This window comes from Alistipes sp. AM16-43 (genome assembly GCF_003435745.1).
GTDB classification, from domain to species: Bacteria; Bacteroidota; Bacteroidia; order Bacteroidales; family Rikenellaceae; genus Alistipes; species Alistipes onderdonkii.
In genome coordinates this window covers 1-49,240 of the sequence record NZ_QTUQ01000012.1, presented here as the reverse complement: position 1 = coordinate 49,240, position 49,240 = coordinate 1, and the positions used below count along the sequence as shown (strand labels likewise).

The 49,240-nt window shown below is 54.8% G+C and carries 37 protein-coding genes and 1 pseudogene; 15 read left to right on the top strand and 23 right to left on the bottom strand.

The window, feature by feature from the left end; genetic code table 11:
• The first annotated feature begins 172 nt into the window (after positions 1–172).
• The 3 genes from DW189_RS13675 (at position 173) to DW189_RS13660 (ending at position 2,157) form a co-directional block, all read left to right on the top strand.
• Positions 173–457 (top strand): helix-turn-helix domain-containing protein, encoded by a 285-nt coding sequence (locus DW189_RS13675; protein WP_018696786.1) that lies wholly within the window; start codon positions 173–175, stop codon positions 455–457.
• 1 nt (position 458) lies between these two features.
• Positions 459–755, top strand: a complete 297-nt coding sequence (locus DW189_RS13670; RefSeq protein ID WP_009598269.1) for a helix-turn-helix domain-containing protein — start codon at positions 459–461, stop codon at positions 753–755.
• Between the two features lie 71 nt (positions 756–826).
• A protein-coding gene (locus DW189_RS13660) for an IS3 family transposase (protein ID WP_373130250.1) occupies positions 827–2,157 on the top strand; the annotation gives its coding sequence in 2 pieces (ribosomal slippage) (positions 827–1,271 and positions 1,271–2,157; 1,332 coding nt in all).
• A 36-nt stretch (positions 2,158–2,193) separates the two neighbouring features.
• On the opposite strand, the gene DW189_RS13655 is transcribed toward DW189_RS13660, so the two are convergent.
• Both DW189_RS13655 and DW189_RS13650 read right to left on the bottom strand, forming a co-directional pair.
• On the bottom strand, positions 2,194–2,583 hold the full coding sequence (locus DW189_RS13655) for a hypothetical protein (RefSeq protein ID WP_117508554.1): 390 nt from the start codon (positions 2,581–2,583) through the stop codon (positions 2,194–2,196).
• Between the two features lie 69 nt (positions 2,584–2,652).
• Entirely contained in the window at positions 2,653–2,970 is a 318-nt protein-coding gene (locus DW189_RS13650; RefSeq protein WP_117508553.1) for a DUF2958 domain-containing protein, read from the bottom strand.
• Between the two features lie 211 nt (positions 2,971–3,181).
• Between DW189_RS13650 and DW189_RS13645 the strand changes: the two genes are divergently transcribed.
• Positions 3,182–4,507, top strand: a complete 1,326-nt coding sequence (locus DW189_RS13645; protein WP_147326499.1) for an AbiH family protein — start codon at positions 3,182–3,184, stop codon at positions 4,505–4,507.
• A 44-nt stretch (positions 4,508–4,551) separates the two neighbouring features.
• Here DW189_RS13645 and DW189_RS13640 read toward each other — a convergent pair whose 3' ends face one another.
• The 19 genes from DW189_RS13640 to DW189_RS13555 all read right to left on the bottom strand — a co-directional run bounded on the left by DW189_RS13640 (position 4,552) and on the right by DW189_RS13555 (position 31,078).
• On the bottom strand, positions 4,552–4,734 hold the full coding sequence (locus DW189_RS13640) for a hypothetical protein (RefSeq protein ID WP_117508551.1): 183 nt from the start codon (positions 4,732–4,734) through the stop codon (positions 4,552–4,554).
• A 6-nt stretch (positions 4,735–4,740) separates the two neighbouring features.
• Positions 4,741–6,396 carry an OmpA family protein gene (locus tag DW189_RS13635; protein ID WP_117508550.1) on the bottom strand — a complete coding sequence of 552 codons (1,656 nt, stop codon included), beginning with the start codon at positions 6,394–6,396 and terminating at the stop codon, positions 4,741–4,743.
• Between the two features lie 2 nt (positions 6,397–6,398).
• Positions 6,399–6,956: a DUF3575 domain-containing protein gene (locus DW189_RS13630; RefSeq protein ID WP_117508549.1), complete on the bottom strand. Its 558-nt coding sequence runs from the start codon at positions 6,954–6,956 to the stop codon at positions 6,399–6,401.
• 20 nt (positions 6,957–6,976) lie between these two features.
• Positions 6,977–8,809 (bottom strand): DUF4906 domain-containing protein, encoded by a 1,833-nt coding sequence (locus DW189_RS13625; protein ID WP_015547169.1) that lies wholly within the window; start codon positions 8,807–8,809, stop codon positions 6,977–6,979.
• A 4-nt stretch (positions 8,810–8,813) separates the two neighbouring features.
• Positions 8,814–10,307, bottom strand: a complete 1,494-nt coding sequence (locus tag DW189_RS13620; protein WP_259295444.1) for a DUF4906 domain-containing protein — start codon at positions 10,305–10,307, stop codon at positions 8,814–8,816.
• A 27-nt stretch (positions 10,308–10,334) separates the two neighbouring features.
• Entirely contained in the window at positions 10,335–12,932 is a 2,598-nt protein-coding gene (locus DW189_RS13615) for an InlB B-repeat-containing protein (RefSeq protein WP_117508548.1), read from the bottom strand.
• Positions 12,933–12,993: 61 nt separating this feature from the next.
• Positions 12,994–14,025: a DUF4906 domain-containing protein gene (locus DW189_RS13610; protein ID WP_117508547.1), complete on the bottom strand. Its 1,032-nt coding sequence runs from the start codon at positions 14,023–14,025 to the stop codon at positions 12,994–12,996.
• A gap of 27 nt (positions 14,026–14,052) precedes the next feature.
• Positions 14,053–14,565, bottom strand: a complete 513-nt coding sequence (locus tag DW189_RS13605) for a DUF1896 family protein (RefSeq protein WP_015547173.1) — start codon at positions 14,563–14,565, stop codon at positions 14,053–14,055.
• Positions 14,566–14,577: 12 nt separating this feature from the next.
• On the bottom strand, positions 14,578–15,855 hold the full coding sequence (locus DW189_RS13600) for a DUF3945 domain-containing protein (RefSeq protein WP_009598178.1): 1,278 nt from the start codon (positions 15,853–15,855) through the stop codon (positions 14,578–14,580).
• 114 nt (positions 15,856–15,969) lie between these two features.
• On the bottom strand, positions 15,970–17,982 hold the full coding sequence (gene mobC / locus DW189_RS13595; RefSeq protein WP_117508546.1) for a conjugal transfer protein MobC: 2,013 nt from the start codon (positions 17,980–17,982) through the stop codon (positions 15,970–15,972).
• A gap of 147 nt (positions 17,983–18,129) precedes the next feature.
• Positions 18,130–18,738, bottom strand: a complete 609-nt coding sequence (locus DW189_RS13590; RefSeq protein ID WP_015547175.1) for an RteC domain-containing protein — start codon at positions 18,736–18,738, stop codon at positions 18,130–18,132.
• A 107-nt stretch (positions 18,739–18,845) separates the two neighbouring features.
• Complete coding sequence (locus DW189_RS14305) at positions 18,846–19,451, bottom strand: hypothetical protein (protein WP_009597318.1); 606 nt, start codon at positions 19,449–19,451, stop codon at positions 18,846–18,848.
• 569 nt (positions 19,452–20,020) lie between these two features.
• On the bottom strand, positions 20,021–21,034 hold the full coding sequence (locus DW189_RS13585; protein ID WP_087401865.1) for a glycosyl hydrolase family 18 protein: 1,014 nt from the start codon (positions 21,032–21,034) through the stop codon (positions 20,021–20,023).
• A gap of 94 nt (positions 21,035–21,128) precedes the next feature.
• On the bottom strand, positions 21,129–22,733 hold the full coding sequence (locus DW189_RS13580) for a BT_3987 domain-containing protein (RefSeq protein ID WP_117508545.1): 1,605 nt from the start codon (positions 22,731–22,733) through the stop codon (positions 21,129–21,131).
• Positions 22,734–22,735: 2 nt separating this feature from the next.
• Entirely contained in the window at positions 22,736–24,091 is a 1,356-nt protein-coding gene (locus DW189_RS13575; RefSeq protein ID WP_087401861.1) for a DUF1735 and LamG domain-containing protein, read from the bottom strand.
• An 8-nt stretch (positions 24,092–24,099) separates the two neighbouring features.
• The gene (locus DW189_RS13570; protein ID WP_009597308.1) at positions 24,100–25,008 is read right to left on the bottom strand and encodes a glycoside hydrolase family 18; all 909 of its coding nucleotides are present in this window, start codon (positions 25,006–25,008) and stop codon (positions 24,100–24,102) included.
• A gap of 5 nt (positions 25,009–25,013) precedes the next feature.
• A complete protein-coding gene (locus DW189_RS13565; protein ID WP_087401857.1) occupies positions 25,014–26,588 on the bottom strand; it encodes a SusD/RagB family nutrient-binding outer membrane lipoprotein in 1,575 nt (524 codons plus the stop codon).
• A 12-nt stretch (positions 26,589–26,600) separates the two neighbouring features.
• Positions 26,601–29,930, bottom strand: a complete 3,330-nt coding sequence (locus DW189_RS13560; RefSeq protein WP_117508544.1) for a TonB-dependent receptor — start codon at positions 29,928–29,930, stop codon at positions 26,601–26,603.
• Between the two features lie 182 nt (positions 29,931–30,112).
• Positions 30,113–31,078: a FecR family protein gene (locus tag DW189_RS13555; protein ID WP_009597307.1), complete on the bottom strand. Its 966-nt coding sequence runs from the start codon at positions 31,076–31,078 to the stop codon at positions 30,113–30,115.
• Between the two features lie 180 nt (positions 31,079–31,258).
• On the opposite strand from DW189_RS13555, the gene DW189_RS13550 reads away from it, so the two are divergent.
• The 7 genes and pseudogenes from DW189_RS13550 to DW189_RS13520 all read left to right on the top strand — a co-directional run bounded on the left by DW189_RS13550 (position 31,259) and on the right by DW189_RS13520 (position 44,412).
• Positions 31,259–31,834, top strand: a complete 576-nt coding sequence (locus tag DW189_RS13550; protein ID WP_009597316.1) for an RNA polymerase sigma-70 factor — start codon at positions 31,259–31,261, stop codon at positions 31,832–31,834.
• A 221-nt stretch (positions 31,835–32,055) separates the two neighbouring features.
• Entirely contained in the window at positions 32,056–33,297 is a 1,242-nt protein-coding gene (locus tag DW189_RS13545) for an MFS transporter (RefSeq protein WP_015547178.1), read from the top strand.
• Between the two features lie 2 nt (positions 33,298–33,299).
• Complete coding sequence (locus DW189_RS13540) at positions 33,300–34,307, top strand: glycoside hydrolase family 130 protein (RefSeq protein ID WP_009597303.1); 1,008 nt, start codon at positions 33,300–33,302, stop codon at positions 34,305–34,307.
• On the top strand, positions 34,304–36,541 hold the full coding sequence (locus tag DW189_RS13535) for a GH92 family glycosyl hydrolase (RefSeq protein WP_117508543.1): 2,238 nt from the start codon (positions 34,304–34,306) through the stop codon (positions 36,539–36,541). The genes DW189_RS13540 and DW189_RS13535 overlap by 4 nt, the downstream gene beginning before the upstream one ends.
• Positions 36,542–40,120 (top strand): GH92 family glycosyl hydrolase, encoded by a 3,579-nt coding sequence (locus DW189_RS13530; RefSeq protein ID WP_117508542.1) that lies wholly within the window; start codon positions 36,542–36,544, stop codon positions 40,118–40,120.
• A 20-nt stretch (positions 40,121–40,140) separates the two neighbouring features.
• The gene (locus tag DW189_RS13525; RefSeq protein WP_117508541.1) at positions 40,141–42,396 is read left to right on the top strand and encodes a GH92 family glycosyl hydrolase; all 2,256 of its coding nucleotides are present in this window, start codon (positions 40,141–40,143) and stop codon (positions 42,394–42,396) included.
• Positions 42,397–42,403: 7 nt separating this feature from the next.
• Positions 42,404–44,412 (top strand): annotated as a pseudogene (locus DW189_RS13520) (glycoside hydrolase family 97 protein).
• 92 nt (positions 44,413–44,504) lie between these two features.
• On the opposite strand, the gene mobB reads toward DW189_RS13520, so the two are convergent.
• Both mobB and DW189_RS13510 read right to left on the bottom strand, forming a co-directional pair.
• The gene (gene mobB, locus DW189_RS13515; protein ID WP_117508540.1) at positions 44,505–45,734 is read right to left on the bottom strand and encodes a conjugal transfer protein MobB; all 1,230 of its coding nucleotides are present in this window, start codon (positions 45,732–45,734) and stop codon (positions 44,505–44,507) included.
• Positions 45,719–46,138, bottom strand: a complete 420-nt coding sequence (locus DW189_RS13510; RefSeq protein ID WP_117508539.1) for a mobilization protein — start codon at positions 46,136–46,138, stop codon at positions 45,719–45,721. The genes mobB and DW189_RS13510 overlap by 16 nt, the downstream gene beginning before the upstream one ends.
• A gap of 526 nt (positions 46,139–46,664) precedes the next feature.
• Between DW189_RS13510 and DW189_RS13505 the strand changes: the two genes are divergently transcribed.
• From DW189_RS13505 to DW189_RS13490, 4 genes are all read left to right on the top strand, one after another.
• On the top strand, positions 46,665–47,420 hold the full coding sequence (locus DW189_RS13505; protein WP_009596771.1) for a ParA family protein: 756 nt from the start codon (positions 46,665–46,667) through the stop codon (positions 47,418–47,420).
• Between the two features lie 2 nt (positions 47,421–47,422).
• Positions 47,423–47,893, top strand: a complete 471-nt coding sequence (locus tag DW189_RS13500; RefSeq protein ID WP_014774760.1) for a DUF3408 domain-containing protein — start codon at positions 47,423–47,425, stop codon at positions 47,891–47,893.
• Between the two features lie 23 nt (positions 47,894–47,916).
• On the top strand, positions 47,917–48,513 hold the full coding sequence (locus DW189_RS13495) for a DUF3408 domain-containing protein (RefSeq protein WP_019151215.1): 597 nt from the start codon (positions 47,917–47,919) through the stop codon (positions 48,511–48,513).
• A gap of 195 nt (positions 48,514–48,708) precedes the next feature.
• Entirely contained in the window at positions 48,709–49,062 is a 354-nt protein-coding gene (locus DW189_RS13490) for a hypothetical protein (protein ID WP_244076510.1), read from the top strand.
• Positions 49,063–49,240: the final 178 nt, after the last annotated feature.

Genomic DNA, 49,240 nt, shown 5'->3' with positions numbered 1-49,240 from the left:
TTTGCTGCATAAGATTTACTCTTTTCTGTAAACCTTTTTCAGGACGGGACAGTCGATCATTTTTTCCTTTGAGCGGACTGGAACGGTCTGGAGCGGACATAGGAATCGTTTTCTGAAGGCTTGGATTATCTTGCACATCCTTAACGCAGAAATCACCTAAACCCTCAGCATTATGGATTGCGTCCTTATGGAAACGAGCGCCTATAAAGAGTTGCAGGCGCACCTTCAACGTCTTCTGGAGCGAGTGTCTGCGCTCCATTCCCTCTCCGCCCAACCGACAACTGTCCGGTGGCTTACGGCCGAGGAGGTCTGCAAGGCCTTGAGCATCACCAAGCGGGCCTTGCAATACTACCGCTCCGCCGGCATTATCCCTTATACAGCATTAGGGAATAAAGTACTGTTCCGGGACGACGACATCCGGCATCTCCTGGAAAAGAATCTGATAAAAAGCCTGTAGCATGCCCGAAGAGATCATCACCCGCGACAGCGCCGCGTTCAAGGAACTGTACCGCGACATCGTCAAAGCCATCCGGGCTGTCGATATTCTGATCGACACGCACCGCCCGACCATCGGAAATGAACTGTACCTGACCAGTGAGGAGATTTGCAGCATCTTCAGCATCTCGAAACGCTCCTTGCAGAATTACCGGGACAACCGCCAAATCCCTTATACTACTCTTGGTGGAAAGATTCTTTATCCACAGTCCTCGCTTTATAAACTGCTGGAACAGCATTATATGAAAGCGCAGCGCTGATGCGGTCTGTGAAAAGGGGAAGATCATCTGAACTGCACCCCAAAAGTTGGACATAACTTTTGGGGTGTTTTATGAAGTACAGTTATGAGGAGAAATTAGCGGCAGTTTTGTCTGTTGTCAATGGCCAACATTCCGTATCGTCCGCCTCCAAGCATTTTGGAATAAGCTATACGCCTTTGTCGCGTTGGATTGCGCGTTATAAAGAGTTCGGCGAAGCAGGTCTTCGTATACGGCAATATACTTACAGCGGCGATTTTAAGTTGTCAGCTATCAGGCACATGCACGAGAATCACTTATCTTTAACGGAAACAACGGCAAAGTTCGGTATTTACAATGAGAGTACGCTGAGCAAATGGGAGCGTATCTATTATGAAGAAGGTGAATCCGGTCTTTACCGTGATAATCGGGGTAAGATGAGAACCAAACCTAATAAACAGGAACTACAACCACAGGAAGAAAATGACTTGCGAGTCGAAAACCAACGTCTTCGCGCCGAGGTTGCTTACTTAAAAAAATTGAGGGTCTTAGTCGAGGAACGCATCGTCCGCGAGAACGGGAACGGGCAAAAGCCATCGAAGAACTAAGACCGGAACATACCCTTCCCACGCTATTGGAAGTTACGGGGATGGCGCGTAGTACGTTCTATTATCATCTGAAGCAGTTAAAGTTCCCCGATAAATACAAACAAGAGAAAAACGAGATTGTAAGTATATACCACGATCATAAGGGACGTTATGGTTACCGCCGTATCACAGTAGAGATGCACAATCGCGGATATTCTATAAACCATAAAACGGTACTTAGGTTAATGAACGAATGTGGAGTTAAATGCCAGGTGCGCCTAAAAAAATATCGTTCATACAAAGGAGAGGTTGGTGCCGTGGTGCCCGACTTGCTGAAACGTAATTTTATGGCGGAACGTCCTAATCAAAAGTGGGTTACAGACCTTACTGAATTTTCTCTGTTCGGCAAGAAGCTTTATCTGTCGCCTATTATGGACTTATATAACAGGGAAATAATAAGTTATAATATAGCTGAACATCCGACCTTTTACCAAACAATGAAAATGCTTGAAGATGCCATAAAGGATCTGCCCGATACTCCGGAACTTATACTTCACTCGGATCAGGGTTGGCAGTACCAGATGAAACGCTATCAATATCGGCTGCGTGAAAAAGGTATTAGTCAGAGCATGTCTCGTAAGGGAAACTGTTTGGATAATGCGGTCATGGAAAACTTTTTCGGACTGTTAAAATCAGAATTATTATATTTGCAGAAGTTCGAGTCTGTCGATCACTTCCGCAAGGAACTGGAGGAATACATAAATTACTACAATAACAAGCGAATAAAGACCGCATTAAACAACATGAGCCCGGTACAATACCGAACTCATGCTATCTGAATTATTAATCAGTCCAAACTTTGGGGTGCACATCAATCACTCTTCCCCTCCTTTTTTGGACGTATAGCTAATAAAGTTGCTCGGATGGATCACGCATATCTGCCCGTCGGGTTTTCCGAAATCGATGAGGATCGGATATTTGTAAAGCGGCAGATAGTATTTCCGTCCGAAGGATTTGCGGATTGCCTCCGCAGCCAGCAGGAGTCCCGATTCTGCCGTTATGGGACGATCGTATCCGGGATGTTGTCGCATGATCTCCATGCGGCATTTATTGATGTCGTCGAGCGTAAAGACCTCTCCCCGGATGATGCGCAGCAGGCGCAAGGTAAGTTCGTATTCGCGGGACAGATTTCGACGTTGGTCGTCGTTTGTAGCTTCCTCCAACTCTTTCTTCAGCCGTTCGGCTTTTTCTTCGAATGTTGCCACATTTATAGTCTTTTTTGTGTAATGATTCTGTTGTCGGCAAGGGGCAGTAAAATTCCGAGGCCTTTGCCGTCATTCATCCTGTGGTAGAAAATCCCGGACGTATTTCCTGGCCGTGTAAATGTCGCGTTCGATGGTAAGTCCGAACGGCAGACGAAGAGATGCCAGCTCGGAGAGCATTAGGTAGCCCCACTCCCATTCGTAGATATGGCAATAACCGAACAGGCACCAGTCGTCGCCTTCGCGTTCGGCTTCGGTGATGAGCCATGTGCCCGAGCCGCAGGGGTTGAAATACTTGACGAGGACTTCGGCATCCATTCCTTTCCCATCCTGTGAGTGGATAGGATGTTTCTCGAATTTCGAGATGATCTGTTTTGTGAGCAGTGTCATAGAGAATAAAATTTCAGACTGCCCGGAACGCCCGGACAGCAAGAGACGAATAGCCGCTGCGGGCGACAAAGACAAGGCGAAGACCTTGGCGTGTCGCATGCAGCGGCTATCTTGCTGGACGGGTCGGCGTAAGAAAAAATCATTTTCGCTCTTTGCTCACAGCAGGATAAATAGTTATCTTTGTTATGGACTACTCTAAATGACAAACAGGATGATGAACAGAATTATATTGATCGGAAACGGGTTCGATTTAGCGCACGGACTGCCGACGAGTTACAAAGACTTTATTCAAGGATATTGGATTTTTCAAAGACGCAGATTATTGGAAGATACAAGTGATCCAACAGACGGATTATGCTGTATTAAAATAGATAATCCGGACGATATCAAGAAACTGGAACATTTTAGCTGGATTTTGGATAATTCGATGTTCCGATTCCAACGTGGCTGGCAGCAGCAACAGCAAATTGAAGAGTATAATAATTTCTTCAATAGTTTGCCTCTAAAATATGAAAGTCGGTTTTTCGAGGCAATAAATCAGTCTATTGAATTAAGAAATTGGGTAGATATTGAGAGTGAATATTATGCATGGCTGAAGAATATTTTCAAACAAGATAGATGCGAATATACCGATCCGGTTCAACTCAACGAAGAATTGGATTTAATAAAAGGATATTTAACCGGTTATTTGAAATTTGCACTCCAAAATCAAATCAAGCCGGAATTGATAAAGGATTGCATTCGTACAACTATCTACGAACCTTTCAAAACCAGAGATATTTCCAATGAAGGGAAAGAGGCATTTTTGCAATTTGTGGATGAGAGGTGGGAAAAAGCGGAAAACAAGGAGAATACTGAAAGATGTATTTTTTCCCGCAAATACGGATATTCATTTAGAGATATGGAATCCGATATAGAGTATTATAAAAAAGTAACAAATAATTTATTATCAAATCATATAACCAATGTTGAAACTACGCCAACCGATATTCCGGATTATTATCTTCTTCCCGACCAGATATTGTTCCTGAATTTCAATTATACACGAACCGCAGACTTATATATTGACAAAGACTCCGACTTCAAAATAAACCATATTCACGGGGAGTTGGATAACGATAGGAATCCCATCATTTTCGGCTATGGTGATGAAATGGATGAGGATTATAAGACGATTTCGAATTTGAACGATAACAGCTATCTGACGAATATCAAATCGATCCGCTATCTGGAAACGGACAACTACCGTCGGTTACTTCGGTTTATCGACTCCGCCCCATACCAAATATATATCATGGGACACTCCTGCGGCAATTCGGATCGCACATTGCTCAACACCTTATTCGAGCATAAGAACTGTGTGTCGATAAAACCTTACTATTACGAGTGGATAGACGATAATAGAGTGCGAGCCGATAACTATATCGAGCTTGTTCAGAATATTTCGCGCAATTTCAACGATATGCAGAAGATGCGGGATCGGGTTGTGAACAAGTCCTATTGTCAACCCCTTACACCGGTTAATGGGCAGCCATAAACCAAGCGGCAGCAATTCATAAAATTGCTGCCGCTTTTTCGGTATTATTCGCTTGGCGTCCAATCCGGTATTTCGATGGTGTCGGCGTCGATTACCGGGCATCGGATAATCTCCACGGTCTCCTTTTCGTAGACGTTGCAACTCACGAAAAGCGATGCGATGAACATGCCCCAGATCAAGGCAAGGATGCAATACCGGATCGCGTATTTGATTTTCTGTTGTTTCATAATAACTTATTGTTTTAAGAGTTCAGCAATTTCCGGATCGAGATTACCCCGATACTCCATGCGCTCGTCCAATCGACAGGCTTCGAGGAAATGGCGGCGGCCCTCCTCCTTGCGCCCCAGCCGCGAGCAGGCGATAGCCCGCAGGTACTCCGTCGCGGCATCTTCGGGCATCGCGGCCAGCAACTCCATCGCCCGCTCGTTGTGATCCAGCGACAGATGGGCCACGACCGTGTTGCGGTCGTTGTAGTCGTTCAGAATATAGAGTGCTTTGGCGTATTTGCGTTTCTGCAACAGCTCCACGCCGCGGGCATAGGTCGTGTCCAACTCCGTGGTGTGAATCGTATCCTTTACCATCCCCTTGCGGCGCAGATTGTAACGGAAATTCACGGCCCGCAGCTGCGGGTAGATCACCGAACGGATATAGGCATACTCTTTCGGGAACCGCAGCCGGATGGCCTGCTCCCGCCGGTCGGGATTCTTTTCTGATGCAATTAGCGCAAGAATCGCCTCGCGGTTTTCAATGCTTTTGTCCGTGCGAATGCGCTGCGTCAGCTCCGGCCAGTTCTCGGCCACCCACCGCACGATAAGCATCGTGTCGATGCTTTTGCCGTATCGGCGGACAAGATAGCGTTTCAATGCCTGTGCCCGTCCTTGCGAAAGACGGTCGTTGAAAGCGTAAGCTCCTTCCGGAGACGATGCCGCCGTCAGCGTGATGGTATCGACCCAGAACTCCTGCTGTTCGACGATCTGCCGTATCAGGCCGGTGATCTTGTCCAGCTGTTGCCGGTTGTCGCCCAGCGTATCGACCACGCGGGTATCGCCCACGAAAAACTGAATGTAATTGCGATCTTCGACGGTCACGAACTTGTCGATGACCTTGATGCGATACCTCGGCACGGTATCTACGAAGGAGAGCATCGAAGATACGACGTAGCTCAACGTATCGGACGGCGGCAGCCGGTAGGCGCTGTCGTCCACGGCCAACACCTGTCCTTGAAGCGTTACCAGCATCTTTTTCGAGGTCTCGTCGGTTTTCACTGCTTGGGAATAGTAATACGTGACGGTGCTTCGTCCTTCGACCAGTGAATCGAGCCGGACGTCTTCGGGATAGGGAAACTTCACGAAACGGTTGAAGGCCGCCTCGCGCCCCACGGTATCGGGGCGGAAGCGTTCGACATAGGTTTCGTACTGCCAGTAGTCGCGCTCTTGCAGCAGCGAGAAGCGTCCGCCGCGGATCACCAGATCTTCGAGCGCCACGGATTCGTCGGGCTTGTGCAATATCGGCGTGATTACGACGCTGCGGCTTCTGCCCAACAACTGTTTCGGCAGCGTCACGATGAAATCCAGCACGACACGACCGTTGCGCTCGGGAATAGACCGCATCTTCGCCACGACCGTCACCTGCTCGATCTGAAGCGCCATGACACGCTCGCCGTCGGCAAGCGTATCGACCGGAGCAAGAAAGAACGTGTTGCTGTCACGCTGCAACTTCACGACCTGCGGGCGGTAGTCCTGCTGCCGCTCCTGCCGCTCGGCGCGGGTAAGCTGCGAGAGCGAGGCTGTCATCTGCTGCCGCTGAAGCCGTCCGGCCACCGAACAGCCGAACATCATCCATAAAACCCCGACGGTGATTCCTACAGTTATGATTTTACGTGTGTTCATCGTTAAAAGATGTAGGAAAACGATACCTCTAACTTTGTCGGCGCGAGCGTCCAGCGGCGGTAATGGTAGATATACTCGTCGTCCCAGTCCCCGACCGTGGGGTCGCGGCGCGTGTCCTTCGTGCGGTAAAGCCCTACGCCGGCTTCGACGGCGACGTTCCAGCGTTTCGAGAGCATCCACGCATACCCGTAGCTGACACCCAGACCGCAGGCATGACCTTTATAGCGTTTCGTTCGGCTTCCGAGGTCGTAACCGACATAGGTAAGGTGCTGTCCGAGAAAGTGTCCCACGAAGGATTCGTAGAACCAGTAGCGGCCGCCGAGCTGCACGGCATGGAAGTTCATCGAGAGGGATGCGGTTTGCACCGGGTTCCAGTAGCCGGACAGCTCCAGCGACCAGTTGTCCGTCAAGGCCGCTTCGGCCCCGGCGTTCAGCGTCGCGCCGCATGCGGCAAGGGCGTTGGCCCTTACGGCGAAGATCTGCGCCGCAGCCCGGCGGGGCACGCCCCACAAGGCCGCCAACAGCAAGACCGCCGTAATGAATATTCGTTTCGTTTTCATTTGTTCTGTCTGTTTGAAGATTATTGTACGGCGTATTCGACCATTCCGTTCTCGGATGCCGTGCGGGAGAAAGTCGCTTCGTAATCGGTCACGGAGTAGTCCGTGTAGCCAGTTCCGAGATCGAGCGTCGCCGAGGCGCGTCCCCTCATCCGATCCGCCTCGATCTTTACGTTCATCGTACAGGTCAGCGTCTTGGTCGCCCCGCCCCGCAGCACTACCGTCACTGTGGGGTTTAGGGTAATCGTCAGATCGTTCATAACCGGATAGGTCCCTTCCGCAACGACCTCGATACCGCCCGATATTTTACTGAAGGAGCACGTAAAGCAGGAAACGGTTTTGATTCCCGTGACAAAGGAGTCGAAGAAGGCGCTGTTGCCCTTTTCATCCGTCACGGTGATGCGGTAGGGATTCTCCCCGACGGCCTCGGGACGAATACGCAGCGGGTAGGTGCCGTTCCCCGCCACCGTATAGCCCGTGACGGGCCCGATGTCATCCGTCAGGTTCCGGAACAGGGTCGGCGTACCTTCGACCTGCACGGTATAAGTCCCGTCGTAGTCGTCCTGCTCGATGGTGAAGTCCACGCGGGCGCGGTCGAGCGCCGCCAGTTCGAACTTGTCCTGCGTGAAGGATACCCGCAGCGGCTCGCGGACATAGCTCGTCTGCAGCACCCGCTCGGCATGCAACCCTTTTTCGTCGGTCAGGACGAGGCGCAGCCGCACGTCGCCTTCCCGCTGCTGCGTGTAAGTGATATCAGCGGTTCTCTCCCCGTCGCCGGAGAGAAATGGATAAGGCACTCCGAAGAGGATCGGCTCGCCGTCCAGGGTAACATCGCCGTCGCCCTCTTCCCGCTCGCAGGTCAGGAAGCAGGTGCTCCGGTCGTTGTTCGTGCTGACGACCCGGAGCTGCGCCGTGGCGATCCCTCCGGGCGCATGACGTTCGGCGAAAGGCGTCACGGATACCTCGGTGGTCGAAACCCGCCAGTCCACGGTATTGCGTCCCAAAATCCGCGCCTCGATGCGGTAGACCCGGTTGCGGGCGATGTTGAAGTCCGAGGTGTTGTTCTCCCCCAGGTAGATGCGGTAGACGACGTGCAGGCCGTCCGCCTCGCCCTCGATCAGGATATAAGCGGCATATTCCGGGGCGTTGGCCTCGTTCTTCTGCTCCTGTCCCGGAATCGAAACGTTCTCGCCCTGCAGGTTCTCCGGAAGGTAGTAAACGGCGGAATAGCCGTCGTCGTCCGCCGGGAAGGCTTCCGTCGCGGCGCACTCCCCGTCTGCGGTGATGCGGCCCTCGCCGAAGAGCGCCGCGAAGCGCGGGACGTTGCACAGACGTACGGAACGCACGGAAAGCGAACGGCTGAAATCGGCAGCCACCGTGTAGCTGAAATCGACCTTCGCCACGGCCCGCACGAGTTCAATAGCGATCTGCGTCGTGCCGCGCACGGTAAACGTCCGCATGGCGGACATGGGAAGCGTTCCGGAGTCTGATCCGTCAGGGTTCCATGCGCTGCGCAGCGCCCGCACCTCGGCTTCGGGCAGCGGCCCGGTGTCCGTGCCGAGGTTGGCGACGGCATAGAGGGTGTATCGGCCGTCGGGAAGCTCCAGCGCGACGGTGCGCTGCGAGGCGGCGTACACGTGCCGTGCCGGAGCATCGTTTGCCGGGAACAGATAAAGGTTGATATCCTCGACGCGGCTCTCGTCCGCAACAGCCCGCGTGCCGGGCAGAGCGTCGCAGGAGAACGTGAAGGTCACATGCCGGGGGCCGTGTACGGCCGGAGTGCATACGGGCATCTCGTCCGAGCAGGAGCCGGCGAAAAGCAGCGTTCCCAAAAGGATATGAATGAGGGTTTTCATGGTTTTATCTGAAATAAGCGTAAATAACGGCGGGATCGTCGTCCGGGGAGAAACGGTACTGTTCCTCGTAGCTCAGAACCCCGGTATGGTCGGCATTCCGGCACCAGCCTTCGAACAACCGGTCCGCATCGGGTGTGGCGACGAGCGTACAGCCTTCGTCAGGACAATATATGAGCGAGTACCACGAAGCGAGCGTCATGTCTTCGACCACACGCAGCGCATCGGGCGAGGCGACGGTGCCTTTCCCGTTGCTGCCGTCGAACCATTTGGTGTAGACCCGAAGCAGGTGGGCGTAACAGTACGGGAAACTGAACGAGGCGACCTCCCCGTAACGGTCGAGGATCTGAACCCGGAACATAAAGCGGCACTCCTCGCGCGTGAAGGACGGCGGCCAGTAACGGATATCGTAGTCGTTCTCCGGGCCCCAGATCTCCATCGTCCTTGCAACGGCGCCCCATTGGCCCTCGAACCCGAAATACCGCACATCTCCGGTCTTCAGCTCCACGAAGGCTTCGACCCCGGTCTCTTCGTAGGCCCCGCCGAGCCGCAGCGTCAGGCGCATCGGCTGCCGCTCCAGCAGGAAACCGTTCGACAGCGCAGCCTCCGGCGTGCACAGCACCTCTACGGTATAGGCCCGGATACGGGTGTCGACCTCGGCGTCGCCACGGATCATAATATCGAGCCTATAGTGCGTATTGGCCCGTATGTCGAAGTTCGAGGTGTTGTTGCCGCCCGGATAGATATAGTAGTCCAGCACCTTGGAGCCCCGCAGAGCGCGGATGCGCAGGAACGTCGCATCCGCCGGGGCGTTCGCGGGGCCCTTGTCCCGCTGGTCGGCGATCGAGGGAACCTCGCCCTGCAGGTTCGGAAGCATGTAGAACGTCCCCGTCAGGGTCTGCGACGACGAGCCGACGATTTCTCCCGCCGTATATTCCGCAGCCCGCAGCCCGGGGTCGAAGACCGGCATCCGGGCCGGGAGGTTCACGGGTTGGACGCTGTGCAGGCGGATGTCGCCGGCATCCGGTGCGACAGAGATGTTATAGGTGACTTTCGCCACGACGCGCTGCACCTCGACGGTCGGAAGCGTCACCGTTTCATCCGACGAGGGAATCGACACCTCGCCTTCATAAGCCATCGGCAGCGTATCGTAGTCGTCGGCGTGCGTAACGGCGAGATTCTCCCATGCCGGGCTATCGCCCGTGTCGCGGCCCATATTGGCCGCAATGCGCAGCAGGTAGTCGCCCGGCAGACACTCGAAGCGCAGCGTCGGGGAACTCTGGTAACGGTGCAGGACGACATTACGGTCGGCGTCGAGAAGGTAGAGGTTCAGGTCGCGGATCGCCTCTTCGTCCGCAGCGTGGGTCACGGCCGTCATCGGGTCGGGACATACGGACATGCGGACTGAAACGCCGCGGGGTTGCGGGCATGCCGATCTGTCCTCGGCGATGCAGCTCCACAGAAACGGGAGCACTGCGAATATCCACAGGTATCTTTTCATGGCAGTGGGAATTTTACGAGGTTTCAACTACTCCCGGACGCAACGCACGGGATTGGCGGCATAGCGGTAAAAATCCGTCGTATTGACGAACGGCGGGTAGTTGCTCGTGTCGAATACGATCGAGGTGCAGGCCACGTCGTGGAACACGCCGGTCGAGCCTCCCCAATGCAGATAATACGGGGCATTGGTGTAGAGCCTTCCGAGCGACCCGTTGCGGTCGTAACGCCCCTCATAGAATGTTCCGCCCAAAGGTATCTTCGCCGTTTGCGTGCCGTTGCAGCGGATCGTAACGTAATAAGGTGCCGATACGCTTATCCGCTCTATTCCCGCGAAATCCTCGGCACCGGGCACTTTCCAGCCCAGAGGGCACGGATCGTAAATGGATTTATGGCTGGTGCGGCTGATATTGTTTTTCCCGGTCGTGACGTTGCCCCAGAGGTTCGGGTGGTGGTCGCAGAGCCAGTCCAGCGAAGAAGCCCACTCTTCCCAGTCCTCGAAGGATACGCCGTCCATATAGGTCGTAGGATGCGCTGTGGCCCATTCGAGGGTCATCACGTCGTAGGGCGACTCGGTTCCGGAAGTCCGCGGATCGCTCTCGGCATATTCGAATCCCGCGGCATAGACGGTCGGAGCCTGTATATAAGCGTCCGTCGCCGTGGCCGGATACGGGAACGGGTCTTTGCGACCCCACTGGTAGTAAAGGCCGCGCGAGGCGGGCAGTGTATAATCCGTTTCCAGCGCTCCGAGGTTACGATCCATAAAGACAGCTCCCGAAGCATAGGTCTGTGCCGTGGCCGCCGGATCGTAGTCCACGGCCCAGATATGCCACGACCAGAGGCATTCCCCACGGCTGTCGAAAAGCCCGACCACGGCGTTGCCGTGCGTCGTACCGGTCGTAAAGGTGATTCGTCCGTCCTGATATCGCACATCCTTAACGATCGCCTCGCTCAGCGTTCCCGTCTCCCACAGTATGCGGGCAGAGACGCCCGACAGACGCTTGGGAGTGACGTTGAGCGTCGTGCGGCCGTTACCCATCGTCGCGGCGTCGAACGAATAGGAGGTATTCAATTCCGGCGCGATATAGCAGTTGGCCGTACCCTCGTCGTCGAGCGGCCGGGTGTTGGCCGTGAATTTCGGAAAGATCGACGCATCGTTCGATGCGGGGGTGTAGAGATAGGTCGTCGATGACGACAGCCGCTGCGTATAGCCGTCCGTGGTGTACCATCCCTCGAAGCGGTAGCCCGCGGCAGGAAGCGCCACCAGCGTACAACCCATCTCGTGACACATGACGACGTGATTGCGCGTTCCGGAGATTTCAGCGTCATAGAGCGCTTGGGAGACGTTCACCCAACCTTTGCCGTTGTCGGCAGTCTCGACGACGACCTGAAGGCGGTTTGCAAAGCGGCGGCGGAAGTCGAACGACTGCGCAAGGCCCGCATCGTCTTCGACCGTTACGGTATAGACTACTTGGGAGTTCGCCGTAGTATAGACCGGAAGGTCGTAGTAAAGGAAATATTCATTCAGCCCCGGTTGGTTCGCAAGCTCCAGATCGCGGCCCGTGCCGATGGAAGCATCGTCCACGAGCAGGCGATCCCTGTCGCCCTGCGAGGCCGTGATGTGTCCCCGCAGCGTCAGGGGCGCCGGATCGCCCTCCACCTCGACGAACAGTTCGCCCATCACGTCGTATGTGCAGTAGCCGCCGATCGCATTTTCCGCGTAAGAGTCATAGACGTTGAGCGTATAGCTGCTGACACGGGTGTCGACCTCGCTGTCGCCAAGGATCGAAATCGCGAGCCGGTAATGTACGTTGGCCCGGACATTGAAATCCGTGGTGTTGTTATCGCCCAGGTAAATGTAATAGGCCAATACCTTAGCTCCCCGTACAGCCCGGATCAGAAGATACGACGCATTCGCGGGGGCATTGTCCGGATTCTTATCGCGCTGGTCGGTAATGGACGGAACCGTGCCCTGCATATTCGGAAGCAGATAGCAGTTCCCCGAAATATGCTGTCCCGAAATCCCGCTTTCCGGGCAGTCCGTGTAGTCGTCGGGGGCGTCCGACGGCCGGGCCGCCACGTCGAAGACCGACACCGCACGCGGCACGGAACAAAGCTGCACGGAGCGAAGCTCGATGTCTGCGGGTTTGACGGCGATATCGTAGGATACCTTCGTCACGACACGCTGCACCTCCACGACCGGAAGTGTCAGAATACCGCCGGACGAGGACGTGATCGTAACGTCGCCCTCATAGGACATCGGCAGCGTATCGTACTCGTCGGCGTGCGTAACGGTGAAGTCTTCCGATGCGGGATTCTCACCAAGGTCACGGCCCATATTGGCGGCGATACGCATCCGGTAGTTGCCGGGCAAGGACGTGAAGCGCAGCGTCGAAGAGCTCTGGTAGCGGTGCAGGACGATCTCGCCGTCATCGTCATAGAGATAGAGGTTCAGGTCGCGGAGCGCCTCTTCGTCCGTAGTGCGGGTTACGGCCGTCATCGGGTCGGGACATACTGTCAGCCGAACCGAAACGCCGCGGGGATGAGGGCATGCCGACCTGTCTTCGGCGATGCAGCCCATAAGGGTCGCGGCAAGACTTATCGACAGGATATATAATAATCTTTTCATAGCTTTGAAAGAAAAAGGGCTCCGCCCGAAACACAGGACGGAACCCGGTACGACATGCGGACTATGCTCCCAGTTCGACGGACTGCGTGACGGGTGTCTCCCAGTCGGCGACGGTCACCGTCACGGCGCAATCCTGACCTACGAGACCTGTGATATTGGCCGCGATACGGTAGTAGCCGTTGCGCAGGATCTCGCCCGCGGCCTTGCCCGTCAGCTCCACCGAGTAGGTCACCTCCGAGCGGTCGTCCGTGGTCGAGCCGTTGCCGTCCAGATCGTATGTAGCGTTGATTTCCAGCAGCACACGGTTTCCTGCCGTTAAAGAGCCGTTCTCGAAGCAGTAGAACAGGGCGTTGTATTTACCCGATGCCGCGGCGAGGGTTTGGGTATGCGTGTAGCTCATGGCCCCGGGCGTCGGCGTGCCGGCTACGACCGAAGACTGAGAGGCTGCCTTGGAGAGTTTTACGGAGTTGATCGTGAGCTCTCCGGCGTACTTGTCGGCGAACGACGGGTCTATGGTCGTCTGGAGGGCCACTTTGGCTACGGTACGTTTGAGCGTGATGCCTACCGACGTCGTGGAATTCACGGCGCCGATGGTTTTCGATGTCGAGCCCGACATCACGAAGCCGCCCGAACGTTTGGCCGCGGAGGACACTTCGGCGAAGGTGCCGTTATAGTCGGCAGCCGACTTTTCCACGAGGGCCGTAAGGGCTGCGCGGGTCTTGGCCGACGAGGCGTCGTAGTTCGCTACGGCGTAGAATGAGCACTCGGTGGCGGCCGCAGATTTGGGAAGCGCGAAGGTCGCCGATTTGGAAGCGAGCTCCGACGAAGTGAAGTCACGGCGGATGATAAGTGCTCCGCTATTGTCGAAGGCGAAGACCGAGAGCGACGAGAGCGAGGATTCCCACGCCTCGGCCTTGGCCGAAGTGTCGAAGAATGCGCGGGTGTCGGCCTCGTCCGCTCCGGTGAGCGTGATGGCGATCCGTGCAGTGTCGGATGTTTCAGGCATCGCGGGGTCGAGCGTGTCGTCGGTTTTGTCGCACGAGGCGAACAGGGCGGCGGCTATGGCGGCCGCAGCAAAAAGAATCTTTTTCATCGTGTAATAAGAAATTAAGTGAATGAACTATTTACGCTTGTTGCGTTTTGGATATCGGGGTTGTTCGGAGTATGGGACAGGCGGCTTTTCCTTGCGCGCCGGGCTGCGGTAGCCGGGAACGCCGTTCTCGTCGATCCATGTGCGGATGCCAGTGCGGAGTTCTTCCTTGAGCTGCCGGAATTCCGGACGTTCCGAAAAGTCGTCTTTCAGATCGTAGGCCCGAAAGATTGGAGCGCAGATACGCACCAGTCGCAGGGCGATCTCCTGTCGTTGGTTTTCCGGAATGATCGGGAAGTCCGTGGCGAGGATCAGGTGGACGGTGTCGTATTTCGAAAAGAGCAGACCCCGGAACAGGACTTTGTCGGCGGCACGGACGGCCGAAGCGGCAGGCACTCCCAGTTCAACGCTTTGTGCGTAGCTTTCGAAGGCCAGACGGCTGCGCCGTTCGATCATCACATGGTGGAACTGACGCGGAGGATGGCGTATTTCGAGGAAATGCCGCAGGCGCTCCCGGAACCATTTTTCATCGGGGGTTTCCATCGCAGGAGCGGATTAGCGTTTGCGACCGCGGCCCTGACCCTGATCCGGAGCCTGCTCCTGCGCTTTCTCGGCCTTCTGCTCCTGCTTTTCCTGTTGCTCCTGACGGCGCTGCTGCGAGAAATCGTAGACCACGCCGTTCGAGCGGGGGTCGATACGCAGGATACAATTCAGCGCCTTGCCGTTCTTGCCCAGAATGGGATGTTCCTTCTCTTTCGAACAATCCAGACCTTCGGGGCTCAGCAGGGCCGTGCGCTGACGGTCGTCGAGCTGTTTGTCGAGTTGCGGAGAGATATAGGGGCGGCTGAACTGGTAGTCGGTCATCTTGTATTCGTTCGAGAGGACATCGAAGCCCACTTTGCCTGAATAGGTGATGTCGCTGCCGCGCATGGAGCAGCCTTCGACGAAGACGCGGCCGCCCAGAGCCAGTTCGTTCTGCTGCGTATCATCCAGACGCACGCCGTTGAAATAACGCAGATCGGGAACTTCGTTTTTCGGAATGGTGACAAGGCGGTTCGTCGCGGGATTCAGCGTGGCGAAGCACCACTCCTTCTCTCCCGTGTGCGGATTGGGAAGTTCGTACAGCCGGTCGGGGGTCTTTCCGGCCAACAGCTGCTCCTTCTCACTCGTGGAGAACATCATCCGGTACTCTTCGCGCTCGAACTCCGGACGCGGAAGGGCACTCGTCAGACCGACCTGCACATCACCGTTCATGTCCTTATAGGGATGCAGGGCGAACTGACCTGCGACGGGAATATTGCCGATCTTGAGGGTCACGTCATGCAGGTCCGTCGTCGGAAGGCCGTGCTTCATCGCCTCCAGTTCTTTGGGAGTAACGATGATACCCATCTCTTTCAGCTCCTGCAACTTCAGATCCGGAGTGTCGAACTTGACCTTTTCGAGTTGGTACGAGGTGACGCGATGATCGTAAAGGGCTTTGAGGCCCTCAGGGTCTTTGGGATTGTCGGCAAGGCGCAGCAGCGATTGTGTGACTTCGCTGGCCTTGTCGGCGGCGACTTTCAGAAAATGAAACGGCTTGGCGTTCTCCTGCGACATGAAGCCCTTGATGAAGGCCGCGACTGCGGAGCTGTTGCGAAGTTCGTAGAACGCCGGTTTGTTGGCCGTGAGCGGTTGCGTCGTCGTAACCTTGTATTGGTTACCGCTTTGTTTGAGGTCGGAGACGGCCTCCACGGCGCCGTTCTGCTCGTTGTAGAGCAGGAGCGTTTCCTTGTACTTCGGATCGGCCTGTTCGGGGGTCTGAATCGGTTTTTGATTCTGATTTTCTTCGGGCATAACACAAAATGTTTTAAGTGAAACAAAAGGTTCATGCCGCGAATATAGAAGCATGTTTTCCGAAACGATGCCCATGTCCGCTCCAGTCCGCTCCAGTCCGCACCGAGGCAAAAATTACGGTTTTTTCTTGGGTAAAAGTTTCGCGAGATCCGGATCGGCTTCGATACGTGCGATCTCCCGGCGGACAAGCTCCGCAACGTCGGCTTTGACACGGTAATAATTCTCTTTGACGATCTCCTCCATGTGATCCTTGCCGTCCTCACCGACAAAAGAGGATATTTCGGGAATGGGGACATAGGCTGCTGTTTCCGCCTTGACCTTATCGTTGTCGATGACGATCTCGGCATGGAAGATCTTCTGCTCGATACGCTCGTCGAAGTTGTCGGCGACCGAGCCGACGAACATGCCCTGCGTGAGGTTGGAGATTTTCGAGGCAGGGATCAGTGTTTCCAACTGCGTATTGGTCGAGGTGGTGACGTTCTCGTTCGATACCGAGTGCGACTCGCGCAGTTGCACGATCTTGCCGAAACGCTCCGACAAGGTGCGGGCCGTGTCGCCCACGACCTGTCCCGAGAAGATATTGCCCACAGTATTAGTGATGACCTTGGCCTCTTTCTCCCCGTAGTCGCGCTCCAACTGCGAAAAGTCCTGAAATCCCAGACAGACGGAGACCTTGTTCGAGCGGGCCGTGGCTATGAGGTTATCCAGCCCCCGGATATAAATCGTCGGTAGTTCGTCGATGATAAGCGACGATTTCAATTTCCCCTTTTTATTGATAAGCCGGATAAGGCGCGAATTATAGAGTCCCAGCGCCGCGCCGTAGATGCTCTGCCGGTCGGGGTTGTTGCCCATGCAGAGGATTTTCGGCTCCTCAGGGTTATTGATGTCGAGTGTAAAGTCATTGCCCGTAAGCACCCAATAGAGCTGCGGAGAGATCATACGCGAGAGCGGGATTTTCACCGATGCCACCTGTCCCTGCAACTGATCCTGCGCATTGCTTTTCCACGCATCCATAAAGGGTGAGAGGTAGTTTTCCAGTTCGGGATAAGATGAAAGAATCGGGAAAATCTTTTCGAGAGGTTGGCACAGAAACTCGATGGCGTGCGGGAAGGTACAATAATGTCCGTTGTCATAGATTTTCAGGTACCAGATGATCGCCGCCAGCAGAATGACGGCCGAATCGGTGAAGAAGTCACCCTGCTTGTCCACCCACGTCTTATTGAGGTTCAAAAGCGTGACATAGGCGCTTTCGTAGGCATCCGAAATGTCGTCCATGAAGCGGGCGTCGATGGGATTGCAACGGTTCGAGCGGCGGGGATCGTCGAAGTTGATGATGCAGAACTTCGGCTTGACGGCGTATTTGTCCAGATGCCGGAGCAGGTGGTTGTAGGCAATGCGTGTAAGGTCGTCGAATTTATAGTCGTAGACGAGCATCGAGAAACCCTTCTCGATATGCTGTTTGATATAGTTATTTAAGACCGCGTAGCTCTTACCCGAACCGGGAGTTCCGAGGATTAGCGTCGCACGGAACGGGTTGATGACATTGATCCATCCCTCGCGCCATGCTCCTTTATAGCGGTAACGGGTGGAAAGATTCACTGAATATTCGTTGTTGAGATAACGTTCTTCCTGAAGGAAATTTTCATTGCGGTCATTGAACGGGTCGTCGGCAAGGGGCTGTTTCAGAAGACGCCGCAGCCACACGCCGGCGGCCAGCAGGCTGAGGTAGCCCGCACCAAGGGTCAGCGTGTAGCTCCAGCCCTGGAAGCCGATCCCAGCGGGCAGCGACAGCAGAAAGCCGTTCAGAAAGAACAGCGGGAAGCCGAGGCAGGCGGCAGCGACGATATGCCGCCTGTCGACCCTGCCGTTGCGGACGCTCTTCGTGCCGTAGCAGCCAAGCGCGAGGAACAGAAAGGCGCAGAGTTTCGTAATGACGGGAGAGGAGAAAAGAAGAGTTGTCCGCTGGATATCGAGCAGGAGACGGTCGGCATAACCGTAGGTCAGGCCGCATGACGAGAGCCATTCGTAGCAATACCAATACACGTGCAGCACCAAAAAAAACACGCCCAGCCCGCGGGCGAACTGCACGATATTTTCAAGGGCTTTCAAATCATCTTCCTGTTGCATGGCAGAGAATATTAAAAGTCCCGAAGATACATCTCCGGCAGAAAAACAGGTACCCATGTCCGCTCCAGTCCGTCACTGTCCGCACCGCATAAAGAACGCTCCGAGAGATGAATCCCCGGAGCGTGATGCTGAATAAAAACAGACTGCCTATCGCTGGCTGTAGGCAATCAGATTGTTGCGCAGGATGTCGAGAAAATGCGTCAGACGCAACTTTCGGTTGATGAGCGTATGGCGGCACTGCTCCGGGTTGTTGATACGGACGTTGAAAGTTCCGGAAAGCACATCGACAAGTGTCGCCAGATCGATCCGTGTGCCGTCGATGCGGCGTATGGCTCCGGAGAGTTGCAGGGCCGTAGCAAGCTCCATGATATCCGTAGGTGTGAATTGCTCGGAGAGGAACAGCGGCGACTTGGGGACTTCGACCGACACCGGGGCGGCGATGGACGGATAACGAACCCGGGTAAAGACTAAACGGATCTCGAAATTCGTCAATAGAAGCGCCGATTTGAGCAACAACACTTGCGGAGATTCCTTTTCGACAATTCGCTCCTGCAACCGCATCAGGCAGGATTGGAGGCGGGCAAGTTCGTGCAGCAGGTCGAGGGACGATTTACAGGATTGAACAGTAAGACCGTGCAGCAGGTCGATGTAATCTTCATAGGCAGCGTCGAGAGTCTTCTGCTCAGGGGACAGTAATCGTCGGTTGAGAGATGTTTCGAGCAGGACGATAAATTGGCTTTTGTCCAAGTTTTCCATAATTCGACTTACACAGAATTGGTTGGTTTGCTTTGCAAAAATAGGAATTTTCAGGATACCCAATTACATGTCCGGATATCCGCCCGGATATAAAAAATCGAAAAAAATCATTCATCTTCCTTATTCAAGGAATAAAGCAGTGCATCGGTAAATTTTGTGCGATCTTTCTTGCGTTCCAGAACACGGCGTTTGACATCAGTCGGATCGCCGAGTTTAACATGCAATGTATTCTCGAAGACCCGAACAACCAAATTGAATGGAGCTGTCGAACCATCTGCCAGCACGAAAGGAGGTGGAGTCATCCGATCGAGTCCGCAAAGGATTTCCGAAACGCTGATCGCAGGATAGTGTTTGGACCAATGGAGCGGTGAAGTAAATGCAGGTTCAGATATGAAAGATCGCGGGTGTTCAATACGATGATATAACAACTCTTTTTCCAAGCAGATAAATTCGAGAGTCATGTCGACAACCCGGTGTATATATGGCGGAAGCGAAACGGACGGTTCATGAATTCGAGAAAGCAGAAATCGAAACTGGATTTGCGTATAATTTAACGTATGTAATGCCGACAGACAATCTGTGTCATCGCAAAGTGCTGTAATGAGGCGGGCAAATTTCAAAAAGTAAGTTTGCAGCCTTTTTTCAGAAACAACTTTTCGATTCAATGATTTTAAGATGGCTCTGAACAAAGATGTATGCAACAATTTGTCCATCTATATTTGTCGTTTATTACAATGAATTAAATTGCATATATTGTATCTGTAGGATAATTTTCTTATCTTTGCCAAACGGCGAATAGCTGTCGAATCCTGTCATCGACACCTGAAAATGCTACAAAGACAAGATGGACGGGATGATAGGGGAAATCGTGCAAAAAACAGCACGGGCTTCTCCTATCTGTTCATCGGGTTGTAGCATTCCTCAGGTGTCAATAGGTTAAGTCCGTGCTTTTATTTTATGCTATTTCATTTATGGTTTAACCGAGAAGTTTGATTTTGCTACAATAAATTTATAATTTATGCGTTTCATAAAGAAAATACCGGTTACGATTCATTAAAAGTGAATTTTTCAATACAAAAAGACTTACAGATGCTCACATTCTGAATCGGTCAACATTTACATCCGGATATTTTCTTATTGCCGTTCGAATATTCTTCGAACGGCTTTTTTATCCGAAAGTTAAAAACACCCGCACACCTCAAAAGATGTGCGGGTCAAAATCGGGGCGCTTACAGATGCTCAACCGATTCTAAACAGGTCAACAAAATACATCTCAGAGGAGTTATTCGGCCGTAGCCTCGTCGTAGGTGATGGTGTAACCGCTGCTGACGAACGTCCAGTCCTGCGGGCGGTTACCATTCTCGCAAGTAACGGTTTCCTCCCAAGCTCCATCGGCAATGGAATTGAACAGTGACAGCTGGTTCCGTTCAGATGTCCGGCGCAGGTTGAAATGCATGATCGCTCCGTAACCGGCCTCGGTCAAATCATAGGCATAATTGCCATACTGACTAATCTGATAGGCGGAATAGTAATTACCCAGATTGATCGACATCGGGGCATAGTGCTCCTTGGTTACGCCGGCAACACTGATGCTGGTGTTGTAATACGCAAAATCGGAATAGACATAGTCGAGTTTGGCACCTGCCGTTGCGTTGATTTGGCTGGAACCGCCGGTATTGTACTGGAAGAGGGTAATCAACTTGCCGGCGGGCAGCTTGGCGCGCAGTTTGGTGATCAGGTTGCCATACGAACCGGAAACGGAGGTCACCGTGCCGCCGTACTCGTTGTCGAATCCGATACCGTCGAGTCCGTACTTATTTACGGCATAGGCGAGAATCGTTGCAAGCTGGTCGGCCTGCGTGTCATTGAGACTCGTGAAGTCGATATTCTGCCAGTTGGGCAGGATGGTGAGCACGACTTTGATGCCTTTGGCTTGCAGGCCGGCTACATAGGTGGCGGCACCGCCGTTTTCGAGCAGGTTGGTCATCTTGTCGTTCAGATAGAGGGTCGGACGCACCACGCCGTTGACCGTCTCCTTGTTGAGATTGGCGGCGAAGAACTCCACGATATCGGCGTAGGCTGTACCGTCGGAGAGCATATAGTCGCCGGCATTGAGCGGGTTCACGTCGTTGGTTTCGACATAAATGGTGACCTTCGGAGTTTTGTCTCCGTAAGCACGTGTTTTGACGATAGGCTCTTGAGCCTTGTCCATCGTCGGGTCCTCTGCCTGCTGGCAGGAGAACATCATCGCTGCACTGGCTGCCAATGCTGCGAATAATTTGAAGTTTTGTTTCATTTTGATTTGAATTTTAATTGTTTGTTTGCTCCGGTTAAAGAGCTGTGAGAGGATAAAATGGAAGAACACAGGTGTATTTTGTCGACCGTTTTTATCAATTCCAGTCTTTCAGCCATTTGCCGTAATTGTATATGCCCTCGGATATATTAGAGAGCCTGTTTTTATCGAACAGGTAATTATATCCTTTTCTGCTTCCCAAAATGAGGTTGTTTTCAGGGTCCATAAACGTACAATGCATTGCAAATGTACCGTCCCATGCTGTTTCATAATTGTCCTGCAAATGGGCGCGCAAATCATCGAAGACAATGATATTGTTCGGTCTATAATCGGCCAAAATCCAGTCTATAAGAAAGCCCGGCTCCTGCATCATAGCCTCTTCTTCCGTTCGGGCAGCAGGATAGATGGGAAAGTTGACGCAACCGTACCGCTCCTTGGGCAGGTTGGCAATCGGCTTTTGCGTATAGGCCGAAACATATTCCTGTTCGGGATGCCACGGGTCGAGCAGCTGCGGGGCTTCGCTCTCGCTGTTGTAGCCCGACCATGCATAGTCGATATAGTCTCCGACGGCGATGCCGCCCGTCGCTTCCGTATTCCAGAAAGTAGCGGTCGGCTCCTCGTAAACGGTCAGCGTCAGCAATTTTTCCGTGCCGAGGGCTTCGCGCAGCGCCTTGATGAGTTTGGGATAGGAGGTCGTATTCACAGCCGGCATGCCCTCCTTGCCGTAGCCGGAATTTCGATCCCAGAGGTTTACACCGTCGAGTCCGTATTGTTCGATAACGGTCTTGACCTGCGCGGCGAAGTCTTCGATTTGGGTATCGGTGAGGTTGCAGAACCCGAGCCCCGTGCCTCCGCCTTCGATGCTGATACATACCTTGCGTCCGTGTTCCTGCAAAGGACGGATATATTTCGTCGATTGGCTGAGCACATAGGTCATGTCGGATCCAAGGTTGAGCAGGGCTCGGCTGGTTGCAGCATCGTAGCCGACCTGGACGGTGCGCAGGTTGACGATGTTGCCTACGGCCTCGTGCCATGCTACGGTCGAGCCGTGCACCAGTTTCTTCTGCATAATGTAATCCAAGACCAGCAACGGCTGAAAATCGTTCGTATTGACATAGAACACGAAGAACAGGTCGTGGCCGTCGTGCAGGGTGTATTCGTCGGTGTAGGGTTGGCGAACCGAAACGTTGTAGTAAAGCGTCTTGTCCGCGTCCGGTGCGTCCTGTGCAGCGACCGTAAGCGGTAGTACATATTCCCCGGCGGCAAGTCCGCTTGCCGAGAACTTGATACGTTTCAATTCCGAGCGCTGCGTTGCGGCCGAGAGGTCGAGCGTCTTGCCGTCGGGAAACTCGTAATTCGCCTCCGGCAGCAGTGTGCGTTCGATTTCATCTCCGGCATCGTAGTCATTGAGCAAAGATGCATCGCACCATGCGTCGAGCGAATATCCCGCTGCCGCCGGCTGTGTCTGCCTCAAGTAGAAGTTCTTCGTCATAACCCCTCCTTCGGTCAGCAGCACATCGACCCTATTTTCCACGGAATTGCTGCTGCACAACATCACATGAACCTCTTCGATGGAACCTTTGTCGGGCAACTTCCCGCTTTCCTGCATCACGGGATCGGCCTCGCAGGCCGTAAGGCCCGCGAGTGCCGCCGTGCAGAGAAGCGTTACCACCCCTGTTTGCAAATCAAAAATCGTCTTCATAGTTACTCGTTGTTTTCGTTAAGTTTCGGGATCTCGATGCCCTGCGGCCAAATGATGTCGTACTTGGCGACGCCGTCGTTGCCGTACATCGAATAGTCCTTGACCGTATTTCCCGAGGCATCGTTGCATTTCCAATACCCCAAAAGCGTCGGATCGTTCTCCGGGTTTTCGATTTCATACATATTTTCCCAAATCTGTTCCGGCGTGCGGGCCACAGACCATACACGCGCCTCGGCGATCTTGCCGTTCAGAGGCCGATAGTCGTCGTAGGAGCGGCCGATGAAGAACTGATAGGCCTCGCTCAGGCCATCGTACCCCAGTTCTTCGTACTGGGCCTTGTCGCCCTCGGGAGCGGTGTTCCACAGGTCGTAGAGCGCCCGCATGGCCAAGTTGATGCAGTTCTTATCGTTCTGCGTCGTGATGCCCACGCCCGTGACTTCGCTCTGAATCTGCCCGTCGACGTAGATGCGGGCCGTGCGGGTATTCTGGTCGTAGGTGCAGGCCACATGGTACCAGCGCCCCGTTTCGAGATGCTTCATCGCGTCGCGTCCGGGAATCTTGCCGAAGCCCGAGCCACTGCCCGAACCGTCGAACTGCAACTGTTCGCGCTCGAAATTCGTATCGCCGATACGCAGCAGCAGGTACTGCTCAACGCCCATGACGGACGAGATGTTGACGGGATTGCCTTCAGTATTGGTTTTCACGAATTCGTCGATGTAAATCAGGGCCTCGTAGGTCACAGCCCGCAGGCCGTTCCAATCCTTGCTGCTTTCGGAATACTTATCGAGGGTCGGGAACTCGATCCAGTTGTCCGTAAGTTGTGCCGCGACGGTGATGGCCGAGGAGCGTTTGACGACGTAGTAAGCCACGTCGGAGCCGTGCAACACATCGATCGATGCGCTACCGATGCGTACTGGAACCAGATAGGTTTCGTCGATTGGCAAAGCTCCGGTCTGCTCATCTCCTTCTCCGGTGAGTTCACGGAGGCGCAGCGTGACAGCATCGGAGGTCGTCTTCCCTGCCGGAATGGTCACAGTTTCGGACAGCAAAGAATAATATTTTGAATCGAGCATCGTCCACTCCGTACCGTAACGGGCATTGTACGTCCCGACGAGCGACGGGTCGACCGTGAGCGTCACCGCCACATCCTGTCCTGCCGGATATGTCAGTACCGCCTGCAACGCGCAATCGTAGGTAGCCCGGGTGTTGCTGAAGGTCGTGAGCTGTGCGTCGCTCGTCGAAGCGACGTCGAGGTATACGACATTGTCGAACTTGTGATTGTCATCGCCGTAGTTCTCGCAGGCCGTGAAAGCCACAAGCGAAACGAGAACCGCCATTAGTATCTTTTTCATGTTCATGACTGTCTTTATTTAGAGGGGTTCAACGTTTGTATCGCCTGCCGGATGGTTTGGTAGTTCATCTCGGAATGGTAGTAATCTTCGGCAATATTGTAAGCCGCAAGCCCCGCATAAGGCCCGAGTTCGACGACGCGGCGCGACATTTCGTCGACGGCGGCGTGCTCGGTGCGGTCTTCATCAAACAGCGCCGCATTGATTTCGGCGGTCAGCAGCAGCCGATTGGCCTCGATGCCGGCATAGTTAACAGCGTGCAGGGCATGGAGTCTCACATCCAAAACATTTTCGAGTTTCTCCGTATCGAGGATGACGTAATCCATCTTTGCACGGTCGGTGGCAGCGAGCGACAGGGGATTACCCTCGAAAACGAGGAGCTGACCGTCAGTTCTGGCCGTGGCAAGCCTATCAATAATGCGAGCCGTGGCATCCGCAGCCAACGGGTCGGTCGTGAACGAGTAGCCGTCCATGCCATTGGCAGCGACGGCAACGACGACCTTATCCAAGTAGGCGTCGAGCGCCGCCGCATCGGCGAATTCCTCCGCACGAGCGGCATAGTCGATCTGATAGAGCACCTTCGTGCCTTTCTCGTGCATGACGGACATGTCCTCGGCGTCGAATTTCGAGAAGTTGTCGGCGTTGGTCAGCGTCACGATGTCCAGCGAATCCGGAAGGCAGCGCATGAAGTCCTGCTCTCCGGTCGCTTTCTCGGGAGAATTGTGCATGCGGGCATAGACGATGAAATGCTCCGACTGCTTGTAGGCCCTCAATGTCGCGGTGTACTCGGCCCATAGGGCAGGATCTTGCTCCCAAGGCTTTTTGACCGTACTGTCGAGTGCCTCCGTTTCCGTCCAGTCGCTGCACGAGACGAGCGACAGCATCGAAAACAGCGCCAGCAGCGTGAATATAAAGTTCTGTTTCATAGCTGTTAGTTGTTATAAGATTTGCAATCCCACCATACACGGGTTCCCATGACGTCGCCCGTGCGGTTGCCGTTCTGCTGCTCGCCATCGAGCGTCTGGATGGCCAACTGAAGGTTGGCGTTGTTCTGCTGGTACTCCTCGACGGGGTAAGGCAGGCGTCGTGCACCCTGCGCTACGTCCACCGTGCCGCCCGACTTGTCGGTGGGCACGGGCAGCAGTTTCGGATAGCCCGTGCGGCGGTGCTCCGACCACGCCTCGACGCCCAGCGGGAAGATGGCGATCCATTTCTGCACGATGATGCGTTCAAGGTTGCGTTCGAAGTTCTCGGCTCCGTCGACCCACGGAATCCCGATGTCGCTCTGGGCCATCGCGCTGTAGTTGCCGACAGGATCGGTGTAGGGCGCGGGCTTGACGTCAGTCTGGGCCAGATAGGCGTCGGCGCCGCTGGCACCGCGCTCCTCGAACGAAAGCCTTACGGCTGCTTCGTAGAGTGACCGTGCCGTTTCTTCCGAGCCCCAGCGCAATTCATATTCCGCACGCAGGAACGTTGCCTCGGCGGCATTGAACCATAGGTAGGGCGTATCGCTCGCAACGATCATATTCGAATACTTCGACACGGCCTGCGACTTGCTCGTCACATCGATGCCGATACGGATACCCACATAGTCGCCGACATCGTTCGCAAGGAACATCTTCTCCATACGCGGGTCTTTGTAGCCGTTCATGTAGCAGAGGATGTCGGCTCCGACACGGTGGTCGCCCCAGTCGTTGTAGATGAGCGTCGTGCGGTTCTCCGCGGCGTGCATCGCCGCATTGTCGGCATTAGCCTCGATAACACCCCCGGCAATAGCCTCGGCGGCCTTCGCACGGGCGACGTCGGACTTCACATACGACAAACGCATGGCCATGCGCAACTTGAGCGAATTGGCATATTTGAGCCACTGCGCGATATTGCCGTAGTAGACGCCGTCGTAGCGGCTCCACGCTTCGGCCGGGAGCGTCGTGTTGCGGCCCAGTATCTCGATAGCCTCGTCCAGCTCCTCGAACATCTTCGTATAGACCGCCTCCTGCGAATCGTACTCCACATAGACCGACTCGTTGCTCTCCAGCTTCGAATAGGGAATCGGACCGTAGGAGTCCGTCACACGGTGCATGATGGCCACTCGCAACAGGCGGGCGAAAGCGATGGCCACTTCGTCTTCCGTGCCGTTGACGATGCCCTTATAGGGGGTATAGGTCTCGGTGATGACGTTGGCGAAAGGCCATTTGCGCCAGTCGGCCGAGGGATTATAGGTCTCGAACTTGGTCTGCCATGTATCGACCGTAGCACCGATGTAACCGCCGAACGGCCCGCCCGAAAGCGATTCGTTGAACTGGTACATGTGCTCCTGCACGGGAATCACAAGACTCTGCAGCGACTTGAATTTCGTGCCGGTCTTGTAATTGAGGGCATCCATCTGTTCTTCCGTAACCTGATTGGGATTGCGGTTGATGTCCTCGAAATCACCGGTGCAGGCAGCCAATCCGAGCAGCGCGACCGACAGCAACACCGACTGCCAGCTCATATTGATCTTTCTCATAGTTTCTGCGCTTTAGAATTGGAATTTGACATTGAAACCGAGACTGCGCATCGAAGGCATCATGAAATAGTCGATGCCCTGATAGTTCAGTCCCGTCGAGGCGACGGCTTCGGGGTCGAACGGCGCCTTGCAGTAGATCATCCACAGGTTACGCCCTACGAACGAGACGGTCATGCGCATCTTGTCGCGGAACCATTTTGTCGGCAGGGTGTAACCCAGCGAAAGCTCTTGCAAACGGACGTTCGTCGCCGAATAGAGATAATATTGCGGCAGACCGGACTGCGAGCCGATGGCTTGGTACCACTTCTGCGCATCAACCATCTCACGGCCGTTAATCAGCACGCCGCCGGCATCACGTGCAGCGGCCGAAGCCTCCGAAACGCCGTACAGATCCAAATTGGCCTGCGTCGCGGAGTAGCAGACACCGCCCAGACGGGCTGTGAACAGCACGCCGAGATTGATGCCCTTCCAACTGAAATCGTTACGCCATGCGAGATTGGCATCCGGGAACACCGAACCTAAATAGATATCCTCACCCTCATCGGTAACCTGTAAGTTACCGGCATTGTCCACTTCGACATAGCCGTTTTCATTATACCGCAGATTGGACGTCGTATAAAGGTCTCCCAACGTACCGCCTTCTTTAAGAATATATTTCGCCTTGCCTAATCCCTTGATGTCGAGCTTGGTGAGATTCAGAGATTCGCCCGTCACGGGGTTTACGGCATTAGCCGCAAGTTCGCGGATTTCGTTCTTGTTCCACGAATAAGTGAAGTTCGTCGTCCAGCGAAAGTCACGCCATTGGTTATCGTACCCGAGCGAGAGTTCGACACCCGTATTGCGGACATGGCCGGTTTGCAGGTAGATGGTCGTATAGGACGACGAGGGCGGCAGCGACGGGTCGAAGGTCTGATTTTTCGTATCGGCCCGGTACCACGAAGCCGAAAGATTGATGTGTTGCCACAGACGGGCATCCAGACCCACCTCGTAGGTGATGGTGCGCTCGGGTTTCAGGTCGCCGATGGGATAGTGCGTCTTGTCTTTCCACACCTTGTTCGTGGCGTCGTATTCGTAGGTCGGAACCGTCAGGTGACGCGGGAACGGCATACCTACCGAGGCGATCGAACCGCGGATCTTCAGATAGCTGAACGTCTTGCCCAGATCCCATGTCGAAGAAGGCACCCAAGACAGGCCTACTGACGGATAGAAGAACGACGACTCGGGCGAATTGGCCAGTTGCGAAGCCCAGTCGTTACGCCCCGTCACCGTGAGGTAAAGCATCTGTTTCCAACCTACTTCGACCGAGGCGAAAATCGACTGCGTCTGGTCGTGCCAGCCGACCTTTTCGGCACGTTTTTTCGTGTCATCCAGATCGAAAACATTGAATATGTTGGGAAGTCCGTTCTCCTGAATCGGCCCACGGTATGACAACTCATCGGTCTTGATATTGTTGATCGAGGCGCCGATATTCGCGTTCAGAGACCAATCCTCGCCGAAAGTCTTGTTAATGTTTACCATCAGATCGGCGTAGGTCTGCGTGTCGTAAGCACGGGCTTCGGTATAGTGGCCGTTTTTGCCGCCTTCCGTAATCGTGGTGTTCGACGAGGCATAGAGTTTTTGCGTGTAGAGCGAATTCGAATTATCAATGCGGACACGTCCGGCAACATTAAGCCACGGAAGAATGTCGTAGCTGGCCGAGAACGACAGCATATAACGCTTCTTGTCCGTATTGCGCAGGTTGCGGTAGTTGATCCAGTAGGGATTCTGCATGCGCAAATCACCGCCTTCCATATCCGCACTCCAGAATTGCTCCATGAGTTTCGTCCCTTCGTTGTAACGCTCGAAGCGACGGTAAAGGTCGAAATTCTCACCCCGCGGGAACAGGTAGGCCGGAACCAGCGGGTTCGAATAGACTCCCTGATTGGTCATGTTCTGGTCTTTCTGATAGATGTAGCTGGCGCTCGCATCGAGCTTGAGCCGGTCTTTCAGAAAGTACGAAGTATTGCGGAACGTGAAGTTGTAACGGTCGTATTCGTTATTGGGGATAATGCCGTCCGAATTGACCGAAGCAGCCGAAAAATAGGTCTGGTTCTTGTCCGTACCGCCAGAAACCGTAACAGCATTCGTATAAACGTGTCCCGTCTCGAAATAATCGTCCGGAGTATAACCGTAACGGGCTTCAGGGCGTAATTTCTCGCCCCAACTGTAAATGCTCGAGCCGCTGCGCTGGCCGTTCAAACCCGTACCGTAGCGATTCTGAAATTCCGGTTGGATGAAAGGTGCGAGAAATTCGATATTACTCGAAAACGTAGCTTTCAGAGTCCCGGCTTGGCCTTTTTTCGTCGTAATCATCACAGCGCCGTTCGCGGCTTCCGAACCGTAGAGCGCGGCCGCGGCAGCACCCGTCAGCACCGACATCGACTCAATATCCTCGGGGTTGAGGTCTGCGATGGATTCCGTAGCACCGCGCGAATCGAACTCCGTACCGCCACCACCACCGAAGTTGTACATCGGAATGCCGTCGATAACGTAAAGGGCGTTCGAAGACTGCGAAATGGACTTGTTGCCGCGCAGTACGACCTTCGAGGCACCGCCGACACCTGACGATGAGGCGTTGATCGTGACACCGGCCACTTTACCCGTCAACGAGTTGATGAAGTTGGCATCCTTGACGGTTGTGATGTCTTCGGCCTTGATCTGCTGAACATTGTAGGCTACGGCCTTTTCCGAACGCTTAATACCAAGAGCAGTGACCACGACCTGTTCGATCTCGGCGGACGACTCCTGAAGCGTAAGGTCGAAAGCAGTACGGTTACCCACATCGACCACCAGAGTCTCATAGCCCAAATAGCTGACTTCCAATTGCCGGGAGGCAGCGGGGGGGGGTATCTGAAGCGAGAAAGAGCCATCGGAACCGCTGCTGATGCCGATTGAGGTGCCCCGGATAACAATGGTCGCTCCGACGATCGGGGAGCCATTGATATCGCGGATAGTTCCGGAAATGTCAACAGGGAGCTTTGCCTGTTTTTTTGAGAGAATGATGTTGGAACTACTGATCTGATAGGTGATGTCCGTCCCTTTGACCATTTGGTCGAGGGCTGCTTGCAAGGATTGGTTCGTCACATTTACCGTAACGAGCCTGTTAACATCTACATCATCATTGATTCCGAAAAGAAATTTTGTCTGTCTTTCAATCTCATTCATTACCTGCTTCATACGCACGTTTTCCATCTTGATGGAAACCTTCTGCGTCTGTGCCTGCACCCCAGTAACAGGGATACAGACGAGCGTAAGAACTAAAAGAAAAGACAGGCAGATTTGCTGAATAATCTTTTTATTCATACATTTGTCAAGTTTGGTTCAATGGTTGGGAATTGGTTAATATTCCTGATTGAACTATACGCCGGTGAGTGTTCGCCCACTCATCGGTTTTTCATATCAGGAAGCAAATGTTCAGAGTTGATAGTTCGTGGTTTACATCATAGGCATCTAAAGAATTTGAGATAAGTTAATAATTGGATGGACTATTTAATGATGATTACATCGGTAACAGCATCGTGTTCAAAGGTGAAATCCGAGGCGAGTTGTAGCATATGCAAAGCGTGGTCTATACCGTCCGAAACACGGATTTTCAAACTTTTGTATTTTACGACGGGCATGGTTTCGCGCCGAATCTCTATCTTCACGTTATAACTACGCTCCAACTTGCTCATCAGCTGCTCAAACGGCATTCCGTACACTGAAATAATACCATCCATCCACAGATAATCGTCTTTATCTTCAAGTTCTTGGATTTGAAACCCTCCATCTCGAAGATTGACGATATCGTTGGGCTGCAGAATGACGGATTCTCCGTTTTTTTTATTCGTCACGGCAACCCGGCCGCTAAACAGAGCTGTTGAAAAACGATTCTCCGCTTGGTTGGCGATTACATCGAAATGCGTACCCAATACTTCTACATCACAGGCAAAAGTTTCCACGATGAACGGGCATTCAGAGTTATGGGCGACATTGAATATGGCCTCTCCACTCAACTGGACACGCCGCTCCCCTTTTGGGAAAATCGCAGGATAAACGATGCGGCTCTGCGCATTAAGTTCCACGATGGAGCCATCCCCCAACGTTAGGCGAATATGCTGCCCTGCCGGAACCTCGACAGTCGTTTGCTGTTGTAACCACCGGTTCATGCGTTGACTCAAAAGCACATGGTCGACAGCAATTCCGAGCAGTAAAATGGCGGCAGCAACTCCGGCATAACGCAGCACTTTCGGCCATCCGAAACGTAGGAAAGAGCGTGAATTATTTATACCCGCCTCCGGATTAGGTGCACACATTATGCCCAATACATACAAATTATATGCTTTATCGAGAACTTTCTGATTCTTTTCCGGATCTTCGTTCAGCCAAGCCGAAATCATATCGGTTTCTTCCAAAGTCGTTTGCTCTGCGAAGAAACGGAATAACATTGCATCTGTAACCTTTTTTTCCATTCTGTCATAATATCGCATCTATTTATATAGTTCCACAACTCAATAAGATTCCCTCCTCTAAAATGCGTTTTTTTGCAAATAATTTTTTTTATTAAATTAACCTGTTGCAGGTCAATTATATGGGTAAATATTTTTTTTGCATTATAATCTTTTTAATTTTTTCTTATCTTTGTTCTTGGAATGAAACCGGATACTATCATACTGACCCAGCAGTCGTTCGACAAGTTATTTCGCCTATACCAGCGAAAACTATATGCTGTGGCATATAGCCTTGTACATGATGCAAATACGGCAGAAGATATTGTCCATGACAGTTTCATGACAATTTGGGAGAACCGGGAAACTGTACAGTTTACGAGCATAGAGGCCTATCTTTTCGGTGTCGTAAAAAAACGCTGTCTGAAATATCGTCGGGATAGATATACGGGGAAAGCCGTGTATGAGAAAATCCTGATGAAGGAGCGCGGAGTGATGGATTTTTATACCCGCACGATCGAAAGTTGCAATCCGAACGAATTATTCCAGCGGGAAATCATCGAGATATGCCGCAAACAACTGGAACAAATGCCGGAATTGACCAAACAGGTATTCATAGCTCATAAACTGGAGGGAAAAAGTTACAAAGAGATTGCTGACATGCTATGCATCAACCTCAAAAAAGTAGATAGGGAATTACAACAGGCGGCAATGAAATTACGCTTGTCTTTGAAGGATTATTTGCTCTTATTGCTATTGATAGTATATTCTGAAATATAATCGGCTGATCTGTTCTTGGGTCAAATTTTTCTCGTTTCTAATTTTAAGAAAAAATCAAAAAAAGAGCTTTAGGAGAGGGAATCTTATTGAGTTGTGGAACTATATATTAGATGGCATTGTTTTGTCGGATCTAATATATAGTATACAAAATGAATCAACTTACTCAAAACTCCCGACAATCGCTTTCTCCTCTCCGTTGGGTTCCGAGTTTGTACTTTGCGATGGGCCTTCCGTTTGTGGTTCTGAACATGGTCTCTGCGGTTCTGTTCAAGGATCTGGGGATCTCGGACGCACAAATCGCGTTCTGGACATCGCTTATCATGTGGCCGTGGACGATCAAATTCCTGTGGAGCCCCTTCTTGGAAATTTTCCGTACCAAAAAATTCTTCGTCGTCACGACGCAGCTCCTAAGCGGCATATTGTTCGGCCTTGCTGCTCTGTCGCTTCACCTACCGTCGTTCTTCGCCGTTACGATCGCCGTCTTTGCCGTCGTTGCGTTCAGCGGCGCCACGCACGACATCGCGGCCGACGGCGTCTACATGTCGGAACTCACGACGCAGGATCAGGCGAAGTATATCGGCTGGCAGGGTGCGTTCTACAACCTTGCGAAACTGGTCGCCACGGGCGGCCTGGTGTGGTTCGCAGGTTTTCTCTACGAAGGCTTCAGCGCCGTGGGTGCAGCAACATTCGACGCCTACGTACGTTCGTGGACGGTGGTGCTTGCCATTCTTTGCGGCCTGCTCGTCCTGCTGGGCGTCTACCATGTCCGGGCGCTTCCCGCCGGGGGCGGCGCTGCCGAACGGCATTCGCTGCGGGATGGCCTTTCGGGCCTGAAAGAGGTCGTCGGGGCCTTCTTCCAGAAAAAGCATATCTGGTACTACCTCGGATTCATCATCCTCTATCGTCTGGGCGAGGGCTTCGTGATGAAGATCGTGCCGTTGTTCCTCAAAGCCGATACGGCTTCGGGCGGTCTGGGCCTCACGAACCAGCAGATCGGCCTTTACTACGGGACATTCGGTGCCGGGGCTTTTCTTTTGGGTTCGCTGCTGGCGGGCTACTATATCGCACACCGGGGCCTGCGACGCACTCTTTTCATATTATGCTGTATCTTTAATATCCCGTTCGCGGTCTATGCGCTGCTGGCATGGCTGCAGCCTCAGTCGATGTGGATCGTGGGCGGGGGCATCGTGCTGGAATACTTCGGCTACGGGTTCGGATTCGTGGGCCTTACGCTGTTTATGATGCAGCAGGTTGCCCCGGGGCGTCACCAGATGGCGCACTACGCCTTCGCTTCGGGTATCATGAACCTTTCGGTGATGCTCACGGGCGCCGTTTCGGGTTACCTGAGCGATGCCTTGGGTTACGGCATGTTCTTCCTCGCAGTTATGTTGGCCACGGTTCCGGCATTTTTGGTGACGTGGTTCGTACCCTTTACCTATGACGACAAACCAAATGACAAATAATTATGAATAACCTGAAAATCGTAGGCCCGGCCATGCCGGATATGCCGTGGGAGGATCGTCCCGCAGGCTCCAAAGAAGTGATGTGGCGCTATTCGGCCAATCCGATCATCCCGCGCGACGCGCTTTCGACGTCGAACAGCATTTTCAACTCGGCGGTCATTCCCTTCAAGAAAGGCAAGTATAACTATGCGGGCGTTTTCCGCTGCGACGACACCAACCGCCGCATGCGCATCCACGCCGCTTTCTCGGTGGACGGCATCAAGTGGGATATCTGCGAGGAGGATTTCAAACTCGTGGGCGCCGATCCCGAAATCGCCGAGTGGGTTTACGGCTACGACCCGCGTGTTGCGAAGATCGACGACAAATATTACGTCACGTGGTGCAACGGCTACCACGGCCCGACGATCGGCATCGCATGGACGGACGATTTTGAGACGTTCCACCAGCTGGAAAACGCCTTCATCCCCTTCAACCGCAACGGGGTTCTGTTCCCCCGCAAGATCAACGGCCGTTTCGCCATGCTGTCGCGTCCGAGCGACAACGGGCATACGGCTTTCGGGGACATCTTCTATTCGGAGAGTCCCGACATGGAGTTCTGGGGCCGCCACCGGCATGTGATGTCTCCGGCGGCTTTCGAGGTGTCGGCATGGCAGTGCATGAAGATCGGTGCGGGTCCCGTGCCCATCGAGACGAGCGAGGGCTGGCTGCTGCTCTACCACGGCGTGCTGCGCTCGTGCAACGGTTATGTCTATGCGTTCGGTTCGGCGCTGCTCGACCTCGACCAGCCGTGGAAGACGATCGCCCGCAGCGGCCCGTACCTGATATCGCCGCGCGAGATTTACGAGCTGACGGGCGACGTTCCGAACGTCACATTCCCCTGCGCGTCGCTCCATGACCCCGAAACGGGCCGGATCGCCGTCTATTACGGATGCGCCGACACCGTCACGGGCCTTGCGTTCGGCTATATCCCTGAAATTATCGACTTCACGAAGAAAAACAACATCCTATGAGAAGCCTTGCGCTGCTTGCGGTTCTGACGCTGTGTCTGGGAGCACGGGCACAAGAGCCTGCGGAGTGTGTGGATCCGTTCATCGGGACTACGAACTTCGGGACCGCGAACCCCGGTGCGGTCACGCCGCACGGGATGATGTCGGTGGTTCCGTTCAACGTCATGGGGTCGGAGGAGAACGTCTACGACAAGGACGCCCGCTGGTGGTCCACGCCCTACGAATACCACAACAAATTCTTCACGGGCTTCGCGCACGGCGCCTTGAGCGGCGTGGGGTGCCCCGAGCTGGGCGCGCTGCTGACGATGGCCACGACGGGCCCTCTGACGGTGGATTACCGGGAGTACGGCACGTCGTACAGGGACGAAAAGGCCTCTCCGGGCTATTACTCGGTCTTTCTGGACAAGTACGGCGTCCTTGCCGAAGCCACGGCCACGGCGCGTAGCTCGGCCGAGAGGTACACCTTTCCGGAAGGCACAGGGCATATTCTGTTAAATCTGGGCGAGGGGCTTACGAACGAGAGCGGCGCGATGGTTCGCCGGGTGAGCGCCACGGAGATCGAGGGTACGAAGTTGCTGGGGACGTTCTGCTACAATGCGCAGAAGGTTTTCCCGGTGTACTTCGTGCTGCGCGTTTCGAAGACTCCGAGTGCCGGCGGCTATTGGAAGAAGCAACGGAAGATGACGGGAGTGGAGGCGGAGTGGACGCCGGACAACGGGAGGTATAAACTCTATACGGAGTACGGGCGCGAGCTTTCGGGCGACGACGTGGGCTACTGGTTCTCCTTCGACGGCCTTGCGGCGGGCGAGCAGGTGGAGGTGCGCATGGGCATCTCGTATGTCTCTACGGAGAACGCGCGTAAAAACCTCGATGCCGAGCAGGCTGCGGACGCGCCGTTCGACGCCATCCGGGAACAGGCCCGCAAGGGCTGGAACGAGGCTCTGGGCAGAATCCGGGTCGAGGGCGGCGCCGAGCAGCAGCAGAGGGTGTTCTACACGGCGTTGTACCATGCGCTGCTGCACCCGAACCTCGTGAGCGACGTGAACGGCGAATATCCGCTGATGGAACGTTCGGGCGAGACGGGCGTGACGGATGGCGAACGTTATACGGTCTTCTCGCTGTGGGACACCTGCCGGAACCTGCACCAGCTGCTGACGCTTGTCTACCCGGATCGTCAGCGGGAGATGCTGCGCTCGATGACGGGGATGTACGAGGAGTGGGGTTGGCTTCCGAAATGGGAGCTTTACGGCCGCGAGACCTTCACGATGGAGGGAGACCCTGCGATCCCGGTGATCGTCGACAGCTGGATGAAGGGCCTTCGGGATTTCGATGTCGCCAAGGCCTACGAGGCGATGCGCAAGTCGGCCACGACGCCCGGTGCGCAGAACCGCATGCGGCCCGACATCGACCCCTATATCGAGAAAGGCTATATCCCGCTGGGGTTCTACGCCAAGGACCTTGCGGGCGACACCTCCGTCTCGCACGCGCTGGAGTACTACATGGCCGACGCTGCGCTGTCGCTGCTGGCCGACTCGCTCGGACACGGGGACGACGCGCGTCTGTTCCGCGCCCGCTCGTTGGGCTATAAGCGTTATTACAGCCCGGAAAGCGGGACTTTGCGTCCGCTCCATCCCGACGGAACTTTTTTAAGCCCCTTTGACCCGAAGGCGGGCGAGAACTTCACGGCGGCTCCGGGCTTCCACGAGGGGAGTGCGTGGAACTATACGTTCTACGTTCCGCACGACGTGGAGGGGCTTGCAAAGATGATGGGCGGGCGACGCAAATTCATCGACAAACTGCAAATGGTCTTCGACGAGGGACTTTACGACCCTGCGAACGAACCCGACATCGCCTATGCGTATCTTTTCAGCCGCTTCCGGGGCGAGGAGTGGCGCACGCAGCGGGAAACCCGGCGGCTGTTGGAGCGATACTTTACCACCGCCCCCGACGGCATCCCGGGCAACGACGACACGGGGACGATGTCTGCGTGGGCTGTCTTCACGATGCTGGGCCTCTACCCCGACTGCCCGGGCGAACCATACTACACGCTGACGTCCCCGACGTTCGACCGTGTGGAGATCGACACGGAGCGGGGAACGCTGGTGATCGAAAAACGCGGCGAAGGGTATATCGACCGGATGACGCTTGGCGATAAACCGTTGAAAAATTATCGTATCCTGCACGATGAATTGCTCAAGGGCGGAAAACTTACTTTTGAACTTCAAACTGGAAAATAGATGAAACTTACGGGATTCTTATTCGCCGCGGCCCTGCTGGGCGCGTGCACGCAGCCTGCCGCGGAGGAGAATTACACGCGCCATGTCGATCCGAAGATCGGCACGGGGGGCCACGGACACGTCTTCGTGGGTGCCAACGTCCCCTTCGGCCTGGTGCAGGTGGGGCCGACGAGCATTCCGCAGACGTGGGACTGGTGCTCGGGCTACCACGCGAGCGATTCGACCGTTATCGGCTTTTCGCACACGCACCTTTCGGGCACGGGCATCGGCGACCTGTTCGACATTACCGTCATGCCCGTCGTGGGTGAAGTGACCTATGCCCGCGGCGAGGAGAATGACCCGGCCTCGGGCCTGTGGTCTTACGCCGACCGTACGCGGGAGATCACGAAACCCGGTTATTACTCGGTTCCGCTTGTGCGCTACGGCATTACGGCCGAGCTGACGGCCACGGAGCGCGTGGGTCTGCACCGCTACACGTTCCCGGCGTCGGACGCCGCAGCCGTGGTCTTCGATCTGGAGAACGGCGGCTGCTGGGACAAGGCCACCGATACGGGCTTCCGCTTCTCGGACGACAGCACGCGCATCGCCGGATGGCGCTGCTCGACGGGGTGGGCCAAAAATCAGGAGGTCTACTTCGTGGCCGAGTTTTCAAAACCCGCGAAGGGGATTTCCTACCTGCAGCCGGGCGAGATAGACGATTCCAAAATGCCCCGGATCGCGGCCCGTTATGCACGTGTGGACTTCGACACGGCGGAGGGCGAACAGGTGCTCGTGAAAGTGGCCCTTTCGCCCGTAAGTATCGAAGGCGCGAAGGCAAACCTTGCGGCGGAACTCCCCGGATGGGATTTCGACGCTACGGCGGCCGCTGCCGACAAGGCGTGGAACGATGAACTGTCGAAGGTGAAGATCGAGACGGAGGATGAAACGTCGAAGCGCATCTTCTATACGGCGCTGTATCATACGATGGTGGCTCCGTCGCTCTTCTGCGATGTGAACGGCGATTACCGCGGAGCCGACGGCAAGGTGCATGAGAATCCGGGGCGCGATACCTATACGACCTTTTCGCTGTGGGACACTTACCGGGCCGCGATGCCGCTGATGACCGTCCTGCACCCGGAGCGGATGCCCGACATCATCCAGACGATGCTGCACATCGCCGACGAGCAGGGACGGCTCCCGGTATGGCACCTGTGGGGTAATGAGACCGACTGCATGGTGGGCAACCCGGGCATCGTAGCGGTGGCGGACGCCATCGTGAAGGGCATCGGGGGCTTCGACCGCGAAAAGGCCTTCGAGGCGATCCGTAAGACGGCCATGAACCCCGACCGGGGCAACGGCCTGCGCATGGAGTACGGCTACATCCCGTGCGAGATGTTCAACGAGGCCGTGGCCTATGACATGGAGTACGCTTTGGCCGACGGCGCGGCGGCGCGTGCCGCCGAAGCGCTGGGCAAGGCGGAGGATGCGAAGTATTTCGAGGAACGCAGCCATAGCTACCGCAACTATTTCGACCCGCAGACGGGATTTATGCGGGGCCGGGATTTGAAAAAAGGCTGGAGGACGCCCTTCAATGCGTTCGCCTCGACGCACCGCGCCGACGATTACTGCGAGGGCAACGCCTGGCAGTATACGTGGCTGGCTCCGCATGATGTCGCAGGTCTTGTCGGATGCTTCGGCAGCCGGGCGCGGATGCTCGAAAAACTGGACTCGCTGTTCACGGTAAGCTCCGTGGTCGAGGGCGGCGAGACATCGCCCGACATTTCGGGCCTGATTGGCCAGTACGCCCACGGCAACGAACCGAGCCACCATATTTTGTACCTTTATACGATGCTGGGCCAGCCGTGGAAAACGGCCGACAAGGTTCGCGAGGTGCTCACGACGCTCTACCACGCCGCTCCGGACGGCCTTTCGGGCAACGAGGACGTGGGTCAGATGTCGGCCTGGTACGTCCTCTCGTCGCTGGGCATGTACGAGGCCGAGCCTGCGGGCGGAAGATACTGGTTCGGATCGCCCCTGTTCGACAGGGTCGAAATCACCGTCCCGGGCGGGACCTTCACGATTGTCGCCGAGAACAACTCCGCTGCGAACAAATATATCCAGCGGGTGTGGCTCAATGGCCAACCCTACACAAAGCCTTGGATCGGTCATGCCGACGTGATGAAGGGCGGGGAACTGCGCTTCGAGATGGGGGCCGAAGAGAAGGTGTGGTACTGCCCCGACGAACCGGAGGCGTACGCCGACCAGCGGCCCGCGGAGGAGCAGCGGCTTTTTAAGTCGGAAGCGGTAGAGGGGGAGATCGCCCGCGTGTGCGGTCTTCTGACCAACGAACGCCTGCGGTGGATGTTCGCCAACTGCTTCCCCAACACGCTCGACACCACCGTACACTACGGCGAGGACGAGGCGGGCAATCCCGATACCTACGTCTACACGGGCGACATTCCGGCCATGTGGCTGCGCGACTCGGGGGCGCAGGTGTGGCCCTACGTGCAGTTGTGTAAGGAGGACCCGGCGTTGCAGAAGATGATCGCGGGGGTGATCCGCCGGCAATTCAAACTCATCAATATCGATCCTTACGCTAATGCCTTCAACGTCGGCCCTACGGGTGACGGCGAGGATGTCGGCTATCCGGGCAACGATCAAAGTCCCTGGGTTTTCGAGCGCAAATGGGAGATCGATTCCCATTGCTATCCTCTGCGCCTTGCGCACCATTACTGGAAAACCACGGGCGACACGTCGGTCTTCGACGGGGAGTGGACCTCGGCGATGCGCAACATCGTGAAGACGCTGCGCGAACAGCAGATGAAGGAGGGTCCGGGCGATTACACCTTCCTGCGCACAACGGACCGTCAGCTGGACACCCGCTGCCATGTGGGGCGCGGCAACCCCGTGAAACCCGTGGGGCTGATCGTCTCGGCGTTCCGCCCTTCGGACGACGCCACGACCTTCGGATTCCTCGTGCCGTCGAACTTCATGGCCGTCACGTCGCTGCGCAAGGCCGCCGAGATCCTGACGGCGGTGAACGGCGAGCGGGAGCTTGCCGCCGAGTGCACGGCGCTGGCCGACGAGGTGGCTGGGGCATTGCAGCAATACGCTGTCGTGGAGCATCCGGAGTTCGGAAAAATCTACGCCTTCGAGGTCGACGGTTTCGGCAGCGCGCAGCTTATGGACGACGCCAATGTGCCGTCGCTCTTGGCCATGCCCTATCTGGGCGACGTGGAGCGCACGGACCCGATTTACGAAAACACGCGCCGGTTCGTGTGGAGCGAAGAGAACCCCTACTTTTGGAGAGGCTCCGCCGGCGAGGGCATCGGCGGCCCCCATATCGGGGTGGAGATGATCTGGCCCATGAGCATCATGATGCGGGCCTTCACGTCGGAGGACGACGCCGAGATCCGCGATTGCATCGTCGCCCTGATGACCACCGATGCCGGGACGGGCTTCATGCATGAATCCTTCTCGCGCCACGATGCTGCGAATTTCACCCGCCCGTGGTTCGCCTGGCAGAACACGCTCTTCGGGGAACTCATATTAAAACTCGTAAACGAAAACAAGGTCGACTTACTTAATTCCATTGACTGACCGGAAAAAACCAAATAACAATGATAAAACCTGTTTCTTTGCTGTTACTTGCCGCCGTTCTGTGCGGCAGCTGCGGAAGCCGCACGGGGCGCACCGCGGCAACCTCCTGCGACGAACCTTCGGCGCGGCCTTCGGAATACGTCTCGACGCTCGTAGGCACGCACTCCGACTTCACGCTCTCGGCGGGCAACACCTACCCGGCCGTAGCCCTGCCGTGGGGTATGAACTTCTGGACGCCCCAGACGGGCAAGATGGGCGACGGATGGGCCTACACCTACGGCGCCCACACCATCCGGGGCCTGAAGCAAATCCACCAGCCCTCGCCGTGGATCAACGACTACGGGCAGTTCTCCATCATGCCTGTACGCGGACGCGACAAGGTCGATGAAGAGAGCCGTCAGAGCTGGTTCTCGCACCAGTCGGAGGAGGCACGCCCCTACTATTATTCGGTATACCTCGCCGACCACGACATCAAGGCCGAGATCGCCCCGACCGAGCGGGCTGCGATCATGCGTTTCACGTTCCCCGAATCGGACGAGTCGGGCGTGGTGATCGACGCTTTCGACCGCGGATCGTACATCAGGGTCATGCACGACAAACGGACTGTCGTGGGATACACCACGCGCAACAGCGGAGGAGTACCCGAGAACTTCCGAAACTGGTTCGTAGTGCGCTTCGACCGGAAAATCAGGGAGTTCCAGATTTACGACAGAACAAAGCCCGTCGAAGGCGAACAGTTAGTCGGCGAACACGCCCTCGTGCGGGTAGGTTTCGAAACCCGGCGCGGAGAGCAGGTAACGGTGCGCGCAGCCTCATCGTTCATATCGCAGATGCAGGCCGTGCAGAACCTCGAAGAGCTGGGAAAGGACGATTTCGAAACCGTGAAGGCCAAGGCGCAAGCACACTGGGACGAGGTGCTCGGACGTATTGAAGTCGAGGGAGGCACGACGGACCAGTACCGCACGTTCTATTCGTGCCTCTACCGTTCGACCTTGTTCCCGCGCAAGTTCTACGAGATCGACAAGAACGGCAATATCCTGCATTACAGCCCCTACAACGGTGAGGTACTGCCGGGATACATGTATACCGACACGGGATTCTGGGACACCTTCCGCAGTCTGTTTCCGCTGCTCAATCTGGTCTATCCGTCGGTCAATGCCAAAATTCAGGCCGGGCTGGCAAACGCTTACCGCGAGAGCGGATTTCTGCCCGAATGGGCTTCGCCCGGACACCGTGGGTGCATGGTCGGAAACAACTCGGCGTCGGTCGTTTCGGATGCCATCCTGAAAGGTGTCACCCCCGAGGAAGACATTGCGACGCTCTACGAGGCGATGCTCGCAGGACGCCGGAAGGTACACCCCACGGTGAGCTCCACGGGGCGCCTCGGACACGAATACTACAACACACTGGGATACATCCCCTACGATGTGGGTATCAACGAGAATGTCGCACGAACGCTCGAATACGCCTACGACGACTGGTGCATCGCGCAGGTGGCGAAAAAACTGGGAAAAACGAACGACGCTGCGATGCTGGAAAAGGCTTCGCAGAACTATAAAAACCTCTTCGATCCCGAAACGCGCCTGATGCGGGGCCGCAATGCCGACGGGACGTTCCAGACGCCCTTCAGCCCCTACAAGTGGGGCGACGCCTTCACCGAGGGAAACGCGTGGCACTACACATGGTCGGTGTTCCACGATGTCGAGGGACTGATCGACCTGATGGGAGGACACAAAGGATTCACGCGGATGCTCGACTCGGTCTTCGTCGTGCCGCCCGTCTACGACGACAGCTACTACGGGTTCCGCATCCACGAAATTACCGAAATGCAGGTGGCCGACATGGGCAACTACGCCCACGGAAACCAGCCCGCGCAGCACATGATCTACCTCTACGACTACGCCGGGCAACCCCGTAAGGCGCAGTGGTGGGTTCGTGAGGTCATGGATCGCCTCTACTCGGCCAAGCCCGACGGTTACTGCGGCGACGAGGACAACGGACAAACCTCGGCGTGGTACGTATTTTCGGCCTTAGGGTTCTATCCCGTGTGTCCCGGCGCGGACGAATACGCAGTCGGATCGCCGCTGTTCCGCAAGGCCGTCATTCACCTCGAAAACGGCAATACGATCGAGATCGACGCTCCGGAGAACAGCTCCGAGAACCGTTATGTCGGTAAAATGGCTATCGACGGAAAAGTATCGGAAAGGCCGTTCCTTAGCTATTCCACACTTCTGGAAGGTGCGAAGGTGCGCTTCGAGATGGAATCCGAAAAATAGCCTTCCCATGAAGATTCCGAATCCACATGCTGCCTTCATGGCCTTCGCCTGTGCATTGTTTGCAGCATGCTCTCCGCAGCAGCCCTTCGTAACCTCCCCTGACGGGCGCATCGCCGTATCTGTCGAAGCCGATGCAGAGGCGGGCGTGACCTATGCCGTCACGGTCGACGACAAGCCCCTGATACTGCCCTCGGCGATGGGACTCGCGGCATGCGGAACCTCGCTGCAGGGAGCGACGATAACAGGCGTATGGCACTCCTCCCACGACAAGCTGTGGACAGCCCCTTGGGGCGAGAACAAACGGCACCGCAACCGTTACAACGAAATGTCCGTCGCAGTGCGGAAGTCGGATAAAAGCATGGCCTTCACGCTCCGCTTCCGCGCATTCGACGACGGAATAGCATTTCGCTACGAACTGGCGCAGCCCGATTCGCTGGCCGTGACGGACGAACTGACGGAGTTCCGGTTCGCAGATGAGGGTCATACGATGTCGTGGTCCATACCCGGCAATTTCGAGACCTATGAACTTCAGTACCGCGAGCAGCCCGTCGCACGGATTACGGATGCAAACACGCCCTTCACGTTCCGCACTGGGGACGGAATATTCGGAGCCGTGCACGAGGCGGCCCTGTACGACTGGCCCGAGATGGTATTGAGGCGCGACAGTGCGGGGGTGCTGAAAGCCGCCCTCGCGCCCCTGCCCGACGGCGTGAAGGCGTACATTCCGGGACGCTTCACGACGCCCTGGCGCACGATACAGATAGCAGACAGGGCCGTAGGCCTGATAAACTCGTCGCTGGTGCTCAACCTGAACGAACCTTCGAAGATCGAGGATACCTCATGGATCGTGCCGCAGAAGTATGTCGGGGTATGGTGGGGAATGCACCTCGGAACGCAGGTATGGACGATGGGGCCGCGACACGGAGCAACGACACGGAATGCCATCCGGCACATCGACTTTGCTGCGGAAAACGGCATACAAGGAGTGTTGTTCGAGGGCTGGAACAAAGGATGGGAGAACTGGGGCGGAAACCAGCAGTTCGACTACCTCGAACCCTATGCGGATTTCGATCTGGAGCGAATAGCCGCCTATGCCCGTGAAAAGGGCGTGCAACTGTGGATGCACAATGAAACGGGAGGAAATATTCTGAGTACGAAGCCGTCATGGAAGCAGCGATGAGGAGGTATGCCGAACTGGGGGTTCACACGCTCAAAACGGGATATGCAGGGGGATTCAAAGGCGGTTACCTCCATCATTCGCAGTATGGAGTGCAGCACTATCAGCGGGTCGTGGAAACGGCGGCGAAATACCGGATCATGCTCGACGTACACAAGCCGATAAAGGAGACGGGGATACGACGCACGTGGCCCAACATGATGACACGCGAAGGGGCGCGGGGCATGGAATGGAACGCATGGTCGGAAGGGAATTCGGCAGAGTATCTCACGACGCTGCCCTTCGTGAGGATGCTGAGCGGACCGATGGACTACACTCCGGGAATCTTCGACATCGACTATTCCACGGCGAAGGCCGACAAGGGACGGATCGAGAGGAACGGGCCCAACGCGGAATGCTGCATAAAGACCACGCTGGCACGGCAGATAGCAAACTGGGTGATCATATACTCGCCCCTGCAGATGGCCGCAGACCTGATCGAGAACTACGAAGGGCATCCCGCATTCCGGTTCTTCCGCGACTTCGACGCAGACTGCGACTGGTCGAAGGCATTGCAGGGAGAGATCGGCGACTATATCGTCGTTGCAAGACGGGCCAAAGACAGATACTTTCTCGGGGCAGGAACGGACGAGAAGGCAAGGACGCTCGTGCAGAAGCTCGACTTCCTCGAACCCGGAGTGACGTATACCGCGACCATATATGCCGATGCTCCGGATGCGGGGCGCAATCCGGAGGCATACCTGATCGGGAAGCGGGCGGTGACGGCACGAGATACCATACGCATCGAGATGGCTGAACGGGGCGGGCAGGCAATAACTTTTATTCCGGCAGAGAAATAGAAGATGCCGGTGGCACGGGGAGGCCACGACGGAAAGCCGACAGGGAACAATGAGAAACGGGATCTGATCCATATCAGACCCCGTTTTTCGTATCAGGAACGATGTCGTCTTTTTTTACGCCTTTGTTGCATCTGCCGTTGCTGTTCCTCGTAAGCCCGCGTGTCGGCCAAATCCAATACCGTATCGACAATGCCAGAAATAGGATTGGCGGCATGGTTTTGCACTTCATGTTTCTGTTCCACGTGTTGTTCTGCGACCTGTTGCGCCTGTTTCGGTGCCGGATACAATTCATTGAAAACATTGGCCGAAAACTCTTTTCCCAGCACCGATCCGTTGGCGACGATGCCGTCGTTATGGTCAATGAAAGTCACGCCATAGATTCTGCCGATCGGGTTGATGCGAAAGATCGCGTCGATGTTCTCCACTTTGAGCAACTGCCGAAACTCGTTCCGTGTATTGTTCGGACTCATAGCATCCCGGACTGTCTGTCGCAGCCGGTTGAGCGTCCCGTCCTGCTTCAGCGCACTTTTCGACCGCTCGTAATACTTTTGAAGGGCTTTATAACCGACATCTTTGCCGATACGACTCGATTTGAACGGAGTGCCGATGCCATAGCCGTCGTCGGTCAGAGCGCCGTAGACAATACCCGCATAATTTCTGCCGTCGATAGTTCCCGTACGTTCTTCGACAGAAACGTTAAACAGCTCCAACAGGGTGCGGAATTCTCCATACGATGAGCATTTGTAATTTCGCAGGCACGATCTCACGATGGATGAGATCTGCTGTTTGACATTGCCTTCCCTGTAGTTTACCTTATGCAATCCCACCTTGTCGGCTTGCTCCTCTCCCTTGACGCTCGGATGCAGATTATATTTGCGTTCCAGATCGCGTAATATCTCCATCGAACGTCTTGCTTCGAAATCATGCGGCAGCTTATGTCCGTTCTCATCGACGCGCAACGATACGACATGAAGATGCTGTCGGTCGATATCCTTATGTTTGAAAACAATATAAGGCTGGTTGCCGTAACCCATACGTTCCATGTATTCCTGCGCGATGTCCCGGAGCTGATCGTCGGTCAGTCTGTCTTCCGGCGAGGGGTTCAGCGAGGCGTGGAAGACCGTGTTCGTAGTCCGGCGGTTGGCTTCGAGGTACGGCCAAAAGCAATCCATGCAGGCGTCGACATCCATTCGCCCGTGCTTGTCGAACGGTTCCAACATCTTCTGCCAGAAAAGAACCTCGGCTTCATCCTTATCCACTTTCTCCTTGTTGTAATACAACGCTCCGCCGGGCGAGGAACCCGATCTTATATTCGCAACCATTCCTTAGTCTGTTTTGCGAGGTTGAGAATCTCGATACTCAGAGCCTTTAATTCTCTCGTTCGCTGTTCCAAAGCAGCGATCTGATGCGGGATCGCGATGTTGGAAAAGTGGGCGTTGATAGCCTTTACAATCTGATTATAGTTGTTCCCGAGCTTTTGAAATTGGAAATAAAAGTCGTTCAGCCGGGCGATGAACTGCACCTTCGAAGGGTCGCGTTTGACGACAACGAACTCCTCGGCGAAGATGCGTTTGACGATAAACCGGCTGCGGTTATGTTCCAATCCTGCCTTACAAAGCATCTGCTTAAAGCGGATATTCTCTTCCGTGGTGAGTTTGAAATTATACCTGTGGACCCTGGGGTCTGTTGTTGTCGGGCGTCCGATCCTCTTTTTCGTGGTTGTCATCAGTCTGGTAGTTTAAGTGGCGTGACTCGGGAACGCCACCCAGCCTCGCAGAGCGAGCACCTTTCGTATGCCGAAAAACTTTTCGGCATACAAAGGTACAGCTCGCTGTTGTCTGGCGACAACAAAAATCCGCGCCGGAGAATCTTTGAGAGAAGTTTTGAAAATCCTCCGTTACGGTTTCCATAGCCGGGTCTGTTCCCGGTGCAATATTACAACCGTTTCGGGGCAAAAAAAAGCCATCGAAGCGGACTGGAGCGGACTGGAGCGGACTGGAGCGGACATCGGAACCGAAGCGTTTTACCCTGTTGTATATTGCGGCAGGATTGATTATTCGGGCAACTGCGCGAATCGCAAAATAAGTATCGGTTCAGACGGATACCCGAATCTTTAACCGAGTATCTGCGCAAAGGAACGAAAGGGCGGCAGACCGAATAATCATCCAATTATTCGTCCAAATATAAGGTAGTATATATAAATGATTTGACAGACGCATAGTTACCCAAACAACCATTTAAACACACAAGCAATGAAACAAGCAAGCATTTCGATCTGCAATCAAAAAGGGGGCATCGGGAAATCGACATTTACGATGTTACTCGCCAGTCATCTGCACTACACATTAGGCTATGACGTGCTGGTCGTAGACTGCGACTATCCCCAATGGTCCGTTCAGGCGCAACGTGAGCGGGAACTGTCGCTCATCGAGCATGACGATTACCACAAGCTGTTGCTGGTACGTCAATTCAAAGCGACGGGCCGCAAGCTCTGGCCTGTGCTGAAATGTATGCCGCCTGAAGCCCCCGAAGAAGTCGAGCGGCTGCTGCAAAGCGGCTACCATCCCCGTATCATTCTCTACGACTTGCCGGGAACGGTCAATGCCGAAGGTGTCATTCGGCTGCTCGCGTCGCTGGACGCTGTCTTTGTGCCCATGAAAGCCGACAAGGTCGTCATGGAAAGTACGCTCTCCTTTGCCCGGAGTCTCACCACTAACCTTGCCCAAGATCCGACCCTTACTTTACAAAGCGTCTATCTTTTCTGGACGATGATAGACCGTCGTGAACGAACGCCGCTTTACGATCGATACGAGGCCGTTATCCGCAAGCTCGGGTTGTCGCTTATGACAACTCACATTCCTTACCGCTCGAAGTTCAACAAGGAGCTGCTTGCGGACAATACAGGAGTCGGCCGCTCGACACTTCTGGCTCCGGCGCGAACCTTTGCGTGTGAGGCGCAACTCGAAATCCTCACAGAAGAAATTCTTACACTCCTCAAAATCCGATAACAATGGCCAAGAAACCCAAAATCGAAGTAGACGAAAGTCTTGTAAAACAGGTGATCGCAGGGCAGTTACCTATCACTACAAAGGTCACACGGGTAATTCCGGAACAGATCCCATCCGGAACCGCTACGGACGCAATTCCCGCCGAACCGCCCTCTGTTCCGGAGATCGACACAGAAAAGATTCCGGATGAAACCCCGTCTGTGCCCGCAGCACAAGAGCCACGCCGTCGGAGAACACCACCCTTGTCCGATTATGAACGAATGTTTCTCACTCCTGTGGAATACGGCATCCGAGCCACACTTTATGTCAATGCATCGACGAAGCGTAAGATTCTGGAGATACTTAAAAGAATCGGAGGTGAACGATTATCCGCGACATCATATGTGGATAATATTCTACAGCACCACATCGAAACTTTCCGTGACGATATAAACCGGCTCGATCGTAAGCGGAATTTTGAAAAACTTGTTTAACAATGACTTAAAAATTTCTAATTATGCTTTACAGCTTTTTATCCGAGTCCGGTGTCCTCGACATTTCATTACTCGCTCTTGGCACAGGCATTATCGTTTTGTCAATCTTAGGGCTGCTGCACCTCGGGAAGCGACGAGGTCATAATAAAGCCGGACACTTTTCGGAGCAACCTGACGATTGTGCAATGCCTGCCGTGCAAACGGAAAATAGCGATGGATGGCCCTCGATGGAACAACCTCAGACAACTGAACTTGTATCCGTTGTCGCTGCACCTGAAGATTCTTCAAATCTCGATTCTCCGCCTTCCGAAACGGTCGTATCCGAAAAGCAGGATGTGAAGCCGGAGTGTGTTCCCGTACCGGACATACGATGGCGACGTTCGATGACATTGCCCGACTACAAAAAAACATTTCTTGTCCGGGTGGATTACGACCTCCGCGCCTCGCTTTATGTCAGTGCCCCTACGAAACGGAAAATCCTTGAAGTCCTGAAAAAAATCGGCGGCGAGCGACTGACCGCAACATCTTATGTAGATAATATCCTACGGCACCATCTCGAAATGTTCCGCGACGAGATCAACTGCATACATCAAGAACAGAATTACCATAACATCGTCTAAATTCTTTCTGCCATGAACAGCATAATTCTTATTGCCGCCTGCGCCGTATGTTTGGATCAGTTGTTTTTCCGGGGGCGGCTCGCGTCATATGTCGTCGACAATCTGAAAGGCCCGAAGAAAAAACACACCGGGCATAACGCTGTCCCTCACACGCCGAATGCCGGTACTGCACCCCGTCAAACTCCTGAAATTCTCGTGTCAAAATCCTATCGGTGCGGACTGGAGCGGACTGGAGCGGACATCGGCACCGCCCCGGCAGGCGGAGACGCTATATTTGCCCCGGCTCCGGAAGAGAAGTCCGCGATGCAGGGGTGGAACACCCTTGTCGTGCGGCCCTCGATCGGCGAAGACGGCGAACTCTCGGAGCCCGAAGCGCCCGCCGGCGCCCGATTCCCGCTTCCGGCTCTCCCCGCCAGAGCAGAACTCCGTGACGCGGAGGTTCATGCGATGCTCGGAGAGCTGGACTTCGGAGAGAGCGCCGTCATGGGCGATGCCACGGCCGAGGAACGGCAGGCCATCGCCAACTTCGACATCCGGGCCTATGCTTAATTAAAAACGACCTACGACATGAAATGGAATAACGAATACGGCTGACGCCTTTTCCGCAGCAGGAAATACGATGTATCCGGTCGCAGAATGCTCCCAAAGCAGGCTGCGGCCTTTTTCACACCCTTAACCAAACTACTTGAACGATGAAAAAAAGAGCAATTTTCATGATTTTCTCCCT

Coding starts and splice junctions, on each gene's coding strand:
- DW189_RS13675 (WP_018696786.1), top strand. CDS start 173: ATGGATTGCGTCCTTATGGAAACGAGCGCCTATAAAGAGTTGCAGGCG.
- DW189_RS13670 (WP_009598269.1), top strand. CDS start 459: ATGCCCGAAGAGATCATCACCCGCGACAGCGCCGCGTTCAAGGAACTG.
- DW189_RS13650 (WP_117508553.1), bottom strand. CDS start 2,970: ATGACACTGCTCACAAAACAGATCATCTCGAAATTCGAGAAACATCCT.
- DW189_RS13645 (WP_147326499.1), top strand. CDS start 3,182: ATGATGAACAGAATTATATTGATCGGAAACGGGTTCGATTTAGCGCAC.
- DW189_RS13640 (WP_117508551.1), bottom strand. CDS start 4,734: ATGAAACAACAGAAAATCAAATACGCGATCCGGTATTGCATCCTTGCC.
- DW189_RS13635 (WP_117508550.1), bottom strand. CDS start 6,396: ATGAACACACGTAAAATCATAACTGTAGGAATCACCGTCGGGGTTTTA.
- DW189_RS13630 (WP_117508549.1), bottom strand. CDS start 6,956: ATGAAAACGAAACGAATATTCATTACGGCGGTCTTGCTGTTGGCGGCC.
- DW189_RS13625 (WP_015547169.1), bottom strand. CDS start 8,809: ATGAAAACCCTCATTCATATCCTTTTGGGAACGCTGCTTTTCGCCGGC.
- DW189_RS13620 (WP_259295444.1), bottom strand. CDS start 10,307: ATGAAAAGATACCTGTGGATATTCGCAGTGCTCCCGTTTCTGTGGAGC.
- DW189_RS13615 (WP_117508548.1), bottom strand. CDS start 12,932: ATGAAAAGATTATTATATATCCTGTCGATAAGTCTTGCCGCGACCCTT.
- DW189_RS13610 (WP_117508547.1), bottom strand. CDS start 14,025: ATGAAAAAGATTCTTTTTGCTGCGGCCGCCATAGCCGCCGCCCTGTTC.
- DW189_RS13605 (WP_015547173.1), bottom strand. CDS start 14,565: ATGGAAACCCCCGATGAAAAATGGTTCCGGGAGCGCCTGCGGCATTTC.
- DW189_RS13600 (WP_009598178.1), bottom strand. CDS start 15,855: ATGCCCGAAGAAAATCAGAATCAAAAACCGATTCAGACCCCCGAACAG.
- mobC (WP_117508546.1), bottom strand. CDS start 17,982: ATGCAACAGGAAGATGATTTGAAAGCCCTTGAAAATATCGTGCAGTTC.
- DW189_RS13590 (WP_015547175.1), bottom strand. CDS start 18,738: ATGGAAAACTTGGACAAAAGCCAATTTATCGTCCTGCTCGAAACATCT.
- DW189_RS14305 (WP_009597318.1), bottom strand. CDS start 19,451: ATGGACAAATTGTTGCATACATCTTTGTTCAGAGCCATCTTAAAATCA.
- DW189_RS13585 (WP_087401865.1), bottom strand. CDS start 21,034: ATGAAACAAAACTTCAAATTATTCGCAGCATTGGCAGCCAGTGCAGCG.
- DW189_RS13580 (WP_117508545.1), bottom strand. CDS start 22,733: ATGAAGACGATTTTTGATTTGCAAACAGGGGTGGTAACGCTTCTCTGC.
- DW189_RS13575 (WP_087401861.1), bottom strand. CDS start 24,091: ATGAACATGAAAAAGATACTAATGGCGGTTCTCGTTTCGCTTGTGGCT.
- DW189_RS13570 (WP_009597308.1), bottom strand. CDS start 25,008: ATGAAACAGAACTTTATATTCACGCTGCTGGCGCTGTTTTCGATGCTG.
- DW189_RS13565 (WP_087401857.1), bottom strand. CDS start 26,588: ATGAGAAAGATCAATATGAGCTGGCAGTCGGTGTTGCTGTCGGTCGCG.
- DW189_RS13560 (WP_117508544.1), bottom strand. CDS start 29,930: ATGAATAAAAAGATTATTCAGCAAATCTGCCTGTCTTTTCTTTTAGTT.
- DW189_RS13555 (WP_009597307.1), bottom strand. CDS start 31,078: ATGGAAAAAAAGGTTACAGATGCAATGTTATTCCGTTTCTTCGCAGAG.
- DW189_RS13550 (WP_009597316.1), top strand. CDS start 31,259: ATGAAACCGGATACTATCATACTGACCCAGCAGTCGTTCGACAAGTTA.
- DW189_RS13545 (WP_015547178.1), top strand. CDS start 32,056: ATGGGCCTTCCGTTTGTGGTTCTGAACATGGTCTCTGCGGTTCTGTTC.
- DW189_RS13540 (WP_009597303.1), top strand. CDS start 33,300: ATGAATAACCTGAAAATCGTAGGCCCGGCCATGCCGGATATGCCGTGG.
- DW189_RS13535 (WP_117508543.1), top strand. CDS start 34,304: ATGAGAAGCCTTGCGCTGCTTGCGGTTCTGACGCTGTGTCTGGGAGCA.
- DW189_RS13530 (WP_117508542.1), top strand. CDS start 36,542: ATGAAACTTACGGGATTCTTATTCGCCGCGGCCCTGCTGGGCGCGTGC.
- DW189_RS13525 (WP_117508541.1), top strand. CDS start 40,141: ATGATAAAACCTGTTTCTTTGCTGTTACTTGCCGCCGTTCTGTGCGGC.
- mobB (WP_117508540.1), bottom strand. CDS start 45,734: ATGGTTGCGAATATAAGATCGGGTTCCTCGCCCGGCGGAGCGTTGTAT.
- DW189_RS13510 (WP_117508539.1), bottom strand. CDS start 46,138: ATGACAACCACGAAAAAGAGGATCGGACGCCCGACAACAACAGACCCC.
- DW189_RS13505 (WP_009596771.1), top strand. CDS start 46,665: ATGAAACAAGCAAGCATTTCGATCTGCAATCAAAAAGGGGGCATCGGG.
- DW189_RS13500 (WP_014774760.1), top strand. CDS start 47,423: ATGGCCAAGAAACCCAAAATCGAAGTAGACGAAAGTCTTGTAAAACAG.
- DW189_RS13495 (WP_019151215.1), top strand. CDS start 47,917: ATGCTTTACAGCTTTTTATCCGAGTCCGGTGTCCTCGACATTTCATTA.